The sequence below is a fragment of the Amaricoccus macauensis genome (genome assembly GCF_049800915.1).
Lineage (GTDB): Bacteria > Pseudomonadota > Alphaproteobacteria > Rhodobacterales > Rhodobacteraceae > Amaricoccus > Amaricoccus macauensis_A.
Genome location: NZ_JBNAFY010000002.1, coordinates 654,834 through 708,644 on the forward strand (window position 1 = coordinate 654,834; position 53,811 = coordinate 708,644).

Below are 53,811 nucleotides of genomic sequence, written 5' to 3' on the forward strand. Positions count from 1 at the left end.
TGGGTCGGGCACGTCGGTGGTCGACTCGCTCCAGGCGATCTGCGCCGTGGGCTGCCAGATCCCGGTCGCGCGGGTGGCCTCGTAGGTCAGCACCACGTTGCGGGTGGTGAGATCGTATTCGCGCACTTCCGGCTCGTCGCGGCCGATGAGGCTGCCGATATTGGCGCGGTAGGGGCGGTCGGCATCGTCCTGGGTCTGCATGGCCGAGATCTCGAACCGATGTCCGGTTTCGCTCTCGTAGGCGCCTTTTGCCAGGAAGCTCGTAAGGTCGGTTCCGGTGCCGGGCACTTCATCGCCGTCGCCGTCATCGTAGTTGCCGCCATCGCCATAGCGGACGTAGGCCAGTCCTTCGAAGCCGTCGCGGCGGCCATAGCCGGCAAGCCCACCGACGAAAGTGTCGCCGTTGAAACTGTATCGTGCAGTGGCAAAGCCGCCGGCTGTCTCGTCGGGGGCGAGCAGGTCGTCCACATCGACGGTTTCGTAGGCGATGGCACCGGCTATCGCGCCGGGCCCCGAATCCGCGGCCGTGACACCGGGATCGACGCGTACGGCCTTCAAAAGGCCCGGATCGATCTGGTTGGTCGACGAATGGTGGAAGATCTTCTGGTTCTGGCGCGCGCCATCGACCGTCACCGCGAGGTTCGTTTCCTCGATGCCGTTCACATAGACCTTCTGCGATGCCGGAACCGCGCCGCCGACCTGCACCGTGGCGTCGGAGGCGAAGACCTCCTTCAGCGTCTGCGGATCCTGACGTTCCAGCTCCTCGGGGCCGATATAGACCGATTCCGCGCGGTCCGCGGCCCCGTCATATGCGTCCCAGTCATGGGTCGAAAACACGGGCAGAGTGCCGAGAAAGAGAGGGGTTTCGGTGTCCTGTGCCAGGGCCGTGGCACCGTGCGCCGTCAGGCCCGATGCGCAGGCCAGAATATAGCTGTATCGTCTCAAGGATTGCGTCTCCCACCATGAGCAGTCCGGATCTGTTGGCGGGCTCGGCTGGAAACGCAGCGTGGCGGGCTGTTCGCGTGGTTTTAAACCGCTCACGCCTACGAACGAAAGCGGATTCTTACGGGCAGGTAGGATGATCGGGGCGAGAATTGCCCGTTGCGCGGGCAGTCCGGGCATCTTGTGCTTTTCCCGGGCGCCTCTAGGATGATCCCCGGTTCAGAGTGTGCGTGGAGGGTCGAAGATGCCAGCATCCGGTGAGAATTTCAGGGTCGACGGGGCGCGTCTCTGGGACAGCATCATGGAGATGGCGCAGATCGGGCCGGGTGTCGCCGGAGGCAACAACCGCCAAACACTGACGGATGCCGATGCCGAAGGGCGCGCTCTCTTCAAGTCCTGGTGCGATGCCGCAGGCATGAGCATGGGCGTGGACAGGATGGGCACGATGTTCGCCCGGCGCGAGGGCACGGAGCCGGATCTGGCCCCGGTCTACATGGGCAGCCATCTCGACACCCAGCCCACGGGCGGGAAATACGACGGCGTGCTTGGCGTGCTGGGAGCGCTGGAGGCGGTGCGCACGCTCAATGATCTCAACATCAAGACCCGCCGGCCCATCGTGGTGGTGAACTGGACCAACGAGGAGGGCACGCGGTTTGCGCCCGCCATGCTGGCCTCGGGCGTGTTCGCGGGGGTGCATACGCTCGACTGGGCCTATGCGCGCGAGGATGCCAAGGGGCTCACGTTCGGCGACGAACTGGCGCGGGTCGGCTGGACCGGCGAAGAAGAGGTCGGCGCGCGCGATATCCACGCGCTGTTCGAACTGCATATCGAGCAGGGGCCGATACTCGAGGCGGAGGGCAAGGATATCGGTGTCGTCACCCACGGGCAGGGGCTCTGGTGGTTGCAGGTCACGCTGACCGGCAAGGAGGCGCATACCGGCTCCACGCCCATGCCCATGCGGGTGAATGCGGGTCTTGGCATGGCGCGGATCACCGAACTGGTGCACGAGATCGCCATGGGCCACCAGCCCGATGCGGTCGGTGCCATCGGGCATGTGGATGTCTATCCCAACAGCCGCAACGTCATTCCGGGCAAGACGGTGTTCACCGCCGATTTCCGCTCGCCGCACCAGCACATTCTCGATGCGATGAAAGCGGAATTCCAGGAGCGCGCGCCGAAGGTGGCGGAAGAGCTCGGGCTTGGCATCGAGATCGAGCCGGTGGGCCATTTCGATTGCGTCACCTTCGACGAGGGATGCGTCTCCAAGGTGCGGGGCGCGACCGAGCGGCTGGGCTATTCGCACCGGGACATCGTCAGCGGGGCGGGTCATGATGCCTGCTGGATCAACCGGGTGGCGCCCACCTCGATGATCATGTGCCCCTGCGTGGACGGGCTGAGCCACAACGAAGCGGAGGAGATCACGCCCGACTGGGCGGAGAAGGGCACGAACGTGCTGTTTCATGCGGTGCTCGAAGCGGCGGAGCCGGTCGACGGATTGTGACTTGGCGGCGTTGAGTTTGCGCGCCATTCCCGCAGAATCACGGGAAGCCCGCAATCGCGCGGGCGAACGATTCGAAAGGGTGTGGGGATTGAGTATGATCCGGAGGCTGCTTTGCATCGGACTGCTGGTTGGGGGCGCGGCCGCGCTTTCGGCCTGTGCCGAGAGGGAGGATTACGCGGCTGAACTCGGCTTCTATCAGGATGACAGGCTGCGCTGGGACATTTCCGGCAGCTATCCGTCCTTTCAGGAGTGCAAGGAGGTCGCCCAGGCGCGGCACGAGGTTTACACACGGCAGGAGCGGGAGTTTTCCTGGGCCTGTCTGAAGCGGGACCCGGAGACGGGGGAATTTACCAACAGGTATCGGTAGGGAGAGGGCAGGCGGATGGGCCGGGCCGTGAATGGAGTGCATATTGATCGGCCATCCGGGGAAGGCCGCACCGCCTGCATCAGTTTACACGACCCAACGATCGATCTGGGCAAAGCGGAGGGCCAGCGTTCGTCCGCGGGGGAGCGCACTTACGTTACCGGTCGTCGCTTTATGTTTAATTCACCCGCTCGGCAAAGCCCTGAAGACAAGGCAGAAGAAGCGCTCGCCCTCCGGGGCGGACGCGCGCTGGCCCGGGGCGCTGACGCGCCGTTGTTCCGGGCCGGGCCTACGGCCCAATTGCGGCTATGCCGTGTAGTTTTGGCCAGCTCGCACTCACCGGATCTCGCGTGTTGATCAGGGGCTTGCAAACATTCAGACTGACGCAAATCTCGCCGGGTGATCTTTTGGCCCTAGCGAACGGTAAGGCGATCCAAGAACGAAGCGCGGAGCGAGGAACATGAGCAAGGTCATCAAGAACGGCACGATCGTCACGGCGGATCGGAGCTACAAGGCCGATGTGCTGATCGAGGGCGAGACGATCGCGGCGATCGGCGAGGGGCTCACGGGCGACGAGACGGTTGACGCGACCGATGCCTATGTCATGCCCGGCGGTATCGACCCGCACACCCATCTCGAGATGCCCTTCATGGGCACGACCGCGGCCGAGACCTTCGAGAGCGGCACCTTCGCGGCGGCGGCTGGCGGCACCACGATGCTGGTCGATTTCGTGCTTCCGGGTGCGGACGGGAGCCTTCTGAACGCCATCGCCGACTGGGACCGGAAATCCTCGCGCCAGATCTGTGTCGATCTCGGCTATCACATGGCGATCACCGGCTGGAACGAGCAGATCTTCTCCGAAATGGAGCAGGTGGTGAAGCGGGGGGTGAACACCTTCAAGCACTTCATGGCCTACAAGGGCGCGCTGATGGTGGAGGACGACGAGATGTTCGCCTCCTTCAAACGCTGCGCCGCGCTGGGCGCGCTGCCGCTGGTCCATGCCGAGAACGGCGATATCGTTGCCGAGTTGCAGAAGAAATACATGGACGAAGGGCTGACCGGACCCGAGGGCCACGCCTATTCCCGGCCGCCGGAGGTCGAGGGTGAGGCGGCGAACCGCGCGATCATGATCGCGGATGCCGCGGGTGTGCCGCTCTATATCGTGCATGTTTCCTGCGAGCAGGCGCATGAGGCGATCCGGCGGGCGCGGCAGAAGGGGATGCGGGTCTATGGCGAGCCGCTCATCCAGCATCTGACCCTCGATGAGACCGAGTATTTCAACAAGGACTGGGATTACGCCGCGCGCCGGGTGATGTCGCCGCCCTTCCGCGACAAGTCCCACCAGGACAGTCTCTGGGCCGGTTTGCAGGCGGGCTCGCTCCAGGTGGTCGCGACCGATCATGCCGCCTTCACCACCGATCAGAAGCGCATGGGACTCTCGGGGTTCCCCTCTATCCCGAACGGCACGGGCGGGCTCGAGGAGCGGATGCCGGTCCTGTGGTCGAAGGGCGTCGAGACCGGGCGGCTGACGCCGAACGAATTCGTCGCCGCGACCTCGACCAACATCGCAAAGATCCTCAATGTCTATCCCAAGAAGGGCGCCATCGTTCCCGGCTCGGATGCCGATATCGTGGTCTGGGATCCATCGCTTTCCAAGACGATCACCACGGCGACGCAGAAGTCGGTGCTGGATTACTGCGTGTTCGAGGGCTTCGAGGTGAAGGGCCTGCCGCGCTACACATTGTCGCGCGGGGACGTGGTCTGGGCCGACGGGCAGAACAGCCAGCCGCAGCCCGGACGGGGCAAGTTCGTGCCGCGTCCGGCCTTCCCGGCGCCGCATGCCGCGCTCTCGAAGTGGAAGGATCTCAATTCGCCGCGCAAGATCGAGCGCGATCCGACCAACATTCCTTCGGGGGTCTGAATGGGGATCGAGGCCGAGGTCATCAGCCTGGAGGACGGCGCGAGCAAGGGGCGGTATGTCTATCGCGCCGAAGGCGAAGAGGCCGAACTGACCTACTCCAAGGCCGGCGCGGGACTTCTGATCATCGATCACACCGAGGTCCCGGATGTGTTCCGCGGCAAGGGCGTGGGGGCGGCGCTGGTGGCGCGGGCGGTGGAGGACGCGCGGGCGGCGGGCAAGAAGATCCTGCCGCTCTGCCCCTTCGCGGCCGGGCAGTTCCGCAAGCATCCCGAGTGGGCCGAGGTGCTGAGCGGGAGATGAAGGCTTTGGTTGGGCTGGTCTGCATTCTGGCAGCGAATGGATGCACGATGCGTCATGGTGTGCAACTCGGAGCGGTGGATGGATCGGAAGAACTGGGTGGATACTTTCTTCAGTCCACCAATAGCCGGCTCCAACTCGGTTCATCCAATGGGCGATCCTGTCATGGGGGAAGTTGGTGGCTATCGGCCTTCCGCCAGGGCGGTGAAAACTGGAGCGAGGGCTGGATCCTCTGTGATGGCGGCGAAACAGGGCGTTGGGCTTTGCGCAAACCACAGGCTGGCGACCCTTTCCAATCTGGTGTCCATGTTGCCGAAGCCAGCATTGGCAAAAAGATGTTCTCTGGTGAATGGGGCATTGGCGTGAGCACGGCGGCTCCGGCGGAGGCGCGGAAGTGAGAGATTTCATCATTCGCGAATTCCGGCATGTTTTGCCGCCGACGATCTTCTTCGTCGTAAGCTTCAACATCCTGGTTCTCTCTGTCGCACTGATCGCGCGCGGGGAGGGCGGGGATCTGCCCACCTATGCTGCGGCCACGGTTGCGGCGCTCATCTGCGGCAAGGCGGTGCTGGTGGCGGACAAGCTGCCGTTCTTCAACCGCTATCCCGAGAAGCCGCTGATCTGGAACGCCGCCTGGAAGGCGGGGCTCTACGTGCTCGTCACCATCCTTTTCCGGCTGGCCGAGGCGATGCTTTCGGCCGCGACCGGGGAATACGGCTTTGCGGCCGGAATGCAGCACGAGGTCGCGGAGTTCTCCTGGGCGCGGTTCTGGGCGGTCCAGCTCTGGCTCGTGCTGCTCTTCTTCGGTTATTCGGCCTTCCGGGAGCTTGTCGACGAACTGGGGCGGGAGCGGATCATCGGGATGTATTTCGGGCCGGTGAACCGGGAGAAGACCGGAGGCATGCACGCCCATGACTGATCTTCGCCGCCGCGCCCGGCGAAAGCCCGACCGCGCATCTCATCGCCTGGATGGGTGGTCAGGCGGTTACCGGAACGCCGGCATCCAGTTCGGCCCAGGCTCTGGCCGCTTCAGGTTCGGTGCGGCGCGTCCGAACGAGCTGCGTCTCACCCATTGCCAGCACACGGATCGCAAGGACCGCGACCACCGCCATGACCAGGATCTCGCCGCCATCCTCGATATTGGCGAAAAGGAAATCCAGCGTTCCGGATCCGGACGCAAGCACGTGAATCATGTCCACGACGATGCCGAAGAAGGCGAGGGCGGCCATGCAGAGCCCCAGGATGACGAGAAGCGCGGCTTCGCCGGTCTGACGCTTGAACCAGGCCCGGAGAAAGACCGGAAAGAGCATCATCGCCGCGACGAGCCAGGCCAGAAGCTCACCCAGATCCTGCGGTCGCAAGCCGGAAACGGCGGGAAGATCGAGACCCGAGGCAAGCAGTTTTCCGACGCGCTCGTGATAGAGCATGGTATCGTCGAACCAGATGAAGCCGAAGAGCAGGGCCAATGCGAAAAGCACCGCCGAGCGCCTGAGCGTCGCGGAAATCACGAAACAGAGTGCAATCGCGAAACTGAGAGCCTGGCAGTATTTTTCACCGAGACTGTTCTCCTGCCCCAGGAACAGAAGCTCGCGGATCTGCATTTCGTGCGCCGTTCCCATCGCAAGCCACGGGATCGAGAATGCCAGTGCCAGGATGACAGCGGTAAGCAACCCCAGAATGGCGGCGCAGACGCGTGTCTGACGCGAACGCATGGCCGCGCCCGATATTTCGACTACGTCTTGCAGGATCATGACCATGGTTCCGTCCCCCCAGATGAACCGATTGTCGCGATGTCCTCACGAGATGACTCGTTAGTGTCGCATTACTGTCATGCTAACGTCATAATCAGATCCGTCGCCCCGCGTTTCGGTAACGTTTGCGTGAGGAGTCCAGGAAGGGAGTTCGATAGTAGTGAGTAAGCCGTTCAATGTGATCCATGCCGAAGGGCTTGGGCTCACCTTCGAGACCAATGACGGGCCGGTCCATGCGCTCAAGGACGTGGATCTGTCGATTCACAAGGGCGACTTCGTCTCCTTCATCGGGCCGTCGGGCTGTGGCAAGACAACCTTTCTGCGGGTTGCGGCCGATCTGGAGAAGCCCACGGCCGGGACGATCACGGTCAACGGCATGAGCCCGGATGAGGCGCGCAAGAGCCGGTCCTACGGCTATGTCTTCCAGGCGGCGGGGCTGTTTCCCTGGCGGACCATCGGGGCCAACATCCGTCTGCCGCTCGAGATCATGGGTTATGAGCGGGCCGAGCAGCAGAAGCGGATGGAGCGCGTGCTGAAGCTGGTGGAGCTTTCCGGGTTCGAGAAGAAATACCCCTGGCAGCTTTCGGGCGGGATGCAGCAGCGCGCCTCGATCGCCCGCGCGCTCGCTTTCGATGCCGACATCCTGCTGATGGACGAGCCTTTCGGGGCGCTCGACGAGATCGTGCGCGACAAGCTCAACGAGCAGTTGCTGGCGCTTTGGGCGCGCACCGGCAAGACCATCGGCTTCGTGACCCATTCGATCCCGGAAGCCGTATTTCTCTCGACGAAGATCGTCGTGATGAGCCCGCGCCCTGGACGGGTGACGGATGTGATCGAAAGCACGCTTCCGCGCGAGCGCGATCTCGACATCCGCGAGACCCCGGAGTTCCTGGCGCTGGCACATCGGGTCCGCGAGGGGCTCAGGGCCGGGCATGCCTATGACGGGTGATTTCATCATTCGAGACGGCCGGGCGGAGGACGCCGCGGCGAGTGCGGCGATCTACAATGCCTGGGTGGATGCGACTCCCTGGATGCCGCGCATCCATCCCGCCGACGGGGTGGAGCGTTTCTTCTGCAACCGTATTTTCGGCGTCTGCACCGTGATCGTCTCCGAAGAGGGGGGCGAGATCCGGGGCATTCTGGCCTTCGACGCCGAGGGCTACATCGCGGTTCTGAGCATCGCGGACGCCGCGCGGGGCAAGGGGATCGGTGCGGCGCTTCTGTCGGAGGCCAAGCGCCGGCGTCCCGAGGGGCTCATGGCCTGGACGTTTCAGGCCAATGAGGGCGCGCAGCGATTCTATCTTCGGCAAGGGTTCCGCGAGGAGACCCGCACGGAGGGCGAGAACGAGGAGGGCCTGCCGGATATCCTCTATGTCTGGGGGCGGGCGCCATGATGCGGAGGTCTTTCCTGCCGGTCCTGACCGTGGTCGCGGCGATCATCCTGCTCTGGTATGCGGGCGCGGTCTGGCTCAATTCGGCCTGGGCCTACGACCAGGCGGGCCGCGACGAGGTGGAGCTTACCTTCCCTGCGCTGGTGGCGGACACTTGGAGCCAGGATCGTCCGCGCCTGCCCGCGCCGCATCAGGTGGTGGCGGAACTCTGGAAATCCACGGTCGAGACACGGATCACGTCCAAGCGCAGCCTCGTCTATCATGCCTGGATCACGCTTTCCTCCACGCTGACCGGCTTCGCGCTGGGCGTGGCGCTCGGGATCCTGCTTGCCGTCGGCATCGTGCACAACCGGACGATGAATGCCTCCGTCATGCCCTGGGTGATCGCGAGCCAGACCATTCCGATCCTCGCCATCGCACCGATGATCATCGTGGTGCTCAGTTCCATCGGCGTCACGGGGCTGCTGCCGAAGGCGCTGATCTCGATGTATCTCAGTTTCTTCCCGGTGGTCGTGGGCATGGTGAAGGGGCTGCGGAGCCCGGAAGTCATGCAGCTCGACCAGATGCGCACCTGGAACGCGAGCGGGGCGCAGACCTTCCGCAAGCTGCGCTGGCCGTCGAGCCTTCCCTATCTCTTCGCCTCGCTGAAGGTGGCGGTGGCGGCGAGCCTCGTGGGGGCGATCATCGGCGAGTTGCCCACGGGCGCGGTGGCGGGGCTTGGCGCGCGGATGCTCTCGGGCAGCTACTACGGCCAGACGGTTCAGATCTGGTCGGCGCTGGTGATGGCGGCCATTCTTGCCGCCTGTCTCGTGGCGCTGATCGGCCTTGCGGAGCGCGTGGCGGGCCGGATGATGGGGGCACGGGCGTGAGGAGGGGTGTGCGCTCAATCCCTGAACTGGAAGGCTTCGAAGGGCGAAAGCGCGGCTTCGATCCTTGCCTTGTCGCCGTCGCGGGGGCCGTGGATCCAGCCCCACTGGCGGATTTCGAGGCGCTTCGCGCGGCGATCGGCCTTGAGGTCGATTACGGCGGCAATCCGGTCCCCGATCAGGACGGGCAGACCGAAATAGCCGTATTTGCGTTTCGGCGCCGGCACATAGGCCTCGAAGCGGTGGTCGTGGTCGAAGAGCCGATTGAGACGCGGGCGCTGGATTGCCAGCGGGTCGAAGGGCGAAAGGATGTGGACGCGGTTGCCGGGTGCAGGCAGGCCGAGGGCCGCCGTTTCGGGCGTGGTCCAGTGCGTGGGGTCCGGCTCGTCCCCCAGACGGACGGGAACGAGCTTGCGCTGGCGGATGCGGCGCTCGATCAGGGCGGCCATGCCGGGCTTGCGGGGCGCGTCGAGGTAGCAGATGCTCTCGAGGCTGACGATGGCTTGCGCGCGCAGGGCGCGGTCGAGCAGGTAAGCGAGGATCTGTGCCTCGCTCGCGGCGCGCGGACGGCGCGCCCATCCGAAGTGGCGGTTGGTCAGGTCATAGGTGCGCAACATGCCATCACGGCGGCTGATCGCCAGTTCTCCGGCGAAGAAGGCGTATTGCATGGCGGCCTTGGCGGGTTTGCGGCTCGCCCAGGCGTGATGCTTCTCGACGAGCTCCTCATCGGCGAAGTCGCGGATGCTGAGCGGCCCTTCGCGGCGAATGCGGGAGAGCACGCGGGCAACATCGCTCTGCGAGATGCGGCCGAACCAGCGCTCGGTGTCCGCGGCCTCGGCCTTCATCGCTGGCATGAAGTGGCGGTAGGCATCTGTGGGAAGATAGGCCAGGGCATGGGCCCAGTATTCGAACACGGATTTCTCGATGTTCTGTGCGGTGTGGAGATCCTTCCGGCGGTAACCGGGGATGCGAGACCAGAGGATATGGTGATGGGCGCGCTCGATGACGTGGATGGTGTCGATCTGCACGTAGCCGAGATGGGCGATTGCAGCGCGCGTGGCATCGGGGCCTTCGCCGAACGGCGCGTCTGCGTCGAGGCGCTGGGCGTGCAGCCAGAGCCTGCGGGCGCGGGGCAGGTCGATCTCGAGCGGAGCATTGCGGCGAGCCATGCGGGGGTTTGTGGCCGGGGCCGGGGGGGCTTGTCCAGAGGGCTTGATCCGGCTGGCACCTGCGGCAGACGGCAAGAAATGGAGGTCCGGCAATGAGCGCGGCGCTTGTCCTGATACTCGCGGTCTGGCTGGGGGCCTGGTGGATCAACACCCGCGCGGTGCGCGCAGGCGGCTGGATGGGGCGGATCTTTCCGCCGGTCTTCTTCGGCGTGACGCTGATCGGGCTTTGGGAACTGGCGGTGCGCCTTTTCGAGATCAGCCCGGTGCTGCTGCCCGCACCCTCGGCCATCGCGGTGCGTCTGGTAGAGGCGCGTGCGATCCTCTGGGAGGATGTGACGCAGACCTTCTTCAAGGGCGCGCTTTCTGGCTATGCCATCGGCTGCGGCGCGGCGATCCTCACGGGTATTCTCGTGGACCGGATGCCCTTTCTCCGCCGCGGTCTGCTGCCGGTGGGCAATTTCGTCTCCGCGCTGCCGATCATCGGCATGGCGCCGATCATGGTGATGTGGTTCGGCTTCGACTGGGAATCGAAGGCGGCCATCGTGGTGCTGATGGTGTTCTTCCCGATGCTTGTGAACACTGTTCAAGGTCTCGCTGCGACCGATCCGATGCAAAGAGACCTGATGAACACCTATGCGGCGAGTTACTTGCAGGGACTGGTCAAGATGCGGCTGCCGGCTGCTTCACCTTTCCTGTTTAATGGCTTGAAAATCTGCACGACTTTGGCTCTGATCGGCGCCATTGTCGCGGAATTCTTCGGCTCGCCGACGCGGGGCATGGGGTTTCGGATCTCGACCGAGGTCGGGCGTCTTGCGCTCGACATGGTCTGGGCCGAAATCGCGATTGCCGCGCTTGTGGGCTCTGCGTTCTACGGAACCCTCGCACTGGCCGAACGGGCCGCGACCTTCTGGCATCCGGCGCAGCGCAGCTGACGTCCGGGAGCCGCAACAGGACGTGTGTGTCGCAAGGAGACGAGTGCATGAAGAAGACGTTGGCCGGTATTCCGTTGGCAGCTCTGATGTTCGGGGCCGCAGCCCAGGCGCAGGAGGTGACCATCCAGCTCAAGTGGGTCACCCAGGCGCAGTTCGCAGGCTACTATGTGGCGCTCGATCAGGGCTTCTACGAGGAAGAAGGGCTCGACGTCACCGTGAAGCCGGGCGGCCCGGACATCGCGCCGCCCCAGGTGATCGCGGGTGGAAGCGCGGATGTGATCGTGGAGTGGATGCCCGCGGCGCTGGCAGCACGCGAGGCGGGCCTTCCGCTGGTGAACATCGCCCAGCCTTTCAAGTCCTCGGGCATGATGCTGACCTGCCGCAACGATTCCGGCGTGACCTCGACGGAGGATTTCCCCGGTCAGACGCTGGGTGTCTGGTTCTTCGGCAATGAATACCCGTTCCTGTCCTGGATGAGCACGCTGGGCATCCCGACCGATGGCGGCGAGGAGGGTGTGACCGTTCTCAAGCAGGGCTTCAATGTCGATCCGCTGTTGCAGAACCAGGCGGCCTGCATCTCGACCATGACCTACAACGAATACTGGCAGGTGATCGATGCGGGGCTGAGCGAGGATGACCTTACGGTCTTCAAGTATCAAGATCAGGGCGTCGCGACGCTGGAAGATGGTCTCTACGTGCTCGAGGAGCGGCTCGAGGACCCCGAATTCGTCGATACCATGGCGAAATTCGTCCGGGCTTCGATGAAAGGCTGGAAGTGGGCCGAGGAGAACCCCGAGGATGCGGCGATGATCGTGCTCGACTATGACGAGACCGGCGCGCAGCAGGAGCATCACCAGATCCGCATGATGGGCGAGGTGGCCAAGCTCACCGCGGGTTCGGACGGCACGCTCGACGAAGCCGACTACCAGCGGACGGTCGACACGCTGCTTTCGGCAGGTTCCGATCCGGTCATCACCAAGGCGCCAGAGGGTGCCTGGACCCATGTGGTGACGGACGCGGCCTTCGACTGACACGCGCAGGGCACGGGAGATAGATCCTTCGCCCTGGAGGGGCGGAGGATCAGGGAAAACGGCGTTGTTATGATCGCCAGGCACCCGACGACGAGCGCCACGCCGATCCAGCCAGGAACGGGCAGGCGCTCGCCAACGATGATGACGGCCAGCACCGCCGCGACAACGGGCTCGAGCAGCGTGATCGTCGTCGCCATGCTCGCCTGCACCCGCGCGAGGCCGTAGCCGAAGCAGAGGTAGCCGAGAAACATCGGCACAGCGGCCATGTAGATCCCGACCGCGGCATTGCTCCATGACGCCAGGAACGGCCCGCCGGTGACGATCAGAACCGGGAGGAGGAGCAGGCCGCCCAGGCCGAAGGTCGCGCCCATGGCCGCAGAGGAGGGAATGCCCCGGAGCATCATTCGGCGCGCGGTCCAGGAATAGAGCGCATAGGTGAGGCCTCCGATGAGGCCGAGAAGCACACCGAGTGGCACGGAAGCACCGCTTTGGATTTCCCCGTGGGAGGCGTTTTCCGCCACACAGATCAGACCCATCCCGATGAGGCCCACCAGTGCGCCCAGGCTCCAGCGGAAGGTCAGACGCGACCGGTCGAGCGCATATTCGATGAGAGCCGAAAGCAGCGGTGCGGAGCCGATGGTGATGACTGTCCCGATCGTGACGCCTGCAAGGCGCATCGAGCCGTAGAAGGCCAGCGGATAGATCGCGACGGCCAGCGCGCCTGTGACCAGAAGGCGCCACCGCGCCCGAAGTTCGGCGCGGGACCGGGTAATGCCGCGCAGGGCCGCAAGCGCCTGGGCGATACCGCCCACGCCCATTGCGGCCGCACCGATCGCAGCAGCGCTGACATCGGGAGCGAAGGTTGCCGCGGTGCCGGTCGTGCCCCAGACCACCGCGGAGAAGAGGATCGCGGCAACGCCCCAGGCGTAGTCTCGTTTCATGTCAGAGTGCCTTCAGCATGTTTTCGACCATTCCACGCGCGGCGATCACCCGCGCACTGCTGCCTTCAAGACCGGCGCGCGACATGGCGCCCTCGAGGATGAAGGCGATATGCGCGGCCAACGTGGCCACGCGGTCCGGCGCATCAGGCAGCAGTTCCGAAAGGTGTCGGGCGAGGATGCTCTCGACCTGTTCCTTGTGGCGCCGGACTGCGTCGCGACCGGCGTTGCCCGCTTCAAGCTCGGCGGCGGCATTGAGCAGCCCGCAACCGCGAAACCCGCGCTCGTAGGCGAACTCGGCGTGGTCCTGATAGGCATCGAAAACCGCGAGGACGCGCTGCGACGGGGAGGAGGCCGTTGCCACGCGCGCATCGTAGAGCGCAAGCCATTCCGCGTGTCGCGCCTCGATATACTGGTTCACCAGATCCGCCTTCGAGGCGAAGTTGTTGTAAAGACTTTTCTTCGCCACACCGGCCCGTTCGACGATGGCGTCGATCCCGGTTCCGCCGATGCCGTGGTCATAGAAAAGAGCCATCGCCGCCCGCATCAGGCGGTCGCGCGCAGATTCTCGCGTTGCGGTTTCAGGCTTGGGCATGAAGGCCTCCTAAACGAGTAGGTAGACCGGTATACATATATAGAGGTGAAATCAAGCAGCATTCGATCCGGATGGGGCCGTCTTCGCCCCCACCATGCCTCATTCGAAAGCAGGATTTGCAACTTCTCACCCTCCGGTATTAAGCATGTAGCAAAAGAGACTTGCTCGGGGGGAGCGCCATGATCGCGATTGTACGCACGGGGGGGGCTGCCGCATGAACACGGCTTTCATCACCCATACGGAATGCCTCGACCATGTGACCCCCGAAGGGCATCCCGAATGCGCCGACCGGCTGCGCGCGGTTCAAGCCGCCTTCGATGCCGAAGATTTCGCCTATCTCATCCGGATCGAAGCCCCGCTCGCGGAGGATGCCCATATCCTGCGCGTGCATCCGGAAGCCTATCTGGAAGCAATTGTCGAGCGTGCGCCGAGCGAAGGGTTCGTCTCGATCGATTCCGACACATTCATGAGCCCAGGCACGCTGAACGCGGCCCGGCGTGGGGCAGGGGCAATCGTCGAGGCGGTGGACATGGTGATGAGGGGCGAGGTGAAGAACGCCTTCTGCGCCATTCGCCCACCAGGCCACCATGCCGAGACGCAGACCGCCATGGGGTTCTGTTTCTTCGGCAATGTTGTGATCGGTGCAAAGCACGCGCTGGAGGCACATGGCCTCAGCCGTGTCGCCATCATGGATTTCGATGTTCATCACGGCAATGGCACCCAGGATCTGGTGTGGCATGACGAGCGCATCCTTTTTGCCTCGACCCAGCAGATGCCGCTCTATCCCGGCACCGGCGCGCGCACGGAGCGCGGCGCGCACCGCCAGATCGTCAACGCGCCGTTGCCGCCCGGCGCGGATGGTGCGGCTTTTCGCAAGGTGATGGAGGAGCGCGTCCTGCCTTCCATCGAGGCGCACGAGCCGGAGATGGTGTTCATTTCGGCGGGTTTCGATGCCCATGCCCGCGACCCGATGGCGAACCTCAACCTCGGGGACAGCGATTTCGCCTGGGCGACGCGCGAGCTGTGCAAGATCGCGGATCGACATGCGCAAGGCCGGGTCGTATCGACTCTCGAAGGCGGATATGATTTGCAGGCGCTTGCGTCGGCTTCGGCGGCGCATGTCCGAGTCCTGATGGAGCGTTGAAATGTCCGATACCAAGGCCCCTGTCGCCGATCTCAGCTTCGAGCAGGCTCTGGGCGAGCTCGAGACCGTGGTGGGTGCGCTGGAAAAGGGCACGGTGCCGCTGGAGGAGTCGATTGCGCTCTACGAACGGGGTGCCGCCCTGCGCGCGCATTGCGAGACGAAGCTGAAGGACGCGGAGGCCAAGGTGACCCAGATCACCGAGGCGCCGGATGGAACCGTAACCGGTCGGGATGTCGATATCGCCTAGATGGACTCGAAACTGCTGCAATTTCACGCGGCCCTGAGCCAGGCCGCCACCCAGGTCGAGGAAGCGCTCGATGCCTTCCTGCCTGCGCAAGACACGTTTCTTGGCCCGCCGATCCGCCACGCGGTGCTTTCGGGAGGCAAGCGGCTGCGCGCCTTTCTCGCCATGGAGAGCGCGGCGCTCTTCCGGGTGCCGCCGGGCCAGGCCCTGCGGACCGCTGCGGCGGTGGAGTGCATCCACGCCTACAGCCTCGTGCATGACGATCTGCCGGCGATGGACGACGACGACATGCGCCGCGGAAAGCCAACGGTTCATGTGAAGTGGGACGAAGCGACCGCGATCCTCGCCGGGGACGCCCTGCAGACGCTGGCCTTCGACATCCTGTCGGCCCCGCAGAGCGGGATAGACCCTCGGGTGCAGATCCGGCTCATTGCGCGGCTCTCGAAATGCGCGGGCGCGGCCGGCATGGTCGGCGGTCAGGCCTTCGACATCGCGGCCGAACGCAGCGCCGCCAACCTCGGCTTCGACGAGATCGCCATGCTCCAGTCGCTCAAGACCGGGGCGCTCATCGGCTGGGCAGCGGAATCGGGCGCCATCCTCGGGCGGCAGGATACCGCGCCCCTGCAGCGATACGCCGCGGCGCTCGGGCTTGCCTTTCAGATCCAGGATGACATCCTCGACGTGGAGGGGGATCCGGACGCGGTGGGCAAGCAGTTGCGCAAGGATGAGGCAAAGGGTAAGGCGACCTTCGTTTCGCTGCTCGGTCTCGAGGGCGCGCGGGAACGGGCGCTGGAACTGGCCGAATCCGCACGCGGGCATCTGTCGCCCTACGGATCGGCAGCGCAGAACCTGAAGCTTGCGGCGACCTTCGCCGTCGAGCGGACCGGCTGAGCGCATCTAGAGAAGGACACCAAGCCAGAATGAGCCAAGACCGTCCCGAGACGCCATTGCTCGACCGGGTGCACGGGCCGGCCGATTTGCGCGCCATGTCCAACGCCGAACTTCGCCAGGTCGCCGACGAGCTTCGCACCGAAACGATTTCCGCCGTTTCCGAAACCGGCGGCCATCTGGGCGCGGGGCTCGGCGTGGTCGAACTCACGGTCGCGATCCATGCGGTGTTCAACACGCCCAAGGACAAGCTCATCTGGGATGTGGGACACCAGTGTTATCCGCACAAGATCCTCACCGGGCGGCGCGACCGCATCCGGACCCTGCGCAAGGGCGGCGGTCTTTCGGGCTTTACCAAGCGGTCCGAGAGCCCCTTCGACCCGTTCGGTGCTGCACACAGTTCCACCTCGATTTCCGCGGGCCTCGGGTTCGCGACGGCGCGTGATCTCGGCTGCGAGGATGTGGGCGACTGCATCGCGGTGATCGGCGACGGCGCCATGTCGGCCGGCATGGCCTATGAGGCGCTAAACAATGCCGGCCAGATGGGCCGCAGGCTGATCGTCATCCTCAACGACAACAAGATGTCCATTGCCCCGCCGGTGGGCGGCATGTCGAAATACCTCGCGCGGCTGCACGCGGGCGAGCCGTTCCATGAGTTAATCCATGCCGCGAAGGATGCGGTCAGCCACCTGCCGCGGCCCTTCCAGGAGGGGGCGAAACGCGCCCGCGACGTGGTCCGGGCGGCGACCTCGGGCGCGACGATGTTCGAGGAACTGGGCTTTTCCTACATCCCGCCCATCGACGGGCATGACATGGAACAGCTTCTCTCGATCCTGCGTGCGGTGAAATCCCGCGCCCACGGACCGGTGCTGATCCACGCGCTGACCACCAAGGGCAAGGGATATGCGCCCGCCGAGAAGGCGGACGACCGCTACCACGGGGTCGGCAAGTTCGATGTCGTGACGGGTGCGCAGCAGAAAAAGCCATCCAATGCGCCAAGTTACACCAAGATCTTCGCGCAGTCGCTCGTGCGGGAAGCCGAGGCCGACGACAAGATCGTGGCCGTGACCGCGGCAATGCCGGATGGAACCGGGCTTAACCTCTTCGGCGAGCGGTTTCCGGGGCGATGCTTCGATGTCGGGATTGCCGAGCAGCACGCGGTGACCTTCGCGGCCGGGATGGCTGCGGCGGGCATGAAGCCCTTCTGCGCGATCTATTCCACGTTCCTGCAGCGCGGCTACGATCAGGTCGTGCATGACGTCGCGATCCAGCGCCTGCCGGTGCGTTTCGCCATCGACCGGGCCGGGCTCGTTGGGGCGGACGGCGCGACCCATGCAGGCAGCTTCGATGTGGCCTATCTTGCGAACCTGCCCGATTTCGTCGTCATGGCCGCAGCGGACGAGGCGGAACTGCGGCACATGGTGGCGACGGCGGTTTCCATCGACGATCGCCCCTCGGCTTTCCGCTACCCGCGCGGCGAGGGAACCGGCGTCGAACTTCCCGAGAAGGGCACGCCGCTCGAGATCGGTCGGGGCCGGATCGTCCGCGAGGGCAACGGCTCCGTGGCGCTGCTCTCCTTCGGGGCGAGGCTCTCGGAATGCCTGCTGGCCGCGGAGGCCCTTGCCGCCCGCGGGATCTCGGCAACCGTGGCGGATGCCCGCTTCGCCAAGCCGCTCGACCGAGATCTGATTCTCGACCTGGCGGCCCGTCATGAAGCGCTCATCACCATCGAGGAGGGCGCGATCGGCGGCTTCGGCAGCCATGTGTCACAGCTGCTCTCCGAAGAGGGCGTTTTCGATGGCGGCTTCCGGTTCCGTTCGATGGTGTTCCCGGACACGTTCCTTGACCAGGACACGCCGGACGCCATGTATCGTTCGGCAGCAATGAGTGCGGCGGATATCGAGGCAAGGGTGCTCAAGGTCATGAACCTTGGACTTTTGTCGGCTCGCCGGGCCTGAAAAAATCGGGTATCGCTGAAAGCGCGTGCCAAGAGGGACGCGCAGAGGATGGACAGGCCGGCACCAATCGGCTGTGATGCGTCCCTTGTCGAATTGATAAAGGAAGGGGCTCGTGCCTGAGGGAAAAGACGCAAGCCGTGAGCGGCTGACGAACAACCCCGAGGACCGGACCCGATACTGGGAGAACAACCATGATCCTTCGGACTAGCCTTGTCCTTGCCGGCCTGCTTGCGGGTATCTCCACGTCCGCCCTGGCGCAGGGCGACGCGGAAGCCGGTGAAAAGGTCTTCCGCAAATGCAAGGCGTGCCACATGGTGGGCGAGGGCGCCAAGAACCGCGTCGGGCCGACCCTGAACGGCGTTGTCGGTCGTGAAATCGCATCGGTCGAGGACTTCAATTATTCCGACGCCTTCATGGAAAAGGCCAGCGAAGGCATGGTCTGGGATCACGAGAACCTCGCGGGCTATCTTACCGACCCCAAGGGCTACATCCCGGGCAACAAGATGGCCTTTGCCGGTCTGCGCAAGGAAGAGGACGTCGCGGACGTCATCGCCTATCTGGAAGGCTTCCAGTAAGATCGGCGCGCCGAACAGGCTCGGATCATCTGCGGTCCGAGCCGATCCGGTCACATCACCGGGTCTGAGCGACGCCCTAGACCAAGACGGCTTCGCTCTGACCCGCTAGCGCTTCACCCCTGCATCATCGCGGCCAATTCGTCCGGCAGTGCAAATTCCCGGATTGCCCGTTCGCGGGCCTCGGGCGACATCTTCTTCGCGGTCTTGGTGACGATCCGCGCAATTTCCTCCGCATCGCGGCCTTCGGCGAACTCGGCCATGTAGTTGCGGATGAAGACGAAGCAGATCACGTCTTCCAGCATCTGCATTTCCGGATTGCGCTTGATGCCTTCCTTCCGCAGCAGGCTCTCGACCCGGCCGCGATCCTCCTCGTCGTAGCCGGCCTCGGCCATCAGGCCGCTGACGCGGGCGGCATGGTTGGCCGCCTGGGTCTGGCGCCACTTGAGATAGCCCGCCCGGCCTTCCGGGAAATCCGTTCGCGGCAGTTTCCAGCGCTCGATATGCTGTCCGCGTGCGGCGATCTGCAGGTGTTCCGACGCATCCGGGCAGAGACGCGCAAGTTCCGCGCTCATGCGTTCGCCATAGACCAACTCCGCAGGCCTTTCCTCCCCGTCCACGACCTCCATGTGCGGGTCGGCCGCATTCGCCGTGTCGATGGCCTTCAAAACGCTGTTGAGTCTGTCCGACATGGCTCGCTTTCCCGGATCAAGTTTCGCTTGCCTGCCGAATGTGTCGCGCCCGGCCGCCCGGTGCAAGCGTCATGCGCGCGCCATGGCGCCGCACGGCTCCAAATCTCCCTGTTGCAGTCGCAAAGGGATTCGCTCTAGATGCGCGCCGGATCGTTCATGTGAAGGGAGAGAGCCGCGTGGGCTTCAAGACTGGAATCGTCGGATTGCCGAACGTCGGAAAATCGACGCTTTTCAACGCGCTGACCCGGACGGCTGCGGCGCAGGCTGCGAATTTTCCCTTCTGCACCATCGAGCCGAATGTCGGTGAGGTCAATGTGCCGGATCCGCGACTGGAAAAGCTTGCGGAAATCGCCAAGTCGAAAGCCGTCATTCCGACGCGGATGACCTTCGTCGACATCGCGGGTCTGGTGAAGGGCGCATCAAAGGGCGAGGGGCTCGGCAACCAGTTTCTGGCCAATATCCGGGAATGCGACGCGATCGCCCATGTGCTGCGCTGCTTCGAGGATGACGACGTGACCCATGTGGATGGCCGCGTCGATCCGGTGGCCGATGCCGAAACCGTCGAGACCGAGCTGATGCTCGCTGATCTCGAAAGCATCGAGCGCCGCCGCGCGGGGCTTGTGCGCAGGCTGAAGGGATCGGACAAGGAAGCGCAGGATCAGGACCGCTTGCTCGCCATGGCCCAAGAGGCGCTGGAAAACGGCAAGCCTGCGCGCGCCGTGGAGGTGAGCGCCGAGGATGCCAAGGCCTGGCGGATGCTCCAGCTTCTGACGGCCAAGCCGGTGCTCTACGTCTGCAATGTGGAAGAGGACGCCTCCGCCGAGGGCAATACCCATTCCGCGGCCGTTGCGAAGATGGCCGCCGAGACCGGTGCGGGCAGCGTTGTGATCTCCGCCGCGATCGAGGAGGAGATCTCCCAGCTCGAGGAAGCGGAGCGCGACGAGTTCCTCGAAAGCCTCGGGCTGGAGGAGCCGGGTCTCGACCGGGTCATCAAGGCGGGCTACGCGCTTCTGGGCCTTCAGACCTATTTCACCGTCGGCCCCAAGGAAGCCCGCGCCTGGACCATCCCCGAGGGTGCGAGCGCGCCCCAGGCGGCCGGTGTCATTCATGGCGATTTCGAGCGTGGCTTCATCCGCGCAGAGACCATCGCCTATGACGATTTCGTCAGTCTTGGCGGTGAGCAGGGGGCGAAGGAAGCCGGCAAGATGCGCGCGGAAGGCAAGACCTACCAGGTGCGCGACGGCGACGTGCTGCACTTCCTTTTCAACGCCTGAGCTGGCCCGCGCCGAGGCGACCCGGCACGACGGCCTGGGCTTGCAAGAGGCCCCAGTGCCCCGCGGCCTCCCCGCATTGTGAGGGGCGTCGCCGGGCTCATACCACCATGGCGACTATCCGCATGCCGTGGTTGTGTGATATCCTGTTTCCCGCTCGCCGGTGGCCTGTGACAATTCCGGCCGGGCGTTTTTTCAGGGAATGGGATTATCATGAAACAGACCTATACGATCCTCAGACAGCCCAAGGCCCCGCGCGACAAGCAGCCGGTGCCGGGCAACTTGATGCGGCCCCGGCGCGAGACCACGGAAGAGGATGCCGACGTGCAGATCGAGCGGGAAGAGCTCGATACGCGCGACCGGGCGGAGGTGGCCCGTGACCCCGAGGTTCGGGCAATTGCCCCCGACATGCCGACAAAGCTGATCGCGCCTCTCGCTCTCGACGGCGTTGCGACCTCTGGCGAGGCTTGGGGCATCGGTGCCGTAGGGGCGCTGGCGACCCACCTCGACGGGAGCGGCAGCAAGGTCGCGGTACTCGACACCGGGATCGACGCCTCTCATGAAGCCTTTCTCGGGGTCAACCTCACACAGAAGGACTTTTCCGGCACTGGCAACGGCGACATGAATGGCCACGGCACGCATTGTGCCGGAACGATCTTCGGCCGCGACGTTGGCGGCACGCGCATCGGTGTCGCGCGCGGCGTGAATGAGGCGCTGATCGGAAAGGTGCTCGGCAACGACGGCAACGGCAGTTCGAAGATGATCTTCGACGCCATCGAGTGGGCGTCGCGCGAAGGAGCGGACGTGATTTCCATGTCGCTCGGTTTCGATTTCCCCGGCCTCGTGGTTTGGCTGACCCAGAATGGCTGGCCGGTGGATATCGCCACGTCGATCGCGCTGGTGAACTACCGTCAGAACCTTCGCATGTTCGATGCGCTGATGGAGGTGGTCCGCGCGCGTGCGATGCTCGGCAACAGCTCCGTCGTGGTTGCGGCTGCGGGCAACGAGAGCCGTCGTGAAATGGACGTGGCCTTCGATGTCTCGGCCGGGCTGCCTGCGGCGGCGGATGACGTGATCGCGGTTGCGGCCGCGGGGCAGGGCGCGCAGGGTTTCACGATCGCGGATTTCTCGAACACGGATGCCACGATCAGCGCGCCGGGTGTCGGTGTTCTGTCGGCTGCGGCTGGCGGCGATCTGGTGGAGTTCAACGGCACGTCCATGGCCTGCCCGCATGTGGCCGGTGTCTGTGCTCTGCTGTGGCAGGAGCTTCGCGACGATCCGCAGGTGCCCGCAACGGCGACAGGCGTGGTGGCGCGGCTGCTCGCCCGTGCCCAGACAGACGTGTTTGCCGCCGGAACCGAGCTCGCGGACCGGGGGGCAGGCATGGCCTTCGTCGGTGAAAGTGTAGGCGGTCCGGCCATTGCCGAAGCGGGTGATGCGACCGTGACGCCTGCCGCAACCACGGCCTGAACCGTCAGGGGCGAATGGCGGGCGGTGCATTTTTGCGCCGTCCTGCCTGCCCGCGTCACCGGGCGGTCAGTTGGCGTTCGCCGCGAAGTAATCGCGCAGGATGCGTCCGTAGATCGCCTGAAGCTGGCCGATCTGTTCGACCTCGACCATCTCGTCGGTCTGATGCATCGTCGCGCCCACAAGCCCCACCTCCACGACGGGGCAGTGGTTGCGCACGAAGCGGGCGTCGGACGTGCCGCCACTGGTGGAGAATTCAGGCGTGGCGCCGGTCTCGGCCTTCACCGCTTCCGCGATCAGATCCGTAAACGGACCCGGTTCGGTGAAGAAGGCCTCGCCCGACACGGTAAAGCGGGTGGCGATCCCGACGCGACATTCCTGTGCGGCCTTGTCGGCTTCCTCCTCAAGCCACTCCTCGAGGCTTTGTGCGGAATGCGCATCGTTGAAGCGGATGTTGATCGTTGCGCGCGCCTCGGCCGGGATGACGTTGTTGGCCGGATTGCCTACGTCCACCGTGGTGATCTGGAGGGTCGATGGGTCGAAATGCTCGGTGCCGTCATCGAGCTTGTGCGTCGCAAGACGGTCGAGAAGTCGCACGAGCCCAGGGATCGGGTTGATGGCCCGGTGCGGGTAGGCGGTGTGGCCCTGAGAGCCGTAGGCGGTGAGATAGGCCGTCATCGAACCACGGCGGCCGATCTTGATCATCTCGCCCATGTAGTCGGGGCAGGTGGGCTCGCCGACGATGCAATGGTCGAGTTTCTCGCCGTTGCGCTCCATCCAGTCGAGAATCGCGCGGGTACCGTCGACGCCGTCCCCTTCCTCGTCGCCGGTTAAGAGGATCGCGACGCTGCCGCTTTCGGGCGGGGTCTGCGTGACGAACTCGATGGCGGCCGAGACGAAGGCCGCAACCCCTGATTTCATGTCCGCCGCGCCCCGACCGAAAAGCACACCATCCTCGATCACCGCCTCGAAGGGATCATGCCGCCATGCCGAGGCCGGACCCGCCGGCACCACGTCCGTGTGGCCGTTGAAGCCGAAAACCGGTCCGCTTTCACCCCAGCGCGCGTAGAGATTGGCGATCCCGTTGCGATCCGCACGTTCGACGCGGAACCCCGCGTCTCGCAGCAGGTCCTGCAGCAGCGTGATTGCCCCGCCTTCCTTCGGAGTGACGGATGGGCAGCGGATGAGATCGGCGGTCAGTGCAACCGGATCGGTCATTGGGGTCTCCTCGCTCGCAGGGCCTTTTGCGCGCGACTATAGAGACGCCGGCTCAGGGCCGTCGAGGGCTTGTTGCACGCAGAACCTTGAAGTCGCGCGACTCGGCGATCTGATCGCGGTGGCGGAAGGCCGCATCGAGCCTCGCCTCGTAGGGCAGGTGGCGGTTGGCGACCATGAGGAACTGACCCGAAGGTTTCAGTATCCGCGCGGCCGCCGCGATGAAGGCAGCCCCCACCTCCGGATCAGCGGCACGGCCCAGGTGGAAAGGCGGGTTCGCGATCACCGTGTCATAGGGCGCAGTCGTCTTGCGTAGCGAGGCGACGTCGGTCCAGTGAAACTCGGCACGTGGATCGGTCACATTGCGGCGTGCGGCGTCGAGCGCCAGCATCTCGGCTTCAAAGAGGTCCAGCTGCGCGATGGCGGGCGATGCCGCCAGACAGGCACGGGAGAGATAGCCCCAACCCGCACCGAGGTCCGCGACGCGTCCGCGCAGGCTCGTCCCGAACTGCTCCGCCAAGAGCTGGCTGCCGGGGTCCGAACCATCGGGGGAGAACATTCCGGGCCGCGTCCAGTCGCCTTCCGGGGTTTGCGACACCTCGATTTCGGCCGCCCAGGTCGCCACCACATCGGGCAGTTCGTCCGGTCGTGGAAAGGAGACCACCTTGCCATGCGCCTTTGAGCAAGAACCGCTCGCGGGGATGGATCGGCCGATCTCGCGTGAGATGCTGTCGATCCCGTCGGTCTTGTTCCCGTTGAGCAGAAGCAGTCCACCGGGGGCGAGCATCCGCAACGCCCGTGCAGCATTGCCGCGGGATTCCGCCTTGCTGCGCGTGAGGTTGACCACGGCCAGCGCCGCACCGCTCACCTCAAGCTGGGGCTCCACGGGCAGCCCGGCCGCATCCAGCCGGTCGAAGAGCCGCCGGTCGCTCTGTTCGCAATGAAGGCGATCGGCCGGCACGGCACGCAGGAAATCCGAAGGTTCGGCCCGCAAAACGGCTACGGGGCCGGATTCGGGCAAGGTGATCTCGCCTGCCTCGAGAGCGAAGGCAAGCCGGTCTGTCTGGGGCATTGGGGCCTGTTTCCGGGCGCGTTATTCGCGCTCCATGGTGCATTGCAAGGGGTGCTGATTGCGGCGCGCATAGTCCATGACCTGCGTTACCTTGGTCTCGGCGATCTCGAAGGAGAACACGCCAACCACGGCGAGACCCTTCTTGTGGACCGTCAGCATGATGTCGATGGCCTGCTGGTGATTGATGCCGAAGAATCGCTCGAGAACATGCACGACGAATTCCATGGGCGTGTAGTCGTCGTTGAGCAGCAGCACCTTGTAGAGCGGCGGGCGCTGGGTCTTCGGGCGCGTCTTGGTCAGCACCCCGGCCTCGCGGTTCGTCTTGTCGTCGTCGGACGCGGTCATTCGTGGTTCCAAGAGCGGATCAATGGGTTTCTGGCTTCAATATATGGGATGATTCACGGGAGAAAAAGCCTTCGCGGCGCTCAGTGTTACCAACGCGCGTCCGGGCAGGCCCCGTGCAAGACAAAACCCCGGAGATCGAAATCTCCGGGGCCATTCGGTACTCTCGTCTCACAAACCGCCAGGGAGGAGCGGCGTCTGCGCGACGTACTAGGTAAGACTTTTCGAACTGCTTAGAGCGAGAAGGACTTCGCGGCGTCCGAAGCGGCGCTCACGCGAGCGCTCAGCGGTGCGGAGATGTCCTTTGCAGCGGCGACGTAGATTTCGTTCATCTTCGTGGCCTGGCTGACGAAGCCTTCGAAGGCCGACTGCGCGAAGGCGGTCTGCTTCTCGAACAGTTCGGTCATGGTCTTCGCGGAGGCGAGATCCTGAGCCGCGGCAACGCCGTCCTCGAAGGATTTCTTGGAATACGCGCTGATTTCGCTGCCGATTCCTTCAGCGGCCTTGGCTGCGATTTCGGAGGACTTCACAACGGCGTCCACGTTTTCCTGACCGAAAGCGGTGAGGCTTTCAAAGCTCTTCGAGAGCTTCTCGAACTGCTCGGTCATGTTCTTCTGCGTGTCGGCAACGAGGGTTTCGACCTTTGCGGTGGCTTCCTGCATCGCGTCGTTGATCATGTCGGTGGTTTCTTTTTTGGCGGTGGCCATGGTGTTTCTCTCCAGAGACTTGAGTTCTAACTCTTCCTGCGGCAGGCTCTAGATAGCAACGATGCTGCGCTGCGTCAACATTTTTTGCTGCACTGCACAAAAATTGTTTCCCGTGCACCGTGTGGTACCAATGCGCATGCCGACCAGTGTTTCTACAAAGCTGTTTGCGCGTAAAATGTGACATGCTACCTTAACCCAAAATAAAGCAATCACCGTTAACGGTTGCGTAAATCAGAGGCGAGGCGCACCCAGCGCCGGAGGCAGTGATGATCCGATCTTTGTACCGCGGGGGTGCCCTCGCGATAATAATCGTATTATGGGCCGGGCTGGCACAGGCCGCACAGTATGCCGCCCTTGTCATGGACGCCCGCACCGGAAAGGTGGTGCATTCGCGAAACGCGGATACCCAGCTTCATCCTGCGTCACTGACCAAGATGATGACACTCTATATAGTGTTCGACCAGGTCAGGCAGGGGCGTCTCTCGCTCGATCAGAAGATCCGGATCTCCTCCAACGCCGCCAGCGAGCCGCCCTCCAAGCTGGGATTGCGCGCCGGACAATCCATCGAACTTCGCTACCTGATTCGCGCCGCAGCGGTAAAATCGGCCAATGATGCCGCCACCGCGATGGGTGAGGCGGTGGCCGGCTCCGAATCGGCCTTCACCGACCTGATGAACAAATACGCCGCTGCCATGGGCATGAAGCGGACCAATTTCGAGAATGCTCACGGCCTGACCGCATCCGGACACCTCTCCACCGCGCGTGACATGACGCTCCTCGGGCGCCGGCTCGTCTATGATTTCCCGCAGTATTACAATCTCTTCAGCCGCCGTTCGACGTCTGCCGGCATCAAGACTGTAAGCAACACCAACCGTCGCGTGCTCGATGCCTATCCCGGCGCGGACGGCATCAAGACCGGCTACACCCGCGCTGCGGGCTTCAACCTGACTTCCTCGGCCAAGCGCGGTGACAAGCGGGTCATCGTCACCGTGATGGGGGGCAAGAGCTCCGCCACGCGCAATGCCGAAGTGATCCGTCTCATGGATCTCGGTTTCGGCCGGATGCCGCGCGTCGCGCGTCTCGACCCGCCCGCACCGCTCAGAATGCGCTCGGTCGCGGTGGCGGAAGCCGAATCGGTCGGTGGATCGACCTCCGGCATCTCGCCCGCGCGCGTCGCTGTCCTCAGCCGCAGCACGCGCCCCGTGCCCCGCTCGGCGGCCAATGCCTCTGTCCCGGTTGCGCGCAGTTCCGCAACTATCGCTCAGGCCATCGAGGACGTGAACACGGATCTGGCCTCCGCGCAGATGCCGCGCTCGACCTTCGACTTCCTGAACCTCAACGGTCGCCCGGCTCCGCGTCCCATCGCGGAAGGAAGTGCGGAAGAGGTCTACACGGCGCAGGCAACGAATCCCGGCTCCGCGTCGACCTTTGCCTCCTCGCCCGCGTCCGCCACGCCGCGGCCTGCACCGCAGCCCGACAGCCTGACCGTTCCTGTCGCACTCACCTCGGCGCCGACAAGCACCGGCGGAAATTCCTGGGGCGTGCAGATCGGCGTGCATCGTGCAAAGACCGACGCCGAACGGCAGTTGCTCACCACGGCACTCAAGGATGTGCCGCAGCTCGCAGGCAGCCTGCGCCGGATCGAGCCCGCGACCGTCAGTGGTCTCCGGGTCTACCGCGCACAGTTCGTGGGCCTCAGCCAGCAGAATGCGGTTTCGGCCTGCCAGACGTTGCAACGGCTCAATTCCGACTGCGCCCCGATCGCGCCGGGAACCTGATCCCCCCCATACGAAGCCGACTGCCTCTCGCAGGCTCCCTGGCCCGGCCCTGAAAAGGTGCCGGGTCTTTTCGTTTCGTGAGAACGGGAGGATCGGGGGGAGGGGAGCCGGCGCGCTCTTCGCGCCGGCCTGTCCCGACCTCAGGCGGCGGCGTAGGCCGCCGGAAGCTGGAGCGCGCGGATGAGGTCACGCACTTCCTGCCTGGCTGCGATATTCGACATGGTCATCGTCTGCGGATCGTCGGCGCGCAGATCGAGAAGTGTCAGCCCCGAAAGGAACAGTTCCCGGAAGATCACCCGTTCCGAGAAGCCCGGCGCGATCCGGAAGCCGATTCGCTGTGACAGTTCGTCGAGGGCCGCGCCAACCCGACGCTTGTTCTTCGCGTCGAACGTGGACATGCGGTTGCGCAGCACGATCCAGTCCATCTGCGGACGCCCTGTTGCCGCGCGGTTCTGCCGCGATTTCCAGACCATCTCGGAATAGAGCGAGGGGCCGAGAATATGGCCATCCACCGGGTCGAGCCGCGCCAGCATGTCGAAATCGACGAGACTGTCGTTCATGGGCGTGATGAGAACATCCGCCGCCGCATGGGCCGCCCGCGACAGCACGGTATGCGAGCCGGGACAGTCGATCACGATGTAGTCGCAATCCCGGCTGAGCGTTCCGATCGCGTTAATGAAGTTTTCCTGGTCCTCGACCTCGGCATCGAGCCGACTGTCCAGTTCGCTGGCCTGGATCTCGAGCCGCCGCGGCATCGGCAATGCGAAGCCGTGGCGCTTCATGTAATCCTCGCGGTTGTCGAGGTAGCGGAACAGGCTCTTCTGCCTCAGGTCGAAATCGAGCGCGCCCACGGCGTTGCCCGATCTCACCAGGGCGGTGATCACATGCATGGCGGTGGTGGACTTGCCCGATCCACCCTTTTCGTTGCCCATGACGATGATCCGGGTCATGCGTCACTCCTGCCTCTGGACCGAAGCCGTTTCAGGCGGGGGCGCCGTCTGAAAAGGACTGCCGGCCAAGTTCATGTTCCTGGGCGGGTTCGGCCGTCAAACCTGGGTGGCTCGCGGCGTTCCCGCTCTCCAAACGAAATGGAGCGCCCTCTTTCGGGGCGCTCCACTAAATCTAGTCGAAAGCTCTGATTCGAGAAAGCTCAGAAGCCCAGGCCTTCGTATTTCTTCTTGAACTTCGAGACGCGTCCGCCGGTGTCCATCAGGCGCTGCGATCCGCCGGTCCAGGCCGGGTGCGCGCTGGGATCGATCTCGAGGGCCAGCGTGTCGCCTTCGGCGCCGTAGGTCGAGCGCGTGCGATAGGTCGAGCCGTCGGTCAGCTTCACTTCGATGAAGTGATAATCGGGGTGAATGTCCTTTTTCATCTCTCCAGACCTCAGCTAGCGGTTTTCGGCTTGTAGTTGGTCTTCTCGGCGATGCGGGCAGATTTGCCGCGACGATCGCGGAGGTAATAGAGCTTCGCACGACGGACCTTGCCGCGGCGGACCACGGTGATCGAATCGATGTTCGGCGAGTGGAGCGGGAAAACACGCTCGACGCCTTCGCCGAAGGAGATCTTGCGCACGGTGAAGCTTGCGCCGATGCCTGCGCCGCCGTTGCGGGCGATGCAGACGCCCTCGTAGGCCTGAACGCGCGAGCGCGTGCCCTCGGTCACCTTGTAGCCGACACGCACGGTGTCACCGGCCGCGAAATCCGGTATTTCCTTGGCCAGAGCAGTGATCTGCTCGGCTTCGATTTGCGCGATGAGGTTCATTCTCTCTCATCCTCTCGATGCTCGCCTTGAGCGGCGATGGTGTGCGCGTCCGAGAGCTCTGCCTCTCCTGCCGGGTCCGCATATGCGCCTGGGCTTTCGCCCGCCGCATAGGCCCGCCAGAGGTCGGGACGACGTTCCTTCGTGATCCGTTCCGCCTGAGCGCGACGCCAATCGGCGATGCGTCCATGATGTCCCGAGAGGAGAACCTCGGGGATCGAAAGACCTTCCCAAACGGCCGGACGGGTATATTGAGGGTGCTCCAAAAGACCGGATGCGAAGGATTCTTCGACCGGCGACTCAGGATTGCCCAGGACGCGGGGTATAAGCCGGACGCAGGCATCGATCAAGCCCATTGCTGCGATTTCTCCGCCGGTGAGGATAAAATCCCCCATGGATATCTCAAGGATTTCGCGGGCTTCGATCACCCGCTGGTCCAGGCCCTCGAACCGGCCGCAAAACAGCGTGACCCCGGCGCCATCCGCGATTCTGCGTGCCATGGCCTGGTCGAAGCGGCGGCCACGCGGCGAAAGATAGATCACCGGCCAGTCCTCGCGGGACCGCCCGCTTTCGCTGGCATCGAGTGCGCGCGCGGCGACATCCGGCTTCAGCACCATTCCCGCACCGCCGCCCGCTGGCGTGTCATCTACGCTGCGATGCCTGTCGAATGCGAAATCGCGGAGTTGCACCGTGTCGAGGTTCCAGAGCCCGTCGGTGAGCGCGCGCCCGGTGATCGACGCGCCGAGCGGTCCGGGGAACATCTCCGGGTAGAGCGTCAGGATACGTGCGGTCCAGGGTGCGGGCATCGGCGGGTCTGACAGGCTGCGGTGGATCGGGAGCGCCTTCTCTCGGTCACGGACGCCACGACCGCAAGGCTAAAATCGCCGAAAAATCGCGGCACTGGACCGAACCGCCGCGCGATGTCAGCATTGAACAGGTAGAGACAGGGGCAGGATAAGGGGGAGAGACGATGACCGTCAGATCAGCAGAGCCGGCGGGCGAGCCCACGCGGCGCATCGAGATCGACACAGCGCGGATCCTCGGACGGGACCAGGCCCACTACGGCGTGATCGATATCGGGTCCAACTCCATTCGCCTCGTCGTCTACGATTCGCTCAGCCGCGCGCCGTTCCCGCGCTTCAACGAGAAGTCGTTTTCCGCCCTTGGCGCAGGGCTCGACGCATCGGGCAATCTCACGGACGAGGCGATACGGCGCGCGATCCATGCCATCCGCCGGCTCGATGCCATCGCCAAGGCCATGGATGTGCCGCGCATCGACGTCATCGCCACCGAAGCCACGCGCCGGGCGAAGAATGGCACCAAACTCGTCGAGGCAATCCGCGAGGCGACGGGCATGGAAACGCGGGTTCTGACCGGGGAGGAGGAGGCGACATACACCTCGATGGGCGTCATCTCCGGCTTCTTCCGGCCGGTGGGGCTCGTGGGTGATATCGGCGGCGGGAGCCTCGAGGTGGCCGAAGTGGTGGATGACAAGGTGGGAGAGCGCATGACCTCCATGCCGCTCGGCGCATTGCCGGTGAAGGCACTGATGGAGGAAGGCTACGGCACGGCGAAGGACGCCATCGACGAGATCCTGCGCGAAAACATCCCGCCGCTTCTGACCAATCCGGTCTTCTACGCGGTGGGCGGCGGCTGGCGGGCGCTCGCGCGGGTGCATATCGCGATGAATGCCGCCCCGATCAGCGTGGTGCATGGCTACGAGGTCGAGGCGGAAGAGTTGCGCAAGCTCGCGCGCAAGATTGCCAAGATGGACAGGGCAGAGGTGGCCGACCTTCCCGATGTGCCGAGCCGCCGGGTCGATACCCTTCCTGCCGCGGCTCTGGTGATGTCGCGGGTGCTGAAGGCACTCAAGCCCGAAAGCGTCGTCTTTTCCTCCTACGGCCTGCGCGAGGGCTGGCTCTATGCGCAGCTGGACGAGGAGGAACAGTATCGCGATCCGCTGCTCGAATGCGCGCAGGCGATCGGTCTGCCCGGCGCGCGGGTGCCGGCCTTCAGCGCTGCACTGGCGAAATGGACGGACGACCTTTTTCCCGGCGAGACCGACAGCGACCGGCGCCTGCGGCTCTCGGTCTGTGCGCTCACGGATCTCTCCTGGCGCGACCACGACAAGGTGCGCGCCGAGGAAAGCTTCCTGCGGCTGCTGCAGTTCCCGTTCATCGGCATCAGCCACGCGGAGCGCGCCTTTCTCGCCGTTGCCATCATGGCGCGCTATGGCGGAAAGGCCGAAACGGTCACCGATCGGCTGGGAGGCCTGTTGAGCCAGAGCCAGTTGCGCCGGGCGGAGATCCTGGGGCGTGCGCTCGTGCTCGGGCACCGCTTCTCGGCCAGCGTGCCGGAAATCCTGCTGCAATCGCGCCTTCGGGTCGAGGCGGGCTCGGTCCGCCTCGAGGTTCTCGATGCCGAAAGCGTCCCGGACAGCGAGGCGGTGCAGACGCGCCTTCGGCAACTGGCGAAAGCGATGGGTGTGTCGGACTCGGAGGTCGTCGAAGCCGCCTGAGCGACGGGTGGGATCGGGTCAGACCAGCCCTTCGGGCAGGTCCACGACCACCCGTCCGGACGAGAGGTCGACCGTGGGCACGACGTCCCGCGTGAAGGGCACCAGAACGACGGGCGCGCCGGGGCGCGCGATCTCGAGGAAATCCCCCGCTCCGTGATCCATCACCGCCTTGATCCGGCCAAGCTCCGCGCCGCCGGCATCGAAGACCGCGAGCCCGATCAGGTCCGCATGGTAGAACTCGTCATCGGGCAGATCGGGCAAACGGTCGCGGGGCGCGTAGAGCCGCGTGCCCTTGAGCGCCTGGGCCTCCTCGCGGGTCTGTACGCCCGAGAGTTTCGCGGCGTAGGCCCCCGAGACCGGCTTCAACAGCCGGATCTCGAAGGTGCGTCCGTCGTCACTGACCAGTGGCGCATAGTCAGCAATCGCGCCGGGGTCGGCGCAGAACGACTTGAGCCGCACGTCGCCCTTCACGCCCCAGGCGCCGGCAATGGCCCCGAGGCAGACGAGATCGGTCTTGCGGTTCATCGCGCGCGCCCCTGCTGCGGATCACTTGTCCTGTGCGGAGCCTTATTCGGCAGCCGCACCTTCTTCAGCCGGTGCCTCGGCGGCAGCTTCGGCAGCTGCAGCGGCCTTCTCGGCGCGTTCCTTCGCGCGGGCCTGTGCGGCCTTGCCCGGCTCGCCGCGCTTGGGGTTGTTGCGGGTCTTCTGGCCGACAACGCCGGCAGCTTCGAGGAAACGGCTCACGCGGTCGGTCGGCTGTGCGCCTTCGCCGAGCCAGTACTGCACGCGCTCCATGTCCATCTGGACGCGGTTTTCGTTGTCCTTCGGCAGGAGCGGGTTGTAGGTGCCGAGCTTCTCGATGAAGCGGCCGTCGCGGGCCATGCGGCTGTCGGCAGCCACGATCGAGTAGTGGGGACGCTTCTTGGACCCGCCGCGGGCGAGCCGGATCTTCATTGCCATGTCACTGGTCTCCTGTTCATGCGCTTGTTTGGGGCTGGGCGTCGGCCGCAGCCCCGGTTTCGAGATGTCTCTCGTGATGCCTGATCACTTCCGAGATGATGAAGTTCAGGAATTTCTTGGCGAACTCGGGATCGAGATCCGCCTCGTTGGCGAGCCGCTCCAGCCGCTCGATCTGCACCGCCTCGCGGCTGGGATCGGAGGGGGGCAGCGCGTGCTCGGCCTTCAGCTTGCCGACGGCCTGAGTGTGCTTGAACCGCTCCGCGAGGGTGAAGACGAGGATCGCATCGAGCCGATCGATGGACTCCCGATGGCCCCGCAGGAGGTCCGCCGCGCGGCGGATTGCGTCGCTCTCGCTCATTGCCTGGCCTCCTCGGCGATAAATCGGTAGACGCGACAGCCCAGACCGGCCTCAGCCTGTGCGTCGCGGCGTGCACCCAGCCGCTCAGCCACCCGGATCGAGCGGGCATTCTCCCCGTCGATATAGCTCACGAGGCTCGTGAACCCGTGGGTGCCGAATGCCCAGTCCAGCGCGACCCTGGCGGCCTCGGTGGCAAAGCCCCGTCCTTCGACCGCCGGCGTCACCAGCCAGCCGATCTCGGGTTCCGGATCGCCATATTCGTGGTCGATGGTCAGCACGCCGACCACCGCGCCGTCTTCGAGGGTTTCGATCGTCCATGCTCCATGACCGCGCAGCGTCCAGCCGGCCACCAGTTCGCAGAAGTCGTGCCAGGAGCGGCGATCCCGCTCGCCCGTCACGAGCCCTGCACCACGATCATCCCGCACGAAACCGGAATAGACCGGGTAGTCCTCGATCCGGGGCGCACGCAGCCTGAGACGCTCGGTTTCCAGAACCGGCAGAAGACCGCAAATCCGGGCCGAAAGCTGCGCGGCAGGTCCCTGCGGTGCGCGCTCCCAGGGTTTGGGAAGAACCTCCGCCATCATTTCTTCTTGCCCAGCCCGCTTAGACCCGGAGGCAGTGCCATGCCGCCCGGCGGGGTCATCCCGCCCGGCAGGCCGCCACCCGGCGGCATCGGGGGCATCCCGCCCGGCATTCCGCCACCGCCCTTGCCGAGGAGGCCGCCGAGACCGCCCCGCATCAGGTTCTTCATGCCGCCCTTGCCGCCCATCTTCTTCATGACGTCGGCCATCTGGCGATGCATCTTCAGCAGGCGGTTGAGTTCCTGAACCTCGAGGCCCGCGCCCGCGGCGATGCGCTTCTTGCGGCTGGCCTGGAGAAGTGCGGGGTTGCGGCGCTCCTGCTTGGTCATGGAATTGATGAGCGCGATCTGGCGCCGCAGGACCTTGTCGTCCATGCCCGCGCCCTCGAGCTGCTTGGCCATCTTGCCCATGCCCGGCAGCATGCCCATGACGCCCTGCATGCCGCCCATCTTCATCATCTGTTCGAGCTGGCCCTTGAGGTCGTTCATGTTGAACTGACCCTTCTGGAACCGCTTCATCATCCGTTCGGCGGCTTCGCGCTCGAAGGTCTCCTGCGCCTTTTCGACGAGGGAGACGATATCGCCCATGCCGAGGATGCGGCCGGCGACACGCTCGGGGTGAAACTCCTCCAGCGCCTCCATCTTCTCGCCGAGACCGACGAACTTGATCGGCTTGCCCGTGACGGCCCGCATCGAGAGCGCCGCACCGCCGCGCCCGTCACCATCCATCCGGGTGAGCACCACACCGGAAATCCCGATGCGCCCGTCGAACTGCTCGGCCACGTTGACCGCGTCCTGACCGGTGAGGCCATCGACAACCAGAAGCGTCTCGTGGGGTTTCGTCGCCTCGCGCACCGCCTCGACTTCGCCCATCAGTTCGTCATCGATGTGCAGACGGCCCGCGGTGTCGAGCATGACGACATCATAACCGCCCAGCGTGGCCTGCTGCTTGGCGCGCTTGGCGATGGAGACCGCGTCTTGGCCCATGATAATGGGCAGCGTGTCGACGCCGATCTGCGTGCCGAGCACCGCAAGCTGCTCCATGGCGGCCGGGCGTCGGGTGTCGAGCGAGGCCATGAGGACGCGCTTGCCATCCTTGTCCTTCAGCCGCTTTGCGAGCTTCGCCGTGGTGGTCGTCTTGCCAGAGCCCTGAAGCCCGACCATCAGGACCGGGGCAGGGGGGCTCGCGACCCGCAGCTCGCCCGCATTCGGATCGTCGCCCGCCAGCATCTCGATCAGCGCGTCATGAACGATCTTCACGACCTGCTGGCCGGGTGTCACCGACTTGGTAACCGCCTGGCCCTTCGCCTTCTCGGAGACACCCTTGATGAAGCTGCGGGCCACGGGCAGGGAGACATCGGCCTCCAGAAGCGCGACGCGCACCTCGCGCAGCGCCGTCGAGATATCCTCTTCGCTCAGCGCACCCTGTTTGGTGAGCTTGCCGAAGACGCCGCCTAGCCGGTCGGACAGATTCTCGAACATCAGGCCAACAGCCCCCTTGCTTTCAGCCGCCCATGCGGCAAACGACGAATACGCCGGTGGGCGCAACGCGCTGACCGGCGGCGATCCTGCAATAGCACAGGACCGGAGAAAACGGATTCTCCGGAAGTTGGCACGGAAATACGAAAGTCAGCGTCGCTCGTCAACTCTCATGTGCGCGACCCGCTGGAATTCTTCAGACGGGCGCGTCAGCGCACAGCCACCCAGACCGGTCCGCGCAGCTCGATTTCGCCAGACGTCAAATCAAGGGCGGGAAATTAAGGCCAGGAAATCAAGGACGGCGTCAACCGTGCGAACAGCGCATTACGCTGACCCCGTTTCAAGCCCCTCCGGCACGGCCCGTTCCCTCAACGCAGCGTCAAACCGCCACATGCCCCAGGCCACCGGAATGAGGGCGAGCCCGCCGATCACATAGGCCAGCGGTTCATCCCCGAAGGTCTCGTAGAGTTGCGTGTAGACGTGGATCACCCCGAACACGATCGACGTGTTGAAGAGACCGCGATTGTTGCGGTGGGCAGACCACATCGCCATACCGACCAGCACAATGGCCCAGGCGATGGTGAAGACGTGCTCGGGGATCACCAGCGCTGTCTCGCGGAAGGCGGCGATGGCTTCGGTCCGGGCGTCCCAATCCGTGACGTTTCCGGGTGGCACGCCTGCAGGCCCCCAGGCGGTTTCGCCCACCACGTCCCCCCAGAGGGAGCCGATGAGCGCGCAGAGATTGGCGACCACGAAGGCCAGAACCGCGAGCACGAGGCCATGGCGCGCGGTCCGCTCCCCGGATCGGTTCGCGACCCAGAGACAGAGCGCGATGAGTGCGACCATCTGCAGGATGGTCAGCGTCGGTTCCGGCGAGGAGAAGGCATAGATCGCATGGAAATAGAATGCGCCGGTATCGAGCACCTGCGCAAAGGGGATGATGGCGAGCGCAGTCACGAGCCGCACATTCGTGAGCCAGCCGATCCCGACCATCAGTGCTGCGGCATAGAGTTGTGCAAGGCTCACCGGCAGGCCCGCCACCGCGTTCCGCTCGATGAAATAGGCAAGGCCGCCCAGATGCATCGCCAGCCCGATCAGGCAGAGCGAGCCAGTGATGAACACCGCCCGTGGCGCCAGCCGCCAGTGCGCAGCTGCGGCCAGAATCAGGATCGCACCGCCCGAAAGCGTAATGACCTCCGCCGCGATCTCGGGCCAGGTGTCGAGAAGCTCCAGCACCGCGCCGCCCGAAAGCGTGCCTGCCCCGATCAGCGCGGCCGCATTGCCGAAGATCCGCAGGCTGTCCGAGTTGCGCGAGAGGATCAGCACGCCGATCGCAAAGGAGATCGCACCGAAGATGGCGACCGAGAGCGGATCACGCAGCCAGTAGATCAGGCCGCCCGTGGCCGAGAGAATGCCGAGAAACAGAACGCAGTTGACCGCAAGCGCGATCATCGTCTGCCGCGACCGGGCCTCGATCTCGCGCGCCTGGCCCGGCGCGATGACACCCGCGGCCACGAGCGCATCGGTGTCTGCAACTACATGCATGGCAACTCTCCGACGGCGCCTGCCGCCGGTCCTCGTTCACGCTTCAGGTCCGCAGCATATGAAACCCGGGCCGAGGCACTTCAAGAGCAGAGGTGCGCGCCCCTCAGAGCAGGGCGTCGAGGTCGATGCCCACGGTGATCGCTCCGATGGCCTCGCCGCTTTCGGGGTCCGCAATGGTGAAGGACACCTGGCTCTGGTAGGTCTGGGTCGAGTCGTCGAATTCGACGTCATCGACGAAAACCGTGCCCGGGCCTTCCGGATAGGTCTTCTGGAACTTGGCCTCGTCGCCCTGCCAGAAATCGGAGGTGGCGTCGCTCGCCGCCACATTCAGCCCGACCGCGTCCATCACGAAGGCCTCGGAGATGATGCCCTCGGATTCGCTCTTCCGGTCGCGAAGGAAGTCCGAAGCCGGTGACTCCAGCACCTCGGTGACAAGCGGGGCGCTGCCTGCGTCCACCTCTTTCCGCCAGGTGGCATCCAGATCGTCGATGTCGTCCTGGGTGATCGCGGCATGCTTCTCGTTCTGTGCCTTGACCGCTTCCACGAGAACCGGGTCGGCGACCCAGGCCGTGACGTGCGCGGCCACGTAGTCCTGAACGAGCGCTTCCAGCTCGCCCGCCGAGGCCGGAGCGGCAAGGAGGGAGAAAGCTGTCACTGCGAGCCAATGTTTCATGCACGAAAGTCCTGTCCGAAGACGCCCATCGCTTCGGGCGCACCCCGATTCAATCGCATTCAATCGCTAAGGTTGGTTTAAACCGGGGTCATTCAGGCCGCCGCAGCCTTTATCCTGCTCGTCGCATCAATGCTCGTCCTTGAAGGCGCTGTAGGCATCGAGCGCCCGCGTGCGGCCCTCCTTCAGGCCGACCATCCGCTCCGGGGCAGGGGTGTCCCGGTCAAGATCCCAGCTTCGCGGCACGGCGTCGAAATAGGAGGCTGCGACTTCGTCTTCCGATCCGTCGAACCCCAGCAGATAGCGCCGGCGGTAGGCGCCGTCGGGGTCGTATTTCTCGCCTTGCGTCTCGGGGTTGAACACCCGGAAGAAGGGCGCAGCATCCGGTCCGCAACCCGCTGTCCATTGCCAGCCGAGTGCATTCGAGGCCGGGTCCCAGTCGATCAGGCAATCGGCAAACCAGTCCATGCCGACGCGCCAGTCCGTCATCAGGTGCTTGGTCAGATAGGACGCCACGATCATCCGGGCGCGGTTGTGCATCCGACCCGTGATGAAGAGTTCCCGCATGGCCGCATCCACGACCGTCTCGCCCGTCATGCCGCGCCGCCAGCGTTCGGCATCCTCGCTGTCTTCGCGCCAGGGGAAATCGGTCCATTCCTCGCGCCAGGGTCGCTCCACGAGGTGGGGCGTGTGGTAGATCAGGTGATAGGCGAACTCGCGCCAGGCAATTTCCTTGCGGAACGTGCCCGGCCCCTTGCTCTGCCCGTTCATGTGCCGGCCTGCCGCATGCCAGGCCTCGCGCACCGAAAGCTCCCCGTAGGTGAAATTCTCGGAAAGGCCGGACGTGCCATCGAGGTCGAGGCGGTCGCGATCCCCCGCGTAATCCAGCACGGCGTCATCGAGGAACCTCTCGAGCCGCCCGCGCGCCGCATCCTCTCCGACACAGACATGAGGCAGAACCACCTCGGCCCCGCGCTGCATGGCAGCCCCGAGAGACCAGTCCTCCATCGCGTCCGACACGGGCCATTTCTCCGGTGCCGGAAGGTCCTCGATCCGCTCCAGACACGGTCCGACATCAATGCCGTCGACCGCCCGCCAGAAGGGGGAATAGACCTTGTAGTAGTCGCCGCCCGATTTCGTCTCGACGGTCCAGGGCTCGAAGAGAACATGCCCCGGCCGGCTCTCGGCCTCGACGCCATCCTCGCGCAGAGCCTCCTTCACGGCCGTATCGCGCTTTATCGCGGCGGGATCGTAAAGCCGCGTCCAGTGAACCGCCCCCGCCCCGGTTTCCTCCACCAGCGCCCTGAGCACGTCCAGCGCCTTGCCCCGTCGAAGAACGAGCCCGCTGTCGATCTCTTCCAGTCGCGTGCGGAAGGCGTCGATCCCCAGTCCGAGGCGCCATTTCGGTGCCGCACCGATCCCCTCCGTTTCCGGGTCGAGAATGAACACTGGGATCACCGGGCGTCCCGACTGCCGGGCGGCGTCGAGGCCGGGGTGGTCCGTGAGGCGCAGGTCGCGGCGGATCCAGTAGATCAGGGGGCTTGTCTCTTCCATGCCGTGGGAAAGTGGCGCGCAGAAAATCGCGGTCAAGCCTGATGTTGCGGCGTGTTCCCGTTAAGCGGGATGCCCTGCGGCGCGACCGCACTCGCGGCAAATTGAAGGTATGCGCGGATAATTGCCGATAGTTTTGGTGTTGTTAAAGTCTCTTGAGTGAGTATTCATTATTACTTCGGGTTACACAAAATTCTATTCGGGCCGCGCGGAAAACCCACGCAAGAATGACAATATTTTGATTCGTGAAGATTTGTCGGCGTTTCTCGAATGGCGCAGTTTTTCGCGTCCGCAGCACGATTTTTACTAGTATTCTACCGCATCGGGTTGTCAAAAAGGCTCATCTTTGCGTGATTGGATGTTATAACGAAACAAAAGGACGCCTGAGTGGCTTCCGGACCCGGCATACCTCTTCTGTTCAGGCGGGATTGACTTTCCCATGATGTCAGGGTCGGTAGCAATGCAACGAGACTGACCAGAATGCGGTGGCAGGACTTCAAAGAGCGTCATCAATTCAATCGCTTCCACGCAACGGCCCGACTGGAGGGTTGCCGATCCCGACCCATGGCCGGAGCTGGCGTGCTGCAAAGCAGCAAGTTAACCATTGATTCAACACAGATGTCGGATTTCGAAATACCAGATCTAAAATCGGGGCCAGCCGCCGCAAAACGCAAATAGTTTTGCCCGAACCTCGAAAGAAATACTTGTTGACCGAACTCTCTGGCTTCGGCAAAGGTTGGGGCGTTGATTCAACTGGTGATTGTTTCGCTGATATGTCGGCACCGGCGGCGTTCTTGTCCGGTGATGCCGCCAGCAGGTGCCTGTCTCTTATGTCGTGCGAATTCTGCGATGATCGACTTGGCATTAGGGCGGGTCCGAGGAGGAATACCCGATGAACGACCAGAGCCTGAGGCGCGGCCTCGGGGCGTTCAGTCACCTTCCGACGTTAGCGGCGGTCGCCGTCGTATTCGGGATCGGCTTGATTGCCGAGGTCAAGACCCGCGAGCTCTCCCGTCAGATCCAGCGTGAAGAGGCGGCCGACTATCTCGATGGTCTGCGGTTGCAGTTTGACGAGGTTGCCACGTCGCGGGTCGGTCTGCTCAAGCAACTCAGCGGCACGCTCTTGCCCGACGATCTGGCCGAGGACTGGGATCTCAACGGCGCCCTGACAAGCGGAGGTGGTATCGGCAGGCATGTCCTCGGCATGGCGGCGATTTCCCTTTCCGATGGTCGGCTCTTCACCACCGGGCTGGTGCCCGACAGTACGCGCCTGCTGGAACTCTTCAATCCCGACGAACCGGAGCGGCATGGTGCCACGCATCTGCCCGAAACCGAGCCGCGCGCCATTGCCGTCTGGGGGCCGGTCTACGGTGGCGAGGAGCCGGACGGCGGGGGTGTTCGGGGGCAGGCGGCAATCCTTGTCGATTCGGAAGCCTTCTTCTCCGACGCGGGGCTGCGCGATGTCTCTGGTCCCTATCAGGTCGCACTCACTCAGCGGCTCGCTGCCGACCAGAACGAGCTGCGCGGGGTCCTCCTGGGCAACGGAGGGCTCGGAAAGGACGATCCGGTGCGCACGGAGGTGTTCATGCCGGGCGGCAACTGGACGCTCGAAATCGCCCCGGAGAACGGTTGGACCGGGAGCATCGGAGATATCCTGCCCGTTCGCCTCCTGACACTGATCTCGGTCTGTGCCGTCGCGCTGATGATCTTCCGCATGCGCCAGCTGTCGGAGGAGCGGCGGCGCAACCTCGTGGCGATGGAAGCGAAGGAACGGGAAATCAACCGGACCGCGGAGCGGCTCGAACTCGCGCTCTCCGGCGCGCAGATCGGCGTGTTCGACTACAATGCCACGACGGACAAGGGCTTGTGGGACGAGACGATGTGCAGGTTCTACGGCGCCGACCCGAGACGCGAAAAGACCATGGAGGCCTTCTCCGAGTTTCTGCACCCGGAAGATCGGGAGGAGACCCTCGCGCGTGTGAAGGACGCGATCCGGTCGAGCGCAATGAAGGAGGCCACGTTCCGCGTCATCGACAGTCGGGGCAGGCTGCGCTACCTGCGCAACAAGGCCAAGTCGACCACTCGCGAGAACGGGGATGTCCACCTTCTCGGCGTCTGTTGGGACGAAACCGAGGTGGTGGAGCGCGATCTAGAACTCGAAAGGCGGCGGGAGCATATCGAGGCCGCGACCGAAGCGCGATCCCGGCTCTTCGCAACCCTCAGCCACGAAATCCGCACCCCGCTGGGCGGCATTCTCGGCGTGCTCGACCTGATGCGCCAGGGCGAACTCAGCCCGGAGCAAAGGGGCCGCGCCGACCTGCTGCACAGCTCCGCCAACCAGCTCATGAGCATTGTCACCGACAGTCTCTACCTCTCGAAGCTTCAGTCGGATGAGGTTACCTTCCAGTCAGAGGCGATCGACATTCGCGAGATGGCGGCCGAAGTCATCACTCTCATGTCGGCCACAAGCCAGGGTCAGCGCTTGCGTATGACCTGGAGCGCGACCGAGAGCGTCCCCCGGCACATCTGTGGCGATGCCGTGCGCTTTCGCCAGATCTTCAACAACATCGTCGGCAACGCGGTGCGCTACACCGACGAGGGATCCGTCCTGCTGAACCTGGACTACGATGCGGATGGGCCGGGCATCTTGTGCGTCACCGTGACGGACACTGGCATCGGCATCGCGCCAGAGCAGCTGCCGGCGATCTTCGGGCGCTTTACCCAGTGCAGGGATCTCGATGAACGCCACCGTGGCGGAAGCGGCCTGGGGCTCGCGATCTGCAAGGAAATCACCGACCGGATGGGCGGCGAGATCTTTGTCGAAAGCCTGCCGGGAGAGGGCACCACCTTCCGCCTCCGCATTCCCGCGCCCGAGGCGTCTCGCCGCGAAATGGCCGAGCCATTGTCCGGTCTCGATGGCATTGGACCTGCCGGGGTGCCGCGTGGCAAGACGGCCGGACCATTTGCCGGTTTCGATTGCGTCGGGCCGGCCGAGGTTCTCGAGGGAGCGGTTCGGCCCACGATGCCCGCGGCGATGGACAGTCTGCGCGGCGGGCGGGTGCTGGCGGCGATGGAACGCGGTAACGGAATGCGGCTTCTTTCGGACTACTGCTCCAAGCGCAGTGTCGAGCTGGATGTTGTCCAGACACGTTCCGCGGTAATGGAAGCGCTCTTGTCCGACGCCCCCGATCTTCTCCTGCTCGATCTCGACCAGGGCCAATCCGAGTTCATCGCCACGGCCAGAAGGATGCGCCAGTCGGGCACCTCCTTTGCCGGTGTGCCGATCATCGCCCTGACCGGCGGACTGTCAACCGAGGCCGAGAAGGCGGCGCGCGAGGCGGGGATCGAATGGCTGCTGGCCAAGCCGCTCTCGCAGAATGCGCTGCACGAAACCGTCGTCCACGCGCTGGAGGGAACCGGCGCGTCGGGCGACAGCCTCATGTCCGGGGTCGAGCCATCGTCCGAAGGCGCCTTCGAGGACATCGCGATCCGCCCCACCGCAAGGGCCTGAGACACGTCCGCCTGCGCCACAGGTCGCGCTTGGGCCATTGCCGGATTGGCGCTACACTCCTGCCCATGCTTGCCCGGCAGGAGGCCCCCATGAGCTGGAACCCCACCCAATCCCCCGATTGCCCGAGCGCGGATGCGAGCGATGCGATCGAGACCCTGATCATTCCCCGTGCCCGCGATATCGGCGGGTTCGAGGTGCGCCGGGCGCTCCCGAGCATCGAGCGCAAGATGGTCGGCCCCTTCATCTTCTTCGACCAGATGGGCCCGGCGGAATTCGTCACCGAGGGCGGCATCGACGTGCGCCCGCATCCCCATATCGGGCTCGGCACCGTCACCTACCTTTTGCAGGGCGAGTTCGAGCACCGCGACAGCATCGGCACCCACCAGATGATCCATCCCGGCGAGGTGAACTGGATGCTCGCGGGCCGTGGCGTCACCCATTCGGAGCGCACCGGCGCCGAGACCCGCAAGACCCGCCACAGCCTCTTCGGCATCCAGACATGGGTGGCACTGCCCGAGGATCGCGAGGAGATGGCGCCCGATTTTGAGCACCACAAGCAGGCGGCCCTGCCGTTCATCGAGGATGACGGCACCAGCGCGCGGCTCATTCTCGGCACGGCCTGGGGCGAAGCCTCACCCGTGACCATGCAGAGCGAGATCTTCTACGCCGACGTGACGCTCGCGCCCGGCGCACAGCTTCCCATGCCCGACGACCACGAGGATCGCGGCGTCTACGTGCTCGAGGGAGAGATCGAGGTGGCTGGCGAAAGCTACGCGGCCGGCCGCATGATGGTCTTCCGCCCCGGCGACCGGATCAGCCTGCGCGCGGGCGGGCAGGGCGCCCGCCTCATGGCGCTGGGCGGCGAGACGCTCAACGGCCCGCGCTACATCTGGTGGAACTTCGTCTCCTCCTCGCGCGAACGGATCGAGGCGGCGAAGGAGGCCTGGAAGGGCGCGGACTGGGAAAACGGCCCCTTCCGCCTGCCGCCCGGCGATACTGATGAATACATCCCCATCAGCCCCGAACTCGAACGGATGAAACCCCGGAACTGACCCCGCTCCGGCCCGGAATGCCGGGCCCACCACAATTGCCGAAAATTTTTCTAAATCGCAGCTTTCATTTTCCTAAATCAAAGTAACAATCATCTTTATGACAATAAGTGCGCAATTAGTCTAATAAACATTTCAGTAACCATGGTTTGCGTAAGTTCCCCCTGCGTCATTCAGGAGGACACCATGACGATGGACCCCACTATCGAAACCCTCATCGACAAGACCGTTGCCGATCCCAGCATCGCGGCCAAGATCAAGGGCACGAGCCAGACCGTCAACGGCAAGACCATGCTCAACCTCAGCGCGCTGATCGACTCCTCCAACCTGCTCAGACGGTGCGAGCCGCAGTTCGTTTCCTGGGTCTCCGGTCTCGGCTTCGACTGGAAGGCGATCAGCGAGGAAACCAAGGGTGGCCTGCTCGACGCCTATCGCGACAGCGGAAGCACCTGCAACTTCATGCACGCCCTGCCGGAAAGCATGAAGACGAGCAAGGCCTACAAGACCGCCTACAAGTTCGGTCTCGACATGGCCGTCACGGCGTCCTGAACCGACGCCTGAGGCCGGCCCTCGGCCAGACGATCAGGGCGCGCCGCGTTCCCTCGCGCGGCGGCTCCACTGCTTCGAAACCGCAGCAGCATCCCCATGACCCGGACCCTCGCGTCCGGGTCAGGCATTCTCAAAGGGCGATCCCGCCCCGCCGAACTCCAGACGATACTTCACGAATTTCTGGTTCGCGTATTTCACCGGTCCAACGGGCACGGCCCCGAGGCGTTCCAGCCCGCGCAGATGGGGCCGCGACGGGGCCAGCAGAAACGTGGCGTGGTCGATCCGCGGATCGGAGCGGGCGAAATCGAGCGCCGCCCGGATGATGCGCGGCCCGAGCCCGAAGAACTCCCGCCTCAGTACGAGGCCGAAATCCCAATCCTCGTCCACCTTCTGGAACCCGCCCCAGCCGGCGTAGACGCGATCGACCAGAAACGCGCCGTGACCAAGTCCGTCGCGCGCCCAGGCCTCCTCCTTCACCGCGATGAAATTGGCGCAATAGGCGGCGTCCCACGGCTCAGTCGCGAGCGGCAGATGCGCAGTCACCCGCGGATCCGACATATGCGCGATGATCTCCGCCGGATCGATCTGCGGCAGACGCGCGAAAGAGATGTCGGGGCCTCCCCCCGACACCTTGCACTCGCTCATGATCAGGCCGGAACCAGACGGTAGCCGCCGGGTTCGGTGACGAGGATGCGTGCGTTCGAGGGATCGGGCTCGATCTTCTGACGGAGGCGGTAGATGTGCGTCTCGAGCGTGTGTGTGGTCACGCCCGCATTGTAGCCCCAGACCTCGTGAAGCAGCACCTCGCGCGCCACCACGTCCGCACCCGAGCGGTAGAGGAACTTGAGAATGTTGGTTTCCTTCTCGGTCAGCCGGATCTTCCGGTCGTCCTCGTCCACCAGAACCTTGGCGGCGGGCTTGAAGGAATAGGGTCCGACCGCGAAAACCGCGTCCTCGGACTGCTCGTGCTGGCGCAGCTGGGCGCGGATGCGTGCGAGCAGGACCGGCAGCTTGAAGGGCTTGGAGATATAGTCGTTCGCTCCCGCATCGAGCCCGAGGATCTGGTCGCTGTCGGTGGTATGGCCGGTCAGCATGAGCACCGGGCTCTTCACGCCCTGCTTGCGCATCAGCCGGCAAAGCTCGCGGCCATCCATGTCCGGCAGGCCCACATCGAGCAGGATCAGGTCGTGGTGCTGGTCCTTTGCACGGGCCAGACCCTCGGCACCGTCCGAAGCTTCGAACACGTCGAATTCCTCGGTCAGGACGAGCTGATCGGCCAGGGCCTCACGCAGGTCGCCATCGTCGTCGATGAGAAGGATCTTCTTCAAAACACTCATGTCCGGTCTCCTTTTGCAGATGAGTTGCTGGCAATGTTCGTTTGAAACAATATTTGTGTCTCAGCCCTCACGGCACTGTGTCCGGTGGGAGGCTTTTGTTTCATTGCCGCAAGATCGCGGCTAAAGGATGGGCCGAAACAGGTCTGCGGACGGATAGATCATGAGCTTGCAACTGACGTCACCGGAACGGCTTGCGCGGGCGCGCGCGGATCTGCGCATGGGGGCCGCCATCCTCCTCTCGGATGGCGAGGAGGTGGCGCTCGTCCTGGCAGCCGAGGCCGCGACACCCGAGAGGTTGTCCGACCTGCGCGCTGCGGGGGTCACCGATCTGGTGCTGACCGCCCGCCGCGCGGGCACGCTCAAGGCGCGGGTCTATGACGGCGATCTGGCGCGGGTGGCCCTGCCGCAGGATGCGGATCTGTCCTGGGTGCGCGCGTCCTCCGATCCTTCCGTTGATCTGCTCTACCCGTTCAAGGGCCCCTACATGACGCGCCGTGGCGGGCCCGTGGTGCTGCATCGCGCCGCGATCACGCTCTGCAAGCAGGCGCATCTTCTGCCCGCGGCACTGGTGACCCCGGTAAGCGCCGAGGTCGCGCAAGGGCTCGTGTCCGATGCCGGGCTCATTCGCGTCGAAACCGGGGCGCTGCCGCTCGAAAAGCCCGATGCGGACATGGTGGAGATCGCCTCGGCCCGCGTGCCGCTCGAGGTCTCCGAGGCGGGCCGCGTGCGCGTCTTCCGCCCCCGCGATGGCGCCGAGGAACATTACGCTGTCGAGATCGGTGCACCGGATCGCGCTGCACCCGTGCTCTGCCGCCTGCATTCGGCCTGTTTTACCGGGGATCTCGTGGGTAGCCTGAAGTGCGACTGCGGCCATCAGCTCCGCACCGCGCTCGACCAGATCGGAACAGAAGGCGCGGGCGTGCTGCTCTACCTCAACCAGGAGGGCAGGGGCATCGGGCTTGCGAACAAGATGCGCGCGTATTCCCTGCAGGATCAGGGGTTCGATACCGTCGAGGCCAATCACCGGTTGGGATTCGAGGATGACGAGCGCGACTTCCGCATCGGGGCCAACATGCTGCGGCGGATGGGCTTCAAGCAGGTGCGGCTGATGACGAACAACCCCGCCAAGCTCCGGATGATGCAGTCCTGCGGGCTGGATGTCTCCGAACGGGTGCCGCTTCAGGTCGGGCGTGGCCAGCACAACCACCACTATCTCGAAACCAAGGCGAAGAAGAGCGGCCACCTGCTGTGAGCTGCCGGGATCTGGTGATCGGGCGCTGGGGCGCGCGATATATGGGGCGCTCTTTCCCCTGCGCTGTCGGGCGCGGCGGGATCGGCGACAAGCGGGGCGAGGGCGACGGCATCACGCCCGTGGGCATCCACCGGATTGAGGAGATCTGGGTCCGATCCGACCGCCTCAGCTATCGCTTTCCGCTGCCCACACGGCCCATCGGCATCCGCCATGGCTGGTCGGATGATCCTGCCGATCCGGCATACAACCGGCTTGTCCTTCGGCCCCATGCCCATTCCCACGAGGCCATGCGGCGCGCGGATCCCATGTATGATCTGGTCGCCGTGCTCGACTGGAACCGCGCCCCCGTCGTTCCGGGCCGGGGCAGCGCGATCTTTCTCCACGTCTGGCGCGGCCCGCGCCGCCCCACGGCCGGTTGCGTCGCCTTTCGCCGCGCGGACCTCGCCTGGATTCTCGCGAACTGGCAAGCGCAATCGCGGGTGGTCATCAGGCACTGACGCCGCGCGCCGCGAGGGTCTTTTTCCAGCGTTGTTGCGCCATCTTACCCGGGTCCGCGGCTGGCAGGCCCCCGCCCTGGTTCGGCGGAAAGGGAAGAGCAAAGGCCGTGCGTTTGGTTTGGCTTGAGTGCGCGCGTGAAATAATTCCCCAAGTATATTTCCAAATAGGGTGAAATTCAGCGCCAACCCCGGATGTCGCCGCATTTCGCGGCGACCGATAGGTGATAGTGATCTTGGCGCAATTTGCCTTCGTGCCGATCGCGCGATGAAACAATGGCACGAGAAACGCCGAGGGCGCCGTGCCTGCGACGGCCCGTCCGCCGCGCCACTCCTCGTCGCGGGCAGGAAGCCACAGGCATCTCACCCCCCCCCTTTCGGAGCGGAAAGCCGGTCACCGGGGGCGCAAGGCTCTCCTAGCGCCGTTGCAACTGCGCGATCAGCCCGTTGATGTCGCCACCCTGCGCGTCGAGAATGGCGCCGACTTCCGCACGTTCGTTCGCCAGGAGCGATACGCCTTCGATGACGAGGTTGACCGCCCGAGGCGACCCGCTGCGATCGCTGATCTGCCAGTCCACGCGAATGGTCTCCCGTCCGGGCCGCACCACCTGCGTGTTGACCAGAACCCCGGCCCGGCCGGCATCGCGCCCGCCCGTCACCTCGATCCGCGCATTGCGGAACTCCTCGAACTGACGGCCGTATTTGCGCGCCAGATACCCCTGGAACGCCTCGATGAAGCCCGAGCGCTGGGCATTGCTGGCCGACCGCCAGGGTGGCCCCAGAACGCTGGCGCCCACCGCCCGCATGTCGCCGTAGCGCGCGAGGATGTTCTCGAACCCGCGATAGATCTGCGTCCCGCTGCGCCCGGAATTCACCAGCGCCGTGAGATCAGCCGAGATCTGCACCACCAGCGCCTGCGCCTGCGAAACCGTCAGCGCGGCCGCCATCCCGGGAAGGACCAGCGCCAGCGTCGCTCCCCCCAGGAGCACCCCGCGCCGCGTCACCTCACTCGTCGCCGTAAATGTCGTAGACGTCATAGACATCCTCCAGAACCTCCACCCCCGTGCCGCCCCGGCGCTCGGCCCGCAGATTCTGCAGGTAGCTGATGCGCACGGCGGTATAGCTGTCCTCGGAGTTGTAGAACAATTCGTCAATCGTCGGATCGAGCTCGTAACGGTCATTTGCGAGATCGGCGGTCGCAATGCCCAGAAGCGCCCAGGTCGCGGAGGCCGGCGCCACCCAGGCCACCGGGTCGAGCAGGATGTCGAGCCCCCAGCCGGTCCAGTCCCGCTGGGTGCCCGGCCCGCCGAAGGGCAGGACCACGTAGCCGCCCTCGGGCACGCCCCAGCGATAGAAGGTTTCGTCGAAATTCGTGTCGCGATACTCGACCCCCATGGCGCCCGCGACGTCGAAAAGCCCGCCCAGACCCAGAACCGTGTTGACCCCGAACCGCGTGAGGCTCTTCCCCAGCAGCACCGGGCGCCCCTGCAGGGTGTATTGCACCATGTAGCCCGGGTTTTCCCAGTTCCGCTTGAGGTTGGTCACGCTGCGGCGCACCGGCACGGGAAGCGTCTCGCCATAGGCCATGGAGACCGGACGATAGAGGCCCCGGTCCACCGTGAGATTGGCATCGTGCCGCGCCCGGTTCTCTTCCTCGAACGGATCGAAATCGAGACTGTCGGGGTCCGGCGAGGTGGCGCAGGCCGAAAGCCCGCAGATCAGCAGCACGGCACAGAGCGGTGCAGGACGGGCGCGCCGGGCGGGGCGACGCGCGGCCCAAGGGGTTTGAACACACTCAAGATGTTTCATCCCTTGGTTTATCCGCGTCTCTCCGCCGAATTGCAATCGACATAAGGTTAATCCGGTCATTGCCTCCGCCCGTGGCGGGCTTATTGTCGGCGCGGAATCGAACTGAGGGGAATCGGCGACATGTCGAACAAAATCGAGGAGCGTCTCGCGGCGCTCGGGATCGAACTGCCTGACGCACCCGCTCCGGCGGCAAACTACATGCCCTTCGTGATCTCCGGAGACCTGGTGTTCATCTCGGGCCAGATCAGCCGGGACGCGAACGGGCTCATCACCGGCAAGCTCGGCGCGGACACGGACACCGCCGCGGGCGCCGCTGCGGCACGGACCTGCGCGCTCGGCCTGATCGCCCAGCTTCGCGCGGCCTGCGGCGGCGATCTCGACCGGGTGACCCGCGTGGTCAAGCTCAACGGTTTCGTCAACTGCACCCCCGAGTTCACCGAACAGCCCCAGGTCATCAACGGCGCCTCCGACCTCATGGTCGAGGTCTTCGGCGATGCTGGCCGCCACGCGCGCGCGGCCGTGGGCTCGAATGCGCTGCCTCTCGGGGTCGCGGTCGAGGTCGAAGGTGTCTTCCAGATCGCCTGATCTGCCCCGCGCCTTTCTCGGCGCGCCGCTCGCCCACCGCGGGCTGCACGACGCATCCTCGGGTGTCGTCGAGAACAGCGCGTCGGCGGTCTCGGCCGCCGTCGAGGCGGGTTATGGCATCGAGATCGACGTGCAGCTTGCCGCCTGCGGCGAGGCGATGGTCTTCCATGACGATCATCTCGACCGGCTGACGGGCGAAAGCGGTCCCCTGCGGGACCGTGCCGCTGCCGAACTGGGGGGCATCGCGCTCTCCGGCGGCACGGACACGATCCCGACCCTTGCGGAGATCTTCGATCTCGTCGCGGGCCGCGCGGCGCTCCTCATCGAGATCAAGGACCAGGACGGCGCGCTCGGCGGGGGCGTCGGCCCGCTCGAACGCCGCATTGCCGAACTGCTCGATGGCTATGACGGCCCCGTGGCCGTGATGAGCTTCAATTCCCATTCGGTCGCGGCCTTCGCCGCCCATGCGCCCGAGGGCGTGGCCTGGGGGCTTACCACCTGCGCCTTCCAGTCATCCGATTGGCCGAATGTACCGGCAGCGCGCCGCACGGAGCTTGCGCACCTGACGGGCCTGCGCGAAACGGGCGCGAGTTTTCTCTCCCATGACCGCCGCGACCTCGACAGCCCGGCGGTGATCGCGGCCCGCGCGTCGGGTTGCCCGGTGCTCACCTGGACTGTCCGTTCCCCGAAAGAGGAACTGATGGCGCGCCGGCACGCTGACAACATCACCTTCGAGTCCTATATGCCCGATCGGGTCCATGCTCCCGTGAGCCCGCGCCCGGCGGGCCCTGGCTGGCGAAAACGGACCCCGCGAAACAGTCGTTGACGCGAAGAAGCGACCTCGGCCAGAATTGGCTCAAGCCAATCATGAAATTCTGACGGTTCCGGCGGCCGTGCGATCCGGGAAGAGTTGCACGCGCCCCAGGTGGGAGATTGCATTTGGACGATTGCGATCAGATCGAAGTCAGTGTGCTCGGCTCGCTTGAGAGCATCGCGCCCGAGGAATGGGACGCCTGTGCCGCCCCCGGCGAGGGGCGGCCGGAGGATCCGTTCACCACCCATCGCTTTCTTCTGGCGCTCGAACGCTCGGGGAGTGTCGGGCCTGGCACGGGATGGATGCCGCGCCACCTCGTTGCGCGGCTGCCCGGCGAACGGACCATCGGGGTTATGCCGCTCTACGCAAAGGGTCACAGCCAGGGCGAGTATATCTTCGACCACAACTGGGCCTACACCTACGAGAAGGCCGTCGGCAGCTATTACCCGAAACTGCAATCGGCGGTGCCCTTCACGCCGGTCACGGGGCGGCGCTTTCTGGCGCATCCGGGCAACGAGATGACCGCGCGGGCAGCGCTCCTGCAGGGCTGCATCGAGCTTACGGTCCAGAACGACTGGTCCGGTCTGCATGTCACCTTCTGCAGCGAGGAGGAGCGCGAGTGGGGCGAGAAGGTCGGGCTGCTCACCCGCACCACGCGGCAGTATCACTGGCAAAACGCGGGCTACGACAGCTTCGACGATTTCCTCGCCGCACTCTCCTCGCGCAAGCGGAAGGCGATCCGCAAGGAGCGCGCAAAGGCGCAGTCCTTCGGCGGCGAGATCGTGTCGCTCACCGGCGACGATCTCGAGCCCGAGCATTGGGATGCGTTCTGGCATTTCTATCAGGATACCGGCGCGCGCAAATGGGGCACGCCCTATCTCACGCGGGAGTTCTTCGACTGCGTTCAGGAGAGCATGCGCGACGATGTGCTGCTGGTGATGGCGCGGCGCGAGGGACGCTGGGTCGCCGGCGCGCTCAACTTCTTCGGCCGCGACGCCCTGCTCGGCCGGTATTGGGGCTGTGTCGAGGATCACCCCTGCCTGCATTTCGAACTGTGCTATTATCAGGCGATCGACGCCGCCATCACGCGGGGGCTCGCGCGAGTCGAGGCCGGGGCGCAGGGCGAACACAAGCTGGCGCGCGGCTATCTGCCGGTGGAGACCCATTCGCTGCACTGGTTCCCGAACGAGAGCTTCTCCAATGCCGTGGCGCAGTTCCTGCGCGCCGAGGCGGCGGCGGTCGACGAGGAAATCGAGGTGCTGACCAGCTATGGTCCGTTCCGCAAGAACATCGAGGATGACAATGCCCGCGAAACTGAGTGACACCGAGCGCGCCGAGGCCCTGCCACCGCTTCACGATACCAGATGGGAAATGGTGGAGGGTCGCGATGCCCTGCAGAAGACCTATCAGTTCCGCAACTTCGTCGAAGCCTTCGGCTTCATGACCCGCACCGCCCTCTGGGCCGAGAAATGGAACCACCACCCCGAGTGGTTCAACGTCTACAAGACCGTGGAGGTCACGCTTTCGACCCATGACGCGGGGGGGCTGACCGAACTTGATCTCAAGCTCGCCCGGAAGATGGACGCGCTGGCGGCGGGGTGAAGTTTCGGGGCGCCAGGGTTGCCACCTCCTTCCGCAAAAGTTGAAACGGCTACGCTCCGCCATTTGCCTGGCGAGGCCAATTCCTTCGGTGCCGGGCCGTCGCCGGCATGGCGCCTTCGGCTTGTCCCGTGCCATTGTCTTCCAACTCCGATGGCACGGCTCGGCAAGCGGTAGGGATGTCCGCCCTGCGTATTTCAGCTCGCGCGGATGCCGGAAAAGCAGACCCGCGAGAGCAGTGCATTTCGCGTCACGAGCGTTCAGCAATTGCTGCTGGGACCTGCCCATAGACGAAGCGACATTTTTTTGGGGCGGCCTGTTCAAGTGCGGATCTCGCAACATCTGATCTTGGGTGCCACGCGCAAACCTGAATCAATGATGAAATCGGGTATGTATGGAAACCATACGGATTCCATACCGTTTCCATATCGGTTCTGGCACTGGATTTCCCGTTCCCGCGGCCCTTCGGACAGGCGTGCCGGTCAGACCGAACGGATGAGTTTCTTCTCCAGAACCCGCAGCACGGTCTTGAGTTCCGGCCCGCGTTTCAGGATGCGTCCGTCCATGACAATGACGCCATATTTCACCTGTTCATCAGATGTTTGTCGGTTCCTCCAAATGTGGAAAACCGGCCATCGTCAAGCAGCCGGCAGGCTTCGGATACCCCTTGCGTGCCGCGCGCAGACCTTAAGCAATGATGAAATCGGGTATGTATGGAAACCATACGGATTCCATACCGTTTCCATATCGGTTCTGGCACTGGATTTTCCGTTCCTGCCGCCCTTCGGGCAGGTGTCTCCGTCAGACCGAACGGATGAGCTTCTTTTCCAGAACCCGCAGCACGGTCTTGAGGTCCGGTCCGCGTTTCAGGATGCGCCCGTCCATGGCAATGACGGCATATTGTTGTTGTTTTGCAGCGAGTTTCGGGCGTTTCTCGATGCGGTAGACCGCGTGTTCCGCCGTGTGTCGGAACACCGAGAAGACCGCCACATCGCGCAGCATCGAAATTCCGTAGTCGCGCCAGAGCCCGGCCGCAACCATCTGGCCGTAAAGCCCAAGAATGACATTCAGTTCCGTGCGATGAAATCGAACGCGGTCGTCGGGATCGGGAAATGGAGTGATCTCGGCCGTGTGCACCATGGTCTACAGCATGGCCGCGAAGATCACGAATGGCAAGCGGTGCCGACCATCAGAGTTAGCGATCAGTGCAGATGACCATCGACGTCGTAGCGACCGCCCTCGCGCAAAGCGCCAAACATTTCCGACACTTCGGGGTGATCCACAGGTTCGCCGCTTTCGTCGCTTACCAGGTTCTGTTCCGAGACATAGGCCACGTAATACGAGGTCTCGTTTTCGGCCAGCAGGTGATAGAAAGGCTGATCCTTGCTCGGACGGTTTTCCTCCGGGATCGATTCCCACCACTCGTCGGTGTTGCTGAAGGTCGGGTCCACATCGAAAATGACACCGCGAAACGGGTGATACCGATGGCGAACCACCTGACCCACTGAAAATTTTGCGGAAGATGTCAACATATTCCCAAGCCCACACTCTCAGCACTGCGGTGCATCATACAACCGGCGGTCAAATCTGTCCACTGCACGCCATTATAGGGATTGAAATGCAGTTAAGAGGCCACAGCCAGCCCATCACATTTCAGCAGTTTCCGGCGATCTAGCCAACAGGGACCTGACCGATCCGGCCACGATTCTCCCCCACTTGCCCCCGGTGTAGCAGGACATGGTCGAGAAGAACACAGGCGACCATCGCTTCACCCACGGGAACCGCGCGGATGCCGACGCAGGGATCGTGCCGCCCCTTGGTGACGATCTCGGTTTCCTCGCCCGACAGGGTGATGGTCTTGCGCGGGGTCAGGATCGAGGAGGTAGGCTTCACCGCGAAACGCACGACGATTTCCTGACCCGTGGAGATACCGCCCAGAATTCCGCCCGCGTGGTTCGAGGAATACTCCGGCCCGCACTCCCCCATGCGGATCTCGTCGGCATTCTGCACCCCGGTGAGCAGCGAGGTATCCATCCCATCGCCGATCTCAACGCCCTTGACCGCGTTGATCGACATGCAGGCCGCCGCCAGTTCCGTGTCGAGCTTGGCATAGACAGGCGCGCCGAGGCCCGGAGGGGCGCCAATGGCGCTGATCTCGATCAACGCGCCCACCGAATTGCCCGATTTGCGCAAGGTGTCGAGCTGCTCCGCCCAGCGCGCCGCGGCGGATGCATCCGGACACCAGAACGGGTTGCGCTGCGTTTCCTCCCAGTCGCGGGCGTTCCCAGCCACGCGGTCCACCCCCATGGCCACCATTGCGCCGCGAATCTGCAAATCGGGCAGGA

General features: G+C 64.6%; 58 protein-coding genes (2 of these 58 running past the window's edge). 29 read left to right on the forward strand and 29 right to left on the reverse strand.

Translation table 11 applies throughout. The features are described from left to right. On the reverse strand, positions 1 to 945 hold the beginning of the coding sequence (locus tag ACP15W_RS07275; RefSeq protein ID WP_424932188.1) for a TonB-dependent receptor domain-containing protein. The gene continues 1,014 nt to the left of window position 1, outside the view; 945 of the gene's 1,959 nt are visible here — the first part of the coding sequence; the start codon lies at positions 943 to 945; its stop codon lies off the left edge, out of view. Between the two features lie 241 nt (positions 946 to 1,186). On the opposite strand from ACP15W_RS07275, the gene ACP15W_RS07280 reads away from it, so the two are divergent. The 6 genes from ACP15W_RS07280 (at position 1,187) to ACP15W_RS07305 (ending at position 5,944) form a co-directional block, all read left to right on the forward strand. Next, on the forward strand, positions 1,187 to 2,443 hold the full coding sequence (locus tag ACP15W_RS07280; RefSeq protein WP_424932189.1) for a Zn-dependent hydrolase: 1,257 nt from the start codon (positions 1,187 to 1,189) through the stop codon (positions 2,441 to 2,443). Between the two features lie 94 nt (positions 2,444 to 2,537). Then, the gene (locus ACP15W_RS07285) at positions 2,538 to 2,810 is read left to right on the forward strand and encodes a hypothetical protein (RefSeq protein WP_424932190.1); all 273 of its coding nucleotides are present in this window, start codon (positions 2,538 to 2,540) and stop codon (positions 2,808 to 2,810) included. A 457-nt stretch (positions 2,811 to 3,267) separates the two neighbouring features. Further along, complete coding sequence (gene hydA, locus ACP15W_RS07290; protein WP_424932191.1) at positions 3,268 to 4,728, forward strand: dihydropyrimidinase; 1,461 nt, start codon at positions 3,268 to 3,270, stop codon at positions 4,726 to 4,728. Then, the gene (locus tag ACP15W_RS07295) at positions 4,729 to 5,028 is read left to right on the forward strand and encodes a GNAT family N-acetyltransferase (RefSeq protein WP_424932192.1); all 300 of its coding nucleotides are present in this window, start codon (positions 4,729 to 4,731) and stop codon (positions 5,026 to 5,028) included. Further along, positions 5,025 to 5,423 (forward strand): hypothetical protein, encoded by a 399-nt coding sequence (locus ACP15W_RS07300; protein ID WP_424932193.1) that lies wholly within the window; start codon positions 5,025 to 5,027, stop codon positions 5,421 to 5,423. The genes ACP15W_RS07295 and ACP15W_RS07300 overlap by 4 nt, the downstream gene beginning before the upstream one ends. Then, positions 5,420 to 5,944, forward strand: a complete 525-nt coding sequence (locus ACP15W_RS07305) for a hypothetical protein (RefSeq protein ID WP_424932194.1) — start codon at positions 5,420 to 5,422, stop codon at positions 5,942 to 5,944. Before ACP15W_RS07300 ends, ACP15W_RS07305 begins: the two co-directional genes overlap by 4 nt. 58 nt (positions 5,945 to 6,002) lie before the next feature. Here ACP15W_RS07305 and ACP15W_RS07310 read toward each other — a convergent pair whose 3' ends face one another. Continuing rightward, the gene (locus tag ACP15W_RS07310) at positions 6,003 to 6,776 is read right to left on the reverse strand and encodes a hypothetical protein (protein ID WP_424932195.1); all 774 of its coding nucleotides are present in this window, start codon (positions 6,774 to 6,776) and stop codon (positions 6,003 to 6,005) included. Positions 6,777 to 6,936: 160 nt separating this feature from the next. On the opposite strand from ACP15W_RS07310, the gene ACP15W_RS07315 reads away from it, so the two are divergent. Genes ACP15W_RS07315 through ACP15W_RS07325 form a run of 3 tightly spaced genes read left to right on the forward strand, consistent with a single transcriptional unit; the run spans position 6,937 to position 9,036 of the window. Further along, the gene (locus tag ACP15W_RS07315; RefSeq protein WP_424932196.1) at positions 6,937 to 7,725 is read left to right on the forward strand and encodes an ABC transporter ATP-binding protein; all 789 of its coding nucleotides are present in this window, start codon (positions 6,937 to 6,939) and stop codon (positions 7,723 to 7,725) included. After that, positions 7,715 to 8,170, forward strand: a complete 456-nt coding sequence (locus tag ACP15W_RS07320) for an N-acetyltransferase family protein (RefSeq protein WP_424932197.1) — start codon at positions 7,715 to 7,717, stop codon at positions 8,168 to 8,170. Before ACP15W_RS07315 ends, ACP15W_RS07320 begins: the two co-directional genes overlap by 11 nt. Then, positions 8,170 to 9,036, forward strand: coding sequence for an ABC transporter permease (locus ACP15W_RS07325; protein ID WP_424932297.1), 867 nt, complete (start codon positions 8,170 to 8,172; stop codon positions 9,034 to 9,036). The genes ACP15W_RS07320 and ACP15W_RS07325 overlap by 1 nt, the downstream gene beginning before the upstream one ends. A 14-nt stretch (positions 9,037 to 9,050) precedes the next feature. On the opposite strand, the gene ACP15W_RS07330 is transcribed toward ACP15W_RS07325, so the two are convergent. After that, the gene (locus ACP15W_RS07330) at positions 9,051 to 10,202 is read right to left on the reverse strand and encodes a winged helix-turn-helix domain-containing protein (protein ID WP_424932198.1); all 1,152 of its coding nucleotides are present in this window, start codon (positions 10,200 to 10,202) and stop codon (positions 9,051 to 9,053) included. Between the two features lie 92 nt (positions 10,203 to 10,294). On the opposite strand from ACP15W_RS07330, the gene ACP15W_RS07335 reads away from it, so the two are divergent. Then, positions 10,295 to 11,134, forward strand: coding sequence for an ABC transporter permease (locus ACP15W_RS07335; RefSeq protein WP_424932199.1), 840 nt, complete (start codon positions 10,295 to 10,297; stop codon positions 11,132 to 11,134). Positions 11,135 to 11,181: 47 nt separating this feature from the next. After that, complete coding sequence (locus ACP15W_RS07340) at positions 11,182 to 12,165, forward strand: ABC transporter substrate-binding protein (protein WP_424932200.1); 984 nt, start codon at positions 11,182 to 11,184, stop codon at positions 12,163 to 12,165. Here ACP15W_RS07340 and ACP15W_RS07345 read toward each other — a convergent pair. Beyond that, positions 12,057 to 13,106, reverse strand: coding sequence for a DMT family transporter (locus tag ACP15W_RS07345; protein WP_424932201.1), 1,050 nt, complete (start codon positions 13,104 to 13,106; stop codon positions 12,057 to 12,059). The genes ACP15W_RS07340 and ACP15W_RS07345 overlap by 109 nt on opposite strands. Before the next feature lies 1 nt (position 13,107). Then, positions 13,108 to 13,698, reverse strand: a complete 591-nt coding sequence (locus ACP15W_RS07350; RefSeq protein ID WP_424932202.1) for a TetR/AcrR family transcriptional regulator — start codon at positions 13,696 to 13,698, stop codon at positions 13,108 to 13,110. A 214-nt stretch (positions 13,699 to 13,912) separates the two neighbouring features. Here ACP15W_RS07350 and ACP15W_RS07355 point away from each other — a divergent pair, with 214 nt between their 5' ends. The 5 genes from ACP15W_RS07355 (at position 13,913) to ACP15W_RS07375 (ending at position 18,507) form a co-directional block, all read left to right on the forward strand. Beyond that, positions 13,913 to 14,842 (forward strand): histone deacetylase family protein, encoded by a 930-nt coding sequence (locus ACP15W_RS07355; RefSeq protein ID WP_424932203.1) that lies wholly within the window; start codon positions 13,913 to 13,915, stop codon positions 14,840 to 14,842. Between the two features lies 1 nt (position 14,843). Beyond that, positions 14,844 to 15,089 (forward strand): exodeoxyribonuclease VII small subunit, encoded by a 246-nt coding sequence (locus ACP15W_RS07360; protein WP_424932204.1) that lies wholly within the window; start codon positions 14,844 to 14,846, stop codon positions 15,087 to 15,089. Continuing rightward, positions 15,090 to 15,977: a polyprenyl synthetase family protein gene (locus ACP15W_RS07365; protein WP_424932205.1), complete on the forward strand. Its 888-nt coding sequence runs from the start codon at positions 15,090 to 15,092 to the stop codon at positions 15,975 to 15,977. Between the two features lie 29 nt (positions 15,978 to 16,006). Beyond that, complete coding sequence (gene dxs, locus ACP15W_RS07370; protein WP_424932206.1) at positions 16,007 to 17,932, forward strand: 1-deoxy-D-xylulose-5-phosphate synthase; 1,926 nt, start codon at positions 16,007 to 16,009, stop codon at positions 17,930 to 17,932. A gap of 191 nt (positions 17,933 to 18,123) precedes the next feature. Continuing rightward, positions 18,124 to 18,507: a c-type cytochrome gene (locus ACP15W_RS07375; RefSeq protein ID WP_424932207.1), complete on the forward strand. Its 384-nt coding sequence runs from the start codon at positions 18,124 to 18,126 to the stop codon at positions 18,505 to 18,507. 113 nt (positions 18,508 to 18,620) lie between these two features. On the opposite strand, the gene ACP15W_RS07380 is transcribed toward ACP15W_RS07375, so the two are convergent. Further along, the gene (locus ACP15W_RS07380; RefSeq protein ID WP_424932208.1) at positions 18,621 to 19,196 is read right to left on the reverse strand and encodes a DUF4202 domain-containing protein; all 576 of its coding nucleotides are present in this window, start codon (positions 19,194 to 19,196) and stop codon (positions 18,621 to 18,623) included. A gap of 176 nt (positions 19,197 to 19,372) precedes the next feature. On the opposite strand from ACP15W_RS07380, the gene ychF reads away from it, so the two are divergent. Then, on the forward strand, positions 19,373 to 20,470 hold the full coding sequence (gene ychF / locus ACP15W_RS07385) for a redox-regulated ATPase YchF (protein ID WP_424932209.1): 1,098 nt from the start codon (positions 19,373 to 19,375) through the stop codon (positions 20,468 to 20,470). 210 nt (positions 20,471 to 20,680) lie between these two features. Next, positions 20,681 to 21,937 carry a S8 family peptidase gene (locus ACP15W_RS07390; RefSeq protein ID WP_424932210.1) on the forward strand — a complete coding sequence of 419 codons (1,257 nt, stop codon included), beginning with the start codon at positions 20,681 to 20,683 and terminating at the stop codon, positions 21,935 to 21,937. A gap of 66 nt (positions 21,938 to 22,003) precedes the next feature. On the opposite strand, the gene dapE is transcribed toward ACP15W_RS07390, so the two are convergent. From dapE to ACP15W_RS07410, 4 genes are all read right to left on the reverse strand, one after another. After that, positions 22,004 to 23,152: a succinyl-diaminopimelate desuccinylase gene (dapE, locus tag ACP15W_RS07395; protein WP_424932211.1), complete on the reverse strand. Its 1,149-nt coding sequence runs from the start codon at positions 23,150 to 23,152 to the stop codon at positions 22,004 to 22,006. Between the two features lie 52 nt (positions 23,153 to 23,204). Next, positions 23,205 to 24,221 carry a class I SAM-dependent methyltransferase gene (locus tag ACP15W_RS07400; RefSeq protein WP_424932212.1) on the reverse strand — a complete coding sequence of 339 codons (1,017 nt, stop codon included), beginning with the start codon at positions 24,219 to 24,221 and terminating at the stop codon, positions 23,205 to 23,207. A 21-nt stretch (positions 24,222 to 24,242) separates the two neighbouring features. After that, positions 24,243 to 24,566, reverse strand: a complete 324-nt coding sequence (gene clpS, locus ACP15W_RS07405; RefSeq protein WP_424932213.1) for an ATP-dependent Clp protease adapter ClpS — start codon at positions 24,564 to 24,566, stop codon at positions 24,243 to 24,245. 230 nt (positions 24,567 to 24,796) lie between these two features. Then, positions 24,797 to 25,270, reverse strand: a complete 474-nt coding sequence (locus tag ACP15W_RS07410) for a phasin family protein (protein WP_424932214.1) — start codon at positions 25,268 to 25,270, stop codon at positions 24,797 to 24,799. 266 nt (positions 25,271 to 25,536) lie between these two features. Here ACP15W_RS07410 and ACP15W_RS07415 point away from each other — a divergent pair, with 266 nt between their 5' ends. Beyond that, a complete protein-coding gene (locus ACP15W_RS07415) occupies positions 25,537 to 27,048 on the forward strand; it encodes a serine hydrolase (RefSeq protein ID WP_424932215.1) in 1,512 nt (503 codons plus the stop codon). 140 nt (positions 27,049 to 27,188) lie between these two features. On the opposite strand, the gene ACP15W_RS07420 is transcribed toward ACP15W_RS07415, so the two are convergent. From ACP15W_RS07420 to trmD, 4 genes are all read right to left on the reverse strand, one after another. After that, positions 27,189 to 27,998 carry a division plane positioning ATPase MipZ gene (locus ACP15W_RS07420; RefSeq protein WP_424932216.1) on the reverse strand — a complete coding sequence of 270 codons (810 nt, stop codon included), beginning with the start codon at positions 27,996 to 27,998 and terminating at the stop codon, positions 27,189 to 27,191. A gap of 200 nt (positions 27,999 to 28,198) precedes the next feature. After that, positions 28,199 to 28,420, reverse strand: a complete 222-nt coding sequence (gene rpmE, locus ACP15W_RS07425) for a 50S ribosomal protein L31 (protein ID WP_424932217.1) — start codon at positions 28,418 to 28,420, stop codon at positions 28,199 to 28,201. 11 nt (positions 28,421 to 28,431) lie between these two features. Next, positions 28,432 to 28,809: a 50S ribosomal protein L19 gene (rplS, locus tag ACP15W_RS07430; RefSeq protein ID WP_424932218.1), complete on the reverse strand. Its 378-nt coding sequence runs from the start codon at positions 28,807 to 28,809 to the stop codon at positions 28,432 to 28,434. After that, positions 28,806 to 29,612, reverse strand: a complete 807-nt coding sequence (gene trmD, locus ACP15W_RS07435; protein ID WP_424932219.1) for a tRNA (guanosine(37)-N1)-methyltransferase TrmD — start codon at positions 29,610 to 29,612, stop codon at positions 28,806 to 28,808. Before trmD ends, rplS begins: the two co-directional genes overlap by 4 nt. 164 nt (positions 29,613 to 29,776) lie before the next feature. On the opposite strand from trmD, the gene ACP15W_RS07440 reads away from it, so the two are divergent. After that, positions 29,777 to 31,324 carry a hypothetical protein gene (locus tag ACP15W_RS07440; protein ID WP_424932220.1) on the forward strand — a complete coding sequence of 516 codons (1,548 nt, stop codon included), beginning with the start codon at positions 29,777 to 29,779 and terminating at the stop codon, positions 31,322 to 31,324. Between the two features lie 18 nt (positions 31,325 to 31,342). On the opposite strand, the gene rimM is transcribed toward ACP15W_RS07440, so the two are convergent. The 8 genes from rimM to ACP15W_RS07480 form a co-directional block, all read right to left on the reverse strand. After that, positions 31,343 to 31,849 (reverse strand): ribosome maturation factor RimM, encoded by a 507-nt coding sequence (gene rimM / locus ACP15W_RS07445; protein ID WP_424932221.1) that lies wholly within the window; start codon positions 31,847 to 31,849, stop codon positions 31,343 to 31,345. 42 nt (positions 31,850 to 31,891) lie between these two features. Further along, positions 31,892 to 32,284, reverse strand: coding sequence for a 30S ribosomal protein S16 (gene rpsP / locus ACP15W_RS07450; RefSeq protein ID WP_424932222.1), 393 nt, complete (start codon positions 32,282 to 32,284; stop codon positions 31,892 to 31,894). A gap of 16 nt (positions 32,285 to 32,300) precedes the next feature. After that, positions 32,301 to 32,642, reverse strand: coding sequence for a chorismate mutase (locus tag ACP15W_RS07455; protein WP_424932223.1), 342 nt, complete (start codon positions 32,640 to 32,642; stop codon positions 32,301 to 32,303). Next, positions 32,639 to 33,226 (reverse strand): GNAT family N-acetyltransferase, encoded by a 588-nt coding sequence (locus ACP15W_RS07460; RefSeq protein ID WP_424932224.1) that lies wholly within the window; start codon positions 33,224 to 33,226, stop codon positions 32,639 to 32,641. Before ACP15W_RS07460 ends, ACP15W_RS07455 begins: the two co-directional genes overlap by 4 nt. After that, a complete protein-coding gene (ffh, locus tag ACP15W_RS07465) occupies positions 33,223 to 34,704 on the reverse strand; it encodes a signal recognition particle protein (protein ID WP_424932225.1) in 1,482 nt (493 codons plus the stop codon). The genes ACP15W_RS07460 and ffh overlap by 4 nt, the downstream gene beginning before the upstream one ends. A 321-nt stretch (positions 34,705 to 35,025) precedes the next feature. Then, on the reverse strand, positions 35,026 to 36,246 hold the full coding sequence (locus ACP15W_RS07470) for a hypothetical protein (protein ID WP_424932226.1): 1,221 nt from the start codon (positions 36,244 to 36,246) through the stop codon (positions 35,026 to 35,028). Between the two features lie 103 nt (positions 36,247 to 36,349). Next, positions 36,350 to 36,919, reverse strand: a complete 570-nt coding sequence (locus ACP15W_RS07475; RefSeq protein WP_424932227.1) for a hypothetical protein — start codon at positions 36,917 to 36,919, stop codon at positions 36,350 to 36,352. A 126-nt stretch (positions 36,920 to 37,045) separates the two neighbouring features. Continuing rightward, entirely contained in the window at positions 37,046 to 38,470 is a 1,425-nt protein-coding gene (locus tag ACP15W_RS07480) for a cryptochrome/photolyase family protein (protein ID WP_424932298.1), read from the reverse strand. Positions 38,471 to 39,359: 889 nt separating this feature from the next. Between ACP15W_RS07480 and ACP15W_RS07485 the strand changes: the two genes are divergently transcribed. The 3 genes from ACP15W_RS07485 (at position 39,360) to ACP15W_RS07495 (ending at position 43,576) form a co-directional block, all read left to right on the forward strand. Then, positions 39,360 to 41,978: a hybrid sensor histidine kinase/response regulator gene (locus ACP15W_RS07485; RefSeq protein ID WP_424932228.1), complete on the forward strand. Its 2,619-nt coding sequence runs from the start codon at positions 39,360 to 39,362 to the stop codon at positions 41,976 to 41,978. An 89-nt stretch (positions 41,979 to 42,067) separates the two neighbouring features. Continuing rightward, the gene (locus ACP15W_RS07490; RefSeq protein WP_424932229.1) at positions 42,068 to 43,030 is read left to right on the forward strand and encodes a pirin family protein; all 963 of its coding nucleotides are present in this window, start codon (positions 42,068 to 42,070) and stop codon (positions 43,028 to 43,030) included. A gap of 183 nt (positions 43,031 to 43,213) precedes the next feature. Beyond that, positions 43,214 to 43,576: a hypothetical protein gene (locus tag ACP15W_RS07495; RefSeq protein ID WP_424932230.1), complete on the forward strand. Its 363-nt coding sequence runs from the start codon at positions 43,214 to 43,216 to the stop codon at positions 43,574 to 43,576. A 120-nt stretch (positions 43,577 to 43,696) separates the two neighbouring features. Here ACP15W_RS07495 and ACP15W_RS07500 read toward each other — a convergent pair whose 3' ends face one another. Both ACP15W_RS07500 and ACP15W_RS07505 read right to left on the reverse strand, forming a co-directional pair. After that, the gene (locus ACP15W_RS07500) at positions 43,697 to 44,221 is read right to left on the reverse strand and encodes a GNAT family N-acetyltransferase (protein ID WP_424932231.1); all 525 of its coding nucleotides are present in this window, start codon (positions 44,219 to 44,221) and stop codon (positions 43,697 to 43,699) included. 2 nt (positions 44,222 to 44,223) lie between these two features. Continuing rightward, entirely contained in the window at positions 44,224 to 44,913 is a 690-nt protein-coding gene (locus ACP15W_RS07505) for a response regulator transcription factor (protein ID WP_424932232.1), read from the reverse strand. A 160-nt stretch (positions 44,914 to 45,073) separates the two neighbouring features. On the opposite strand from ACP15W_RS07505, the gene ribA reads away from it, so the two are divergent. Beyond that, positions 45,074 to 46,165 (forward strand): GTP cyclohydrolase II, encoded by a 1,092-nt coding sequence (gene ribA / locus ACP15W_RS07510; RefSeq protein ID WP_424932233.1) that lies wholly within the window; start codon positions 45,074 to 45,076, stop codon positions 46,163 to 46,165. 41 nt (positions 46,166 to 46,206) lie between these two features. Then, entirely contained in the window at positions 46,207 to 46,662 is a 456-nt protein-coding gene (locus ACP15W_RS07515; RefSeq protein ID WP_424932234.1) for a L,D-transpeptidase family protein, read from the forward strand. A 413-nt stretch (positions 46,663 to 47,075) separates the two neighbouring features. Here ACP15W_RS07515 and ACP15W_RS07520 read toward each other — a convergent pair whose 3' ends face one another. Together ACP15W_RS07520 and ACP15W_RS07525 are read right to left on the reverse strand one after the other, a co-directional pair. After that, positions 47,076 to 47,696: an MlaC/ttg2D family ABC transporter substrate-binding protein gene (locus tag ACP15W_RS07520; protein WP_424932235.1), complete on the reverse strand. Its 621-nt coding sequence runs from the start codon at positions 47,694 to 47,696 to the stop codon at positions 47,076 to 47,078. Continuing rightward, entirely contained in the window at positions 47,665 to 48,468 is an 804-nt protein-coding gene (locus tag ACP15W_RS07525; RefSeq protein ID WP_424932236.1) for an MlaA family lipoprotein, read from the reverse strand. The genes ACP15W_RS07520 and ACP15W_RS07525 overlap by 32 nt, the downstream gene beginning before the upstream one ends. A gap of 120 nt (positions 48,469 to 48,588) precedes the next feature. Here ACP15W_RS07525 and ACP15W_RS07530 point away from each other — a divergent pair, with 120 nt between their 5' ends. The 4 genes from ACP15W_RS07530 to ACP15W_RS07545 all read left to right on the forward strand — a co-directional run bounded on the left by ACP15W_RS07530 (position 48,589) and on the right by ACP15W_RS07545 (position 51,469). Next, positions 48,589 to 49,053 (forward strand): RidA family protein, encoded by a 465-nt coding sequence (locus tag ACP15W_RS07530; RefSeq protein WP_424932237.1) that lies wholly within the window; start codon positions 48,589 to 48,591, stop codon positions 49,051 to 49,053. Further along, positions 49,034 to 49,879: a glycerophosphodiester phosphodiesterase family protein gene (locus ACP15W_RS07535; protein WP_424932238.1), complete on the forward strand. Its 846-nt coding sequence runs from the start codon at positions 49,034 to 49,036 to the stop codon at positions 49,877 to 49,879. Before ACP15W_RS07530 ends, ACP15W_RS07535 begins: the two co-directional genes overlap by 20 nt. Positions 49,880 to 49,992: 113 nt before the next feature. Beyond that, the gene (locus tag ACP15W_RS07540; protein ID WP_424932239.1) at positions 49,993 to 51,189 is read left to right on the forward strand and encodes a GNAT family N-acetyltransferase; all 1,197 of its coding nucleotides are present in this window, start codon (positions 49,993 to 49,995) and stop codon (positions 51,187 to 51,189) included. Further along, the gene (locus ACP15W_RS07545) at positions 51,170 to 51,469 is read left to right on the forward strand and encodes a 4a-hydroxytetrahydrobiopterin dehydratase (RefSeq protein WP_424932240.1); all 300 of its coding nucleotides are present in this window, start codon (positions 51,170 to 51,172) and stop codon (positions 51,467 to 51,469) included. Before ACP15W_RS07540 ends, ACP15W_RS07545 begins: the two co-directional genes overlap by 20 nt. A gap of 798 nt (positions 51,470 to 52,267) precedes the next feature. On the opposite strand, the gene ACP15W_RS07550 is transcribed toward ACP15W_RS07545, so the two are convergent. The 3 genes from ACP15W_RS07550 to aroC form a co-directional block, all read right to left on the reverse strand. Continuing rightward, positions 52,268 to 52,606: a DUF2794 domain-containing protein gene (locus ACP15W_RS07550; RefSeq protein ID WP_424932241.1), complete on the reverse strand. Its 339-nt coding sequence runs from the start codon at positions 52,604 to 52,606 to the stop codon at positions 52,268 to 52,270. Between the two features lie 62 nt (positions 52,607 to 52,668). Continuing rightward, positions 52,669 to 52,998: a heat shock protein HspQ gene (hspQ, locus tag ACP15W_RS07555; protein ID WP_424932242.1), complete on the reverse strand. Its 330-nt coding sequence runs from the start codon at positions 52,996 to 52,998 to the stop codon at positions 52,669 to 52,671. 139 nt (positions 52,999 to 53,137) lie between these two features. Continuing rightward, positions 53,138 to 53,811 carry the 3' portion of a chorismate synthase gene (aroC, locus tag ACP15W_RS07560; protein ID WP_424932243.1) on the reverse strand. 442 nt of this gene lie beyond the right edge of the window, so only the last 674 of its 1,116 coding nucleotides appear in the window; the start codon falls outside the window, past its right edge — the gene reads right to left on this strand; the stop codon is at positions 53,138 to 53,140.

What these genes read in the sequence shown, in the direction of transcription:
- ACP15W_RS07280 (WP_424932189.1), top strand. Translation starts at nt 1,187, where the DNA reads ATGCCAGCATCCGGTGAGAATTTCAGGGTCGACGGGGCGCGTCTCTGG.
- ACP15W_RS07285 (WP_424932190.1), top strand. Translation starts at nt 2,538, where the DNA reads ATGATCCGGAGGCTGCTTTGCATCGGACTGCTGGTTGGGGGCGCGGCC.
- hydA (WP_424932191.1), top strand. Translation starts at nt 3,268, where the DNA reads ATGAGCAAGGTCATCAAGAACGGCACGATCGTCACGGCGGATCGGAGC.
- ACP15W_RS07295 (WP_424932192.1), top strand. Translation starts at nt 4,729, where the DNA reads ATGGGGATCGAGGCCGAGGTCATCAGCCTGGAGGACGGCGCGAGCAAG.
- ACP15W_RS07300 (WP_424932193.1), top strand. Translation starts at nt 5,025, where the DNA reads ATGAAGGCTTTGGTTGGGCTGGTCTGCATTCTGGCAGCGAATGGATGC.
- ACP15W_RS07310 (WP_424932195.1), bottom strand. Translation starts at nt 6,776, where the DNA reads ATGATCCTGCAAGACGTAGTCGAAATATCGGGCGCGGCCATGCGTTCG.
- ACP15W_RS07320 (WP_424932197.1), top strand. Translation starts at nt 7,715, where the DNA reads ATGACGGGTGATTTCATCATTCGAGACGGCCGGGCGGAGGACGCCGCG.
- ACP15W_RS07325 (WP_424932297.1), top strand. Translation starts at nt 8,170, where the DNA reads ATGCGGAGGTCTTTCCTGCCGGTCCTGACCGTGGTCGCGGCGATCATC.
- ACP15W_RS07330 (WP_424932198.1), bottom strand. Translation starts at nt 10,202, where the DNA reads ATGGCTCGCCGCAATGCTCCGCTCGAGATCGACCTGCCCCGCGCCCGC.
- ACP15W_RS07335 (WP_424932199.1), top strand. Translation starts at nt 10,295, where the DNA reads ATGAGCGCGGCGCTTGTCCTGATACTCGCGGTCTGGCTGGGGGCCTGG.
- ACP15W_RS07340 (WP_424932200.1), top strand. Translation starts at nt 11,182, where the DNA reads ATGAAGAAGACGTTGGCCGGTATTCCGTTGGCAGCTCTGATGTTCGGG.
- ACP15W_RS07345 (WP_424932201.1), bottom strand. Translation starts at nt 13,106, where the DNA reads ATGAAACGAGACTACGCCTGGGGCGTTGCCGCGATCCTCTTCTCCGCG.
- ACP15W_RS07350 (WP_424932202.1), bottom strand. Translation starts at nt 13,698, where the DNA reads ATGCCCAAGCCTGAAACCGCAACGCGAGAATCTGCGCGCGACCGCCTG.
- ACP15W_RS07355 (WP_424932203.1), top strand. Translation starts at nt 13,913, where the DNA reads ATGAACACGGCTTTCATCACCCATACGGAATGCCTCGACCATGTGACC.
- ACP15W_RS07360 (WP_424932204.1), top strand. Translation starts at nt 14,844, where the DNA reads ATGTCCGATACCAAGGCCCCTGTCGCCGATCTCAGCTTCGAGCAGGCT.
- ACP15W_RS07365 (WP_424932205.1), top strand. Translation starts at nt 15,090, where the DNA reads ATGGACTCGAAACTGCTGCAATTTCACGCGGCCCTGAGCCAGGCCGCC.
- dxs (WP_424932206.1), top strand. Translation starts at nt 16,007, where the DNA reads ATGAGCCAAGACCGTCCCGAGACGCCATTGCTCGACCGGGTGCACGGG.
- ACP15W_RS07375 (WP_424932207.1), top strand. Translation starts at nt 18,124, where the DNA reads ATGATCCTTCGGACTAGCCTTGTCCTTGCCGGCCTGCTTGCGGGTATC.
- ACP15W_RS07380 (WP_424932208.1), bottom strand. Translation starts at nt 19,196, where the DNA reads ATGTCGGACAGACTCAACAGCGTTTTGAAGGCCATCGACACGGCGAAT.
- ACP15W_RS07390 (WP_424932210.1), top strand. Translation starts at nt 20,681, where the DNA reads ATGAAACAGACCTATACGATCCTCAGACAGCCCAAGGCCCCGCGCGAC.
- dapE (WP_424932211.1), bottom strand. Translation starts at nt 23,152, where the DNA reads ATGACCGATCCGGTTGCACTGACCGCCGATCTCATCCGCTGCCCATCC.
- ACP15W_RS07400 (WP_424932212.1), bottom strand. Translation starts at nt 24,221, where the DNA reads ATGCCCCAGACAGACCGGCTTGCCTTCGCTCTCGAGGCAGGCGAGATC.
- clpS (WP_424932213.1), bottom strand. Translation starts at nt 24,566, where the DNA reads ATGACCGCGTCCGACGACGACAAGACGAACCGCGAGGCCGGGGTGCTG.
- ACP15W_RS07410 (WP_424932214.1), bottom strand. Translation starts at nt 25,270, where the DNA reads ATGGCCACCGCCAAAAAAGAAACCACCGACATGATCAACGACGCGATG.
- ACP15W_RS07415 (WP_424932215.1), top strand. Translation starts at nt 25,537, where the DNA reads ATGATCCGATCTTTGTACCGCGGGGGTGCCCTCGCGATAATAATCGTA.
- ACP15W_RS07420 (WP_424932216.1), bottom strand. Translation starts at nt 27,998, where the DNA reads ATGACCCGGATCATCGTCATGGGCAACGAAAAGGGTGGATCGGGCAAG.
- rpmE (WP_424932217.1), bottom strand. Translation starts at nt 28,420, where the DNA reads ATGAAAAAGGACATTCACCCCGATTATCACTTCATCGAAGTGAAGCTG.
- rplS (WP_424932218.1), bottom strand. Translation starts at nt 28,809, where the DNA reads ATGAACCTCATCGCGCAAATCGAAGCCGAGCAGATCACTGCTCTGGCC.
- trmD (WP_424932219.1), bottom strand. Translation starts at nt 29,612, where the DNA reads ATGCCCGCACCCTGGACCGCACGTATCCTGACGCTCTACCCGGAGATG.
- ACP15W_RS07440 (WP_424932220.1), top strand. Translation starts at nt 29,777, where the DNA reads ATGACCGTCAGATCAGCAGAGCCGGCGGGCGAGCCCACGCGGCGCATC.
- rimM (WP_424932221.1), bottom strand. Translation starts at nt 31,849, where the DNA reads ATGAACCGCAAGACCGATCTCGTCTGCCTCGGGGCCATTGCCGGCGCC.
- rpsP (WP_424932222.1), bottom strand. Translation starts at nt 32,284, where the DNA reads ATGGCAATGAAGATCCGGCTCGCCCGCGGCGGGTCCAAGAAGCGTCCC.
- ACP15W_RS07455 (WP_424932223.1), bottom strand. Translation starts at nt 32,642, where the DNA reads ATGAGCGAGAGCGACGCAATCCGCCGCGCGGCGGACCTCCTGCGGGGC.
- ACP15W_RS07460 (WP_424932224.1), bottom strand. Translation starts at nt 33,226, where the DNA reads ATGATGGCGGAGGTTCTTCCCAAACCCTGGGAGCGCGCACCGCAGGGA.
- ffh (WP_424932225.1), bottom strand. Translation starts at nt 34,704, where the DNA reads ATGTTCGAGAATCTGTCCGACCGGCTAGGCGGCGTCTTCGGCAAGCTC.
- ACP15W_RS07470 (WP_424932226.1), bottom strand. Translation starts at nt 36,246, where the DNA reads ATGCATGTAGTTGCAGACACCGATGCGCTCGTGGCCGCGGGTGTCATC.
- ACP15W_RS07475 (WP_424932227.1), bottom strand. Translation starts at nt 36,919, where the DNA reads ATGAAACATTGGCTCGCAGTGACAGCTTTCTCCCTCCTTGCCGCTCCG.
- ACP15W_RS07480 (WP_424932298.1), bottom strand. Translation starts at nt 38,470, where the DNA reads ATGGAAGAGACAAGCCCCCTGATCTACTGGATCCGCCGCGACCTGCGC.
- ACP15W_RS07485 (WP_424932228.1), top strand. Translation starts at nt 39,360, where the DNA reads ATGAACGACCAGAGCCTGAGGCGCGGCCTCGGGGCGTTCAGTCACCTT.
- ACP15W_RS07490 (WP_424932229.1), top strand. Translation starts at nt 42,068, where the DNA reads ATGAGCTGGAACCCCACCCAATCCCCCGATTGCCCGAGCGCGGATGCG.
- ACP15W_RS07495 (WP_424932230.1), top strand. Translation starts at nt 43,214, where the DNA reads ATGACGATGGACCCCACTATCGAAACCCTCATCGACAAGACCGTTGCC.
- ACP15W_RS07500 (WP_424932231.1), bottom strand. Translation starts at nt 44,221, where the DNA reads ATGAGCGAGTGCAAGGTGTCGGGGGGAGGCCCCGACATCTCTTTCGCG.
- ACP15W_RS07505 (WP_424932232.1), bottom strand. Translation starts at nt 44,913, where the DNA reads ATGAGTGTTTTGAAGAAGATCCTTCTCATCGACGACGATGGCGACCTG.
- ribA (WP_424932233.1), top strand. Translation starts at nt 45,074, where the DNA reads ATGAGCTTGCAACTGACGTCACCGGAACGGCTTGCGCGGGCGCGCGCG.
- ACP15W_RS07515 (WP_424932234.1), top strand. Translation starts at nt 46,207, where the DNA reads ATGGGGCGCTCTTTCCCCTGCGCTGTCGGGCGCGGCGGGATCGGCGAC.
- ACP15W_RS07520 (WP_424932235.1), bottom strand. Translation starts at nt 47,696, where the DNA reads ATGACGTCTACGACATTTACGGCGACGAGTGAGGTGACGCGGCGCGGG.
- ACP15W_RS07525 (WP_424932236.1), bottom strand. Translation starts at nt 48,468, where the DNA reads ATGAAACATCTTGAGTGTGTTCAAACCCCTTGGGCCGCGCGTCGCCCC.
- ACP15W_RS07530 (WP_424932237.1), top strand. Translation starts at nt 48,589, where the DNA reads ATGTCGAACAAAATCGAGGAGCGTCTCGCGGCGCTCGGGATCGAACTG.
- ACP15W_RS07545 (WP_424932240.1), top strand. Translation starts at nt 51,170, where the DNA reads ATGCCCGCGAAACTGAGTGACACCGAGCGCGCCGAGGCCCTGCCACCG.
- ACP15W_RS07550 (WP_424932241.1), bottom strand. Translation starts at nt 52,606, where the DNA reads ATGGTGCACACGGCCGAGATCACTCCATTTCCCGATCCCGACGACCGC.
- hspQ (WP_424932242.1), bottom strand. Translation starts at nt 52,998, where the DNA reads ATGTTGACATCTTCCGCAAAATTTTCAGTGGGTCAGGTGGTTCGCCAT.